Here is a 55000-nt window from a genome sequence, read left to right on the forward strand (position 1 = left end):
CGATGTCGACCGCGCTGGTAGCGGCCGTGGTAGCCGTGTCGACCTTAGCGGCGCCGAGGCCGAGAGCGTCGGAAACAGCACCGATAGCGCCGTTGTCGGACTTCATGCTGGTGGCGATCGACCAGTAAGCGGCGTTGTCCGAAGCCTTGGCGATGCGCAGGCCGGACGAAACGTGGCTCTGCGTCTGCTGCAGACTGCCGCTGATGCCACGCAGCGTCTGGAGAGCTGCCATTGCAGCGTTGTTGGTAAGAATGCTCGTCATTAAATTTCTGCCCCGTTTTTGGCAATTGTTAGATTAAGGGACATTCCGGACCTAAACCGGTAGCGGCATTCAGCATCATGCCTGTTAACCCAATCCGTTAAGGTTAACTCGCCGTTTCGATGGTCCTAAAAAATAGCAATATGGTTAAGGAAGACTAAACTCGCCCCCCTTTGGAAGGCACATCCGAGAAAAATTCCCAGATCGGGAAGCACCTGACTTGTCGAGTTTCGCAGCGGCTCGACCAGAACTTCCACTCGGCATTGATTCATTCAGTCACCAGGATGTCATTGAGGGACTTGCTATATCGACATCGGAGCAGGTCGCGCGAATAGCAAAGCTGCTTGAAACCGCTCGCCGCATCTAAGGTCCCAAAAAATGCTTGGCTGCATCTCGCCGCAGCGGAGCAGCCGATATCATTGACCTATTTCAAGTCGGCAACTGCAATGTCCAGTTGGCGATCAGCATGATGGCAAGACCTGCCGCCGAAACGGTTTATCACTGACAAACTGCGCTCATACGGAGCGGCAAGGCGGGACGGGACGTCCGCTGTCGAACATCGATCGGACAAGGGCCTGCCTTTTCCTCTACGTCCCAAAGCCCAACCGCAAACGCGAAAAAGAGGGCCGATTAGAGGTTCGCTGAAATGGCAACCTGGAATAGAAAGCCCATCGATGGCCGCGAATTCCTAGGGCCGCTCAGCAATAGAGCGCTTGTAAAGCGCAATCAGCCGCCTTGCGATTTCCGGCCATTCGCGCACCTTCAACTCGGTGGCTCTAATCTCCGGCGCTGGGTCCGGAGGCAACGCGCCGTCGATCAGCCGGGCGACGATAAGTGTTGCGCTTTCAGCGTCTTCTATCGGATAGGAGACCTGCTTCAACCAATCCGGCGTGGTCTCGCTATGAGTTGTCAGTAGCGTTACACCGTGATCGAGACATGCGAGCGCCGAGCCACGCTTGTCAGTGACGCCGCCGGGAAAGGGCAAAAGTGCCATATCGGCTGCTGCGAGCTCTCGCGACACGTCATCTGAGGGCAAGCTTAGTGCCAGGCGCACTCTAAGATCCCTTTCAGCGGCGCGGACCATTTCCACGATTTCGCTGTGACCATCCACGAGCGCCCCTATCATCACCGCTTCGATGTCGCGCCCCGCCGTCTTGAGGCGGCGTACGGTCTCAATGAAGACCTCTATTCCTTTATCCCGCGAAATTTGCCCGAAATAGACGATCCTGCGCGCAGCTCGACGCTCGAGCTGCACAGTATGTCTTGGGATGTTGTTGCCGATCGGCATGACGACCAGCCGGCTTTTCGAAAAAGGAAACCAGCGAGCGAAGAGATCCCTTTCCTCTGAGCTCGAAAAGACGACAGCTTTCGACAATAGCGCGTAGACCAGAAAGATCAGTTTCCGGGCAAGCGAGAAAAGTCGGAACTCATGTAGTGTCACGAATGAATGTGAAAACAAAAGAGGTATCAGCGCCGGCCCAAACGACTTGCCCATTCCAAGCGATGGGTATTGCAGATGAAAAGCAGCGTCGCGGCCATGTCGCCGCCTGATGTCCATAAGCGTCGAGAATGAGAAGTTGGCTGGATATTCAACAACGGCAGTAACGCTCGTTCCGGCGAACGCTGCGGCAAGTCGTGTCGTGTAATCGGCCACACCGCACATGGAATCCCTCGGAGACGCGACAATAAAGACCACCTTCAAAGCATTCTCTCCGAAACTGGCATCCCTGCGATCGATTGCTTGGATCAAGCCCCCATACAAATGCGGGCAATACACCAGCAAACTGATAAGATGTTGTAAATGCGCGGACTCTCTCGTCGAGCCAACAACTTTATCAATGCCATTGAGACAAGCTCTCTGGTGTCAACGGTTCTTGGGGCCATTGCCCAACGCGACGGAGCTGAAATCAAGGATCGAGCGACAGGGACTATCAAAAGGAAAGGGCTGAGCAGCCTTTATTGCGACGACGTCGCAACCCGCTCTCAGCCCGGCCTCGATCCCTGCCGGCGCATCTTCGAAGACCAGACACCGGCCGGGCGATACGCTCAGTCGCTCCGCAGCAAGAAGATACCCTTGGGGGTCAGGCTTCCCTCGAACAACATCCTGCGCAGTGATCAAGATCTCGGGAATGGGCAGGCCTGCCGCGGTCAAGCGCTTGACCGCCAGGCTACGGCCAGCGGAAGTCACAACCGCCCACTGTTCGTTCCCCAACTGGTCGACGAATTGCTGAGCACCGCAAACGGCGACGATGCCCTCATCTTCCTCCGCCTCAATCGCTTCGAGCTGTCGTGCCTCGTCGGCCGGATCCATGCCGGGAAGATCGAACTGACGGACAGTGTCTATCGTCCTGCGACCATGGGAGACCGCCAGAATTTTCTGAAGATCCAGCCCATGTCGTCGAGCCCAGCCCGACCAGACGCGCTCAACGACGGCGCGTGAATCCACCAACGTTCCATCCATGTCAAAAAGGACTGCGTCATAGTCGCGTTCAAAACACTGGATTCCGGGTTGCCGTCTGGGATTCATATGTGTCCTGCTTCCATTGTACCGGTAAACTTTGTCTGCGCTCCCGAACGAGCCACGACGTATCTATGGGATCACCTCAATATGCGTCTTGACGGAATTTGCGATGAAGCATTGCTCATGGGCCGAGTGATGGAGTTCCGCTTCCATTGCCGCGGAGGGCGCTTCGCCAGCATAGGTAATGGTTGGATTGAGCTCAACGCGGCTGACAACCAATTTTCCATCGACCTTCTCCATCACGCCAGTCGCCTTGTCGGTATAGCTCTCAACGACGATCCGCTTTGGCGCCGCAAGTGAGAGAAATGTCAACATGTGGCAGCTGGAGATCGCCGCGATATAGGCCTCTTCCGGATCGACGTTGGCTTCCACGGAATAAGGAATGGGCACGATATGCGGTGATGCGGACGCCGGCACGACGTGACCGCCGTCAAAGCGCCACGTGTGGGCCCGGCTGTAGCGTTTGTCGGTGAAGACGGCCCCTTCGCGCTCCCAATGCACCTCGACGGTCATTTTCATATTGCCTTCCCTCCTTGCGCATGGTGTGGATTCTGATATGTATACGCGTATACATAAAAACTCAGACAGGCAAGATGTCGATTAGCGAACAACTCAGATCGGAAATCCTCACGGGTGCACTGCCGCCGGGAACCTGGCTGTCTCAGACAGATCTGGCAGCGCGGCTTGAGGTGAGCCGCATACCCGTGCGAGACGCGCTCCAGCAACTCGCGTCAGAGAGATTGGTCGTTCTCATCCCCGGCAAAGGGGCTCAGGTCGTTCAACTTGACCAGAACGAACTTTCGCAGGTGTTTGATCTGAGAATACTGCTGGAATGCGATCTGCTGCGGCATGCCATGGCATCCGTCACCGAGGCCCACTACGGCGAAGTGAAGTACGCTCTTCAAAAGTCCGCTCTCGAAGCAGGCAGGCCGGGGTGGATTGAGGGTGACTGGCTCTTCCACTCAACGCTTTACGCGCCGGCAGGCCGTCAGCGCCAGCTTGCCATGATTGAGGAATTGCGCAGGAATTGCGTGATGTATTCGGCGCGCTACGACACGCTGATCGACGAAACGCCATCGTGGCTCGACGACCACGAAAAGATGGCCTGCGCCTATATTGAAAAACGAACCGATGATGCCGTTTCACTGCTCAAGCACCATATCGAAGGCGCAAGAGAGTATTTGGTTCGGCCACAGGTCCCTCGCTTGGACGCCACATCGCAAACGTGATTGGAACGAGACTTGAGATGGATGTCAGGCATGCGCGAGAGCGGCGAAACCGCCCAGAACTTGCTGGCGCCCATCGACGATCACAAACTCCATGGCTCTGTGCGCGGCAAGACAGTCCCGCGCCGCGATGGCATCGACGATCGCCATATGTGTGTCGGCAATATTGGCGAAGTCGTTGGTCGAGGCCGGCGCGCTCATGCGGAACATGCCGACCAACGCTGCCTCGATGAGCCCGCCGAGCGATCGCACGAACGGATTCTGCGAAGCTTCGGTGATGGCCAGATGGAAATGAAGGTCGGCCACGGCAAGACTGTCCGAGGTGTGATGTGGGGCAGACATGGAGACTGCGAGTCGGCGCAGAAGATCGATGTCCTCGCAACTGGCACGCTCCGCCACAAGGCTGGCCGCAAGCGGCTCGAATGCCAGACGTATGTCGTAGAGGTGGAGAAGGAACTCCTTGCTCACTCCACTTTCGAAGTGCCAGGTAAGGATTTCATTATCGAACATGTTCCAATAGATTCTATCGGTAACCCGAGTCCCCACGCGGGCGCGCGGCACGACCAGCCCTTTCGCCGCGAGCGTCTTCATACTCTCGCGAAGAACGGTGCGAGAGACTTTGAAGCGCTCCAGAAGCTCATTATCACCCGGAAGGATGGTGCCGACCGGAAATGCGCCGGAGACGATGGCCTTGCCAAGGGCGTCAACAACGTGACCATGGCTCGTTCGCGACTTTCGCTCGGTTTTTTGGGTGCCAAGAATTCTGCTAGGCAAGCGCTCCGTCCTTCCCTCAGACATATTGTCGATTGAGGCGGGAGAGCAGCAGGAGGCCCTTCTGCATTACGATAAAGGCAAACAACAAGAAGCCGATCACTATTTTCGTCCACCAGCTGGAAAGTGTTCCATCGAAGGTTATGTAGGTTTGAATGAGACCCTGTATCAGAATGCCGATGAGTGTTCCTCCAACGAACCCCGCTCCTCCCGTCAGCAATGTTCCACCTATGACCACAGCGGCGATGGCATCGAGTTCGACGCCGACCGTGGCAAGCGAATATCCCGCCGACGTGTAGATGGAAAAAACTATTCCGGATAGACCGGCAAGAAAGCCGGACAAGGCATAGATCTTTATCGTCGTGCCGCCTACCGGCACACCCATGAGCTCAGCCGTCTGTGCCCCACCTCCCAGCGCATAGACATTCGCACCGAAACGTGTGCGTTGCGCCAGAACAATGCCGCCCGCAAAGACGAGCAGCATAATGCCACCAATCAATGTCAGTCGGCCGCCGCCGGGCATCAGCCAATAGAGATCGTTGAGCTGCGTGTAGAAGTCATGCTCGATCGGAATGCTGTCGATTGACAGCACGAAGGCAATGCCGCGCGCCAGGAACATTCCAGCCAGCGTGACGATGAAGGGCGGCATGCTGAGATAATGGATGATCGCGCCCATCCCAGCACCGAAAATCGTAGTGATGACAAGGACGAGGACGAAGGCGACCAGGGGATGGATCGTCGTGTCGCGAAGGACGACCGCCAGGAAAATACCCGTAAAGGCGATGATCGAGCCGATCGACAGATCGATGCCTCCTGAGATGATCACGAACGTCATGCCGACGGCTGCAATTCCCAAAAAGGCGTTGTCGGTCAATAAGTTGCCGGCGACCCGGGTCGACAGCATGTTCGGATACTGCGTTACGCAGCCGGCATAGGCGAGAATGAAGATGAGGATCGTCGCGAGGAGCGGAAGATATTTCGAATTCACTTTACCTGCTCCTTTTGCACCATCTGCCCCTCATTGCGGCGGCGCAAGAAGAACGCGGTCGCGGACTGCATGGCAGGCGACTGTATGACCAGAATGATAATGACGATGATCGCCTTGATCACCAGGTTGAACTCCGGCGGAAAGCCCGAGAGCAGGATGCCTGTATTGACCGATTGAATGATCATTGCTCCGATCAGCGAACCGACAATGCTGAAGCGCCCGCCCAGCAGTGAATTGCCGCCAACAACCACGGCAAGGATTGCATCCAGCTCAAGCCACAAACCGGCATTATTGGCGTCCGCGCCCTTGATATCAGCGGTTACGATGATACCGGCGATCGAAGCGCAAAGGCCGCTCAACACGTAAACAGCCATCAGCAGTACCGGAGTCCGAATGCCGGACAGCGTGCTTGCCCGCCGATTAATGCCGATGGCTTCGACAAGCATGCCAAGAGCCGTGCGGCGAACGAGCAGGATGACAATAAGCGCTACGATCAGCCAGATCACCACCGGCATGGGCAGTGCCGCGAAGGAACCACTGCCAAGAAAGATGAGCGCGTCATTGTTGAAAGTGAGGATCGTACCTTCGGTGATCAATTGCGCTATGCCGCGGCCGGCAACCATCAGCACCAGCGTCGCGATGATCGGCTGGATATCGAGGGCTGCGACGAGCAGACCGTTCCACAGTCCGCACGCTAGGCCGATACCGATTGTCAACAACAGGGTATAGGCAAGCGAATAGCCGCCAACGCTTGAAGATGCGGCTACTGCACCACAGATCGCAATGACTGCGCCGACGGAGAGGTCGATCCCTTTGGTGGCGATAACCAAGGTCATGCCGATAGATAGAAGCGCCACAGGCGCTCCACGCCGGAGCACGTCGATCAAGCTTCCGTAGAGCCTGCCATTTTGAATTTCCAGATGAAAGAACTGCGGAAACATGATGAAGTTCAGCAGGAGAATCGCCACAAGCGCAATGAGCTGCGGCATCAAGCGAAGCAAGAAAGCTTTGAATTGTGGATTCATGCGTCTTCCCTCGTCTTCTCTGCCGTGGCAATGGCCTCGATGATGTTTCCAGCGGTCACGTCGCTTCCAGTCAACTCGGCAATGTGCTCGCGATCCCGAAGAACGATAACGCGGGAACTATAGGCGACGAGTTCTTCAAGTTCAGACGAAATCACCACGAGAGACATTCCCTGCCGGCAGAGATCTTCGATCAGGCGAATGATTTCCGCATGGGCACCGACGTCAATGCCGCGGGTAGGCTCATCCAGAATAAGAAATCTCGGATTGGTCGCCAGCCAGCGCGCGAGGATCGCTTTCTGCTGGTTGCCGCCGGACAGAAGCCGGATGGGCTTTTCGCGGTCGGTCGTGCGTATATCCAGTGCCTTGATGTAGTGATCGGCAATCGCGTTTTGCTCGCTGCGGGCCAAAGGCCTTGCCCAGCCCCGCCGTGCCTGCAATGCCATGATGATGTTCTCGCGAATGGAAAGATCACCGATGATACCATCAGTCTTACGATCTTCCGGACAGAAGCCGAAGCCATTCCTGATGGCGGCGCGCGGGTTGGAAAACGTCACTGCATTATCATCGATTCTTGCTTCACCGCTATCGGCACGCTCGACGCCGAAGAGCACTTCGGCGGTTTCGGTTCGCCCCGATCCGAGCAGGCCGGCTATGCCGACGACCTCACCAACGCCCACTTCCATATCGAAAGGCTTGATCTTGCCGCGCTTGCCAAAATTGGTGAAGCGATATCTTACCGGGCCATTTTCCGTCTCGGTCTGCCTGGCCGCACTTTCAGTCTCCGCAAGCTCGCGTCCGAGCATCATGGCGATTAGCGTTTGACGTGGAAGATCCTCCGCGTCACGTGTTCCAACCAGGCGGCCATTGCGCAGAACCGTGATACGATCGCAGATTTCGTAAACCTGCTCAAGAAAATGCGTGATGAAAACAATTCCCAGGCCGCGCTGCTTCAATCGCCTGACGATGCCGAACAGCATTTCGACTTCGTGCGTATCAAGGCTTGCGGTGGGCTCGTCAAGGATCAGAACCTTGCCGGAGAGATCGACTGCTCGAGCGATCGCAATCACCTGTTGGATCGCAACTGAGAAGCGATCGAGCTGACGGCTGACATCGATATCGATCCCGTATTGCGCCAGAAGTTCTCTCGCCATGCTATTCATGATGCGGCTGCTGACCATGCCGAACCGCCGAGGCTGGCGCCCAAGGAAGAGGTTTTCCGCCACGCTCAGATTGGGTAGAAGGTTGACCTCCTGATAGACGGTCCCGATCCCGAGTTTTTGCGCCGCCAGTGTATCGTGCGGATCGATCTCGGCTCCGCCGAGAACGAGCGAGCCGGCATCACGCCGGTAGGCACCGGTCATGCATTTTATCAAGGTCGATTTTCCGGCGCCGTTTTCGCCAAGCAGCGCGTGAACTTCGCCGCGCAGCAATGTGAAATCGACATGGTCGAGAGCGGTCGAGCCGGGGAAATATTTACAAATGCCTGTCGCTGTCAGAAGTCGCTCGACGTCGTGAGCCATGAAGCACGGATGTCCTTGCATTGAGCCAGTGGGCGAAAGCGATAGCCGGCGCTTCCATCGAAGCGCCGGCATCTTTCATGAGGATCGTACCGGCGGCATGGCCAACCCGCTGCGATCGCGCTTTCGTCTCAGTAACCGAGGTCCTTCTTTTGCTCGTAAACCTTCTGCGGATCATCCGCCTGGGTGTAGAGCTTGGATTCGGTCTGGATCCACTTCTGTGGCTCCTTCTTGGTCTTCAGATAGGCATCGAGCGCATCGAAGGCGGGACCGGCCATGTTCGGGGTCAGTTCCACGGTTGCATTCGCCTCGCCGGAGGCCATCGCCTTGAAGAGATCCGGCACGGAATCGACCGATACCGTCAGAATGTCCTTGCCCGGCTTCAAGCCGGCTTCCTTGATCGCCTGGATGGCGCCGACGGCCATGTCGTCGTTATGGGCATAGAGCGCGCAGATGCTCTTGCCGCCATTCTCGGCCTTCAAGAAGCTTTCCATGACTTCTTTGCCCTTGGCGCGAGTGAAGTCGCCAGTCTGGCTGCGGACGATCTTCAGGTTGTCGTGGCCCTTGAGTGCCTCTTCAAAACCCTTCTTGCGGGCGATGGCCGGCGAAGAGCCGGTCGTACCCTGCAGCTCGACAATATTGCACTTCTTGTCGCCCACCGCTTTCACCAGCCAGTCGCCGGCAACCTTGCCTTCGTGGATCTGATCAGACGTGACAGCCGTCAGATAGAGATCCTTCGGCGCGTTGATCGTGCGATCAAGCAGGATAACAGGGATTTTGGCTTCTTTGGCCTCTTTCAAGACGGCATCCCAACCGGTTTCCACGACCGGTGCGAGCAGGATGGCGTCAACGCCCTGAGCGATGAACGAACGGATCGCCTTGATCTGATTTTCCTGTTTCTGCTGCGCGTCTGCGAATTTCAGATCGATGCCGCGCTTCTTGGCCTCCTGCTTGGTCAAGGTGGTTTCGGCCGCACGCCAACCGGATTCCGAACCGATTTGCGAGAAACCGACGACCAGATTTTTGGCCGATGCAGATGTGAACATGCAGGCAGCAAGGATCGTAGCGCTGATCAGTGCAGTCTTCAATTTCATGATGTCCTCCAAAGGGCCATCTCCAAGGCCCATGGTCAAAACATCATATAGTAATACTTTTGTAAATCGACATTCGACGATGCAGTGCAGCAAAAATGAAAGCCCTGGGACGATCTGCCGCTATTGAGACAACTGGAGATGGCTGAGAACACCTCCCCGGGGGGGCCGTTGCAGCTTCGTTATGCAACCTCGAACAGGAAGTTGCGGTGGATGCAGGCATGATGCAGATGGTGATCACTCGCGTTTCTTTCCGCAGATGGCCGGTCCCGTGGAGCTCGGGACGGACAAGTAGTATGCCCTCGTGCATCTGCTCTCACCGATCGTCAGAGTAAGCTCACATGCAGCGCCGGGGCGAGAAACCAAGCAGGTCGCTTTATGACGGGCAGTGCTGACAATCTCGGTGCACCTCAAAAACGCAAGATCCGTTCCTGCTTGATATTCCTGCTCTATCTGAAGAGTCGGTAGCCCATATCCTTCGCCAGCAGGCGATTTGTGCGCTCACATGGAACGACGCAAGTTGATGCGCTTGCGCTACGGCTCGTCGCGGAACTCCAGCGGGACGCCCCCCCCTCCGAGATATGGCGGCAAATCCAAATTCGAGAATCGCCGGAAGCGCATGCCCATCAGCTTTGGCATCGATCATAGTCCCTGTTCACCAACGCCGAGAGTGGTTTCATTTTGAGGTTGATTAGTCATAATATAACTAGTATCAATCTTACTATGAAAACTCCTAAACGCTCTCCCGTCGCCCTTGCCATACTGGCCATGCTCTTTGAGGCACCCATGCATCCCTATCGAATGCAGCGCCTCATCAAGGAGCGCGGCAAGGATGAGGTCATTAACGTCTCGCAGCGCGCCAGCCTCTACCAGACGATCCAGCGGCTTGATCGGGATGGCCTGATCCTGGCGCGCCAGACCGCCCGTGCCGACAAGAGACCCGAACGCACCGTCTACGAGATCACCGAAAGAGGTAGGGAGATCGTGATCGCGTGGATGCGCGAGATCCTCTCGAAGCCGGCGATGGAATATCCTGAATTTCCGGCAGCTATTTCTTTCCTGCCGCTCCTCTCTCCCGAAGACGTCCTGCAGCAACTCAAACGTAGGGCAATGGCGATCGAGGTGGAGCTCCAACGGACAGCTGAACTTTTGGAGCAGGCGGCCGCAGTGCCGAGACTGTTCCTGCTGGAATCGGAATATCTACGAGCGGTGCAGGCCGCGGAACTTGCCTGGGTGAAGGCCGTTGCCGAGGATCTCCGCACCGGGCGCCTCACGTGGAGCGAGGCGTGGCTTCGGCAGATTGCCGCTGAATTCTCGTCTGAACAAAAAAAGGACCTCGAGTGATCCCATGCGCGTTCTGATTATCGGCGCCGGAACCGGCGGACTGGCCTTAGCTCATGCGCTGAAACAAGCGCATATCGACGTTTCCGTGTTTGAGCGCGATCTTGTGCCGAACGCTGATACCGGCGGCTACCGCGTCGGCATCAGTCCGGCTGGAAGTCGTGCACTCAAGGCCTGTGTTCCGCCAGATCTATACGATCTGTTCGCGGCCACCTGTGCCCGGGCGCCGACCAATTTCAGCATGCTCACCGAGCGCTTCCAAGAAGTTCTGTGCCTCGAGCTGGATGGTCACGCGACCGACCCAATGGATGGCGAGAAAAACGTCATTCGCAAGACGCTGCGGCGCGTTCTGCTCATGGGGCTCGAAGAGCAGGTTTTCTTCGGCAAGCGCTTTGAGAGCTTTAAACATAATCCGGATGGAACGGTAACCGCTTGCTTCGAGGATGGGAGCCGCGCGACTGGCGATGTCCTCGTTGGCGCCGATGGAACGGGCTCGGCTGTTCGCAAACAGCGCCTGCCACAAGCACGGCTGGAAGACACGGGGATCGTCGCCATTGGCGGTAAGCTTCCGATGACCGCCGAGAGCAAGGCGCTGCTTTCACAGAAGATGTTCCACGGCATGTCGATGATCATGGCGCCAAGGGGCTTCGGCGCCATCATTCATTCGCTCGAATTTTCGCAAAACCGATCCAGTCAGGACTTCGCCGCACGCTGGCCGAATTTTCTCGAATTTCTCGATGTCGACAGCATAGGCTGGGCCCTTTGGGGCGCTCGCCAAAATTTTCTTAGAGATCCCGCACCCTTGAGCGGAGTGGAACTGCAACGGCTCGGCTTGGAGCTGACCCGAAATTGGCATCCGCATATGCGCGCGCTCATACAGATGACCGACCCTTTGGCGCTCACCTCTCTCTCCATGAGAACGTCGATCCCGCTTTCGCCTTGGGACAGCTCGAACGTTACTCTGCTTGGCGATGCAGTCCATACCATGACGCCCGGGCGCGGTGCGGGCGCCAATACGGCGCTTCGTGATGCCGCCCTCCTCGCCAAGTCACTTGTCGCAGCCAGTCTAGAGCAGAGACCACTTCTCCAGGCCATTCACGCTTATGAAGCCGAGATGCTTCGGTACAGCGCCGAGGCGGTCAAGGATTCAAAGAAGCAGATGAACGCATCCGACATGATCCATCGGCCGGCTGCGGGAAGGCTGCAACTTGCCATCATGCGGGGTGCAATGCGCGTCATCAACGCCGTCCCCATGCTGAGGCAGCGCCTGTTACGGAAAATCATGATGGTTCGCGGCGAGAATTGATGGGCGCTACCGTTCCGCATCGTTTGACGTTAAAGTCGCGCCTTCAGCCATCATAGGGGTTCGGAACCGGCTGATCCGCTGCGTTGCGGAACTCATTGATCTCGGCAGCATCATCGATGATGAGCTTAAGGTCAGCCTCGGGATACGTGCAGACAGCCTTTCCCGATCGTGTGCCAATGCCAAGAAGGCGTAGCGGTGCGTGGGAGCGGTTCTCGAAACTATGCGACAGGGCAAGGCCGGCGGGATAGGCGCAGACGGCTCCGGGGCCGAGAAGATGCACCTCGCCGCCCTCCAGAAGCACCGCCTCGCCTTCGAGCACCTGAATCAACTCATCCTCGGATGAATGCCAATGTGGGATTGAGCTCAGGGAGCCAGGCGGAAGCACGACAATCCAGGCACCGAACTGGGTGAGGCTGCCGGCTTCGGAGAGCGGAATGCACTGCGAGGGGCAGCAAGGAGCTCTGCCATTGTCGATTAGTGGCATGTCAGAAAGACGGTATTTCGGCATCTCGAACGGGCCTCCGACGCGGTGCGATCAGAACTTTATAGCCCAGCGCAAACCCGGGGTGAACCACCAGGCAAGTCAATCGCTGTCATCTTTCCGTTGCTTGGAGCAGCTATTGCCGTTGGAATATCCGGCTAAGAATTCTCGGGGCTCTCTTCATGCAGTTCGTGCACACGTTCGAGCTTTATCCGTTTCTCGACACCACGATCAGTCTTGCCGCTGCCTTTCTCCTCGGCACGCTGATAGGAGCTGAGCGTCAATACCGTCAGCGCACGGCGGGCCTGCGAACGAATGTGCTTGTGGCAGTCGGCGCTGCCGCCTTTGTCGATCTGGCGCAACGTATCGCCGGAACCACCGAAGCCGTACGCGTGATTTCCTATGTCGTTTCGGGAATTGGTTTTCTCGGCGCCGGCGTGATCATGAAGGAGGGTATGAATGTCCGGGGCCTCAATACCGCGGCAACCTTATGGTGCTCGGCGGCGGTAGGCGCGTGCGCCGGAACAGATATGATTGCCGAGGCTGCGTTGTTGACGGTCTTCGTGCTTGCCGGAAACACACTGCTGCGACCCCTGGTCAATGTCATCAACCGTATCCCGATCAATGAACAGGCCGCTGAGGCAACCTATGAAGTCAAGGTGATGACCAGTCGCGAGGCAATGCCGGAGATGCGAGACCTTCTGATCGAACGTCTGGAAGAAGCAGATTATCCGGTTGGTGACGTTGAAGTCACCGATCGAGGCGCAGACAGTGTCGAGATCATCGCCACCCTTGTCAGCACCGCGGTCGATCCTGAGGAGATCGACGCCGTCACGTCCTACATGGAAGACCAGCGGGATATTGCCAGCGCAACCTGGGAAGGAAGCACCAAGGATTGAAGGTCACTTTTGCAATGGTAGTGATTAATGCGGCTGTAGCGGCGGCGCAGGGCTAGCGCGAAAGCGCCTTGCTGGAATGATCGCCGTCTCGTCCATCTCATATCCGGCGCCCGATGGCCGGTCAAATGGACTTGCTGGGTCGCCGTTCGCAAGAGGCGCCGGCCGGCAAGAGCGTTCGGCCTTCCAAGATTGGCTTGGGATCGGTAGGTCATGGGCTCAACTGCCCCGTTGGAACGCCAGGCGCAGCCCCCACGTGATGCCAGGCCCAACCGATGTGACGTGATCCTTGTCAGGGATGACGGCAAGGCTCGTCGTCAGGCCCTCATAGTTTCTTGATGTGAGAAGCTGCTCGAAGGTCTTCGCGTCCTCAACCATGTCCTTCGTGAAGCCGTGGCGGCCAGCCTCGTATCGGCTGACTTCCTTGCCGCCGACATAGAGGAAGACGTTTGCCGGAAGGCTGTGATGTCCGGCTGCGAACTGCTTTTCCATCTCCAGGATCACGTGTGAACCATACCAAAGGGACGGGCTGCCGATGATGTAGGTCTGGAACATGCCGGGGTCACGTAGAAGGATGGTCGCCGCGAGGAGCCCGCCATAGGAGTGACCCCAGAATATCCGTTTGGCCGGGTCGGTGTGATAGTGCGCCTCGACCAACGGAATGACGACGTCCTTGACGTATGCCTGATAGGCAGTTGATCCGCCGTAGACATGGCCCGTCGAAGGTTGGGCGGTCGGCGTGTAGTCACGGCGGCGGCTATCCTCAAGCGATTCGCCATCCGCATAGCCCAGCCCGACAACGACAAGGTCCCTTTTATCGGCCTCCGTCAGGTCACGGATTTCGCAGATGTGACGCGGAAACGCCCGGCCCCCGTCTGCCAGGAACAGCACCGGATGCAACGCGGGACTTGCGGGGTCAAACCCTTGGGGGAGACTGACGAACAACTGGTATTTGCGCCCCGAGACCGGATCGGGCAGCGGGACGGAGTAAGTCTTCGCGTCGCATTGCTTCGCCCCCGGCGTTGCCACCGCGCCACGCGGCACTAAGCACGGCGACAGGAGAAATGCGGCGAGGACAATGCCAAGATGCGATGGGATCCGGCCGGAATTTCCCGGATGAGCTTTGTCTCGCTGGTGAAGGGGCATGCGATCCATTCCGTTTGTCTGACGTTCACGGCGGCTATTTTTCCATTGCCTTAAGACTGGCTTAAGGTGGCCCCCGTCTGTCTGGCTTCAAAGCGGAGACAGACTTGAAATGCAAGACGTTGACCTCATCATTCGCCGCCGAACGCTTCTCGTGGCCGCAGTCGCGGGTCTCCTCGCAGGCTGTTCCACCACGACGCCTCCGATACAGACCGTTTCCTTAACCGCGCCAGCCGGCGATGATCCACTCCCAGCCGCACTCGCGATCTATGCGGCGATGCCGCAGGAAGAGTTTCCAATCCCGGCGGTGGATCTGGGACAGGTCGAGCCACGGTTCAGGCGGCAGGTCGTCGAGTATCCGACGAACGAAAAGGTCGGGACGCTGATCGTCGACACGCCCAACAAGTTCCTCTACCACGTCCTGCCCGGTGGCAAGGCGATGCGGTATGGCATCGGCGTCGGTCGTGATGGCTTCTCCTGGTCGGGGCGGGCGACCGTCGCCTACAAGCGGGCCTGGCCAAAATGGACCCCGCCTGACGAGATGGTCGCGCGCGATCCGCGCCTGCGACCGGTCAGCAAGGAGAATGGTGGCATGCCGCCCGACCTTCGAAATCCGCTTGGCGCCCGGGCGCTTTACATCCATCAGGGTGGGAAGGACACGCTCTACCGCCTTCACGGCACCCCCGAAGCATTCTCGATTGGCAAGGCGGTGTCGTCCGGCTGCATCCGGCTCCTGAACCAGGATGTGATCGACCTCTACAACAATGTCCGGGACGGCAGCACGATCGTCGTCCTGCCCGATCCGTCAATGCGGGAGCAGCCCGGTGCGTGAAGTCCATTCCAAAGTCTTGAAAAGGAGAGCAGATGTGAAAAACGAAATCGAAATGCGGGCGCTTGGGCGTCGCGCCTTTCTTCAGATATCCGTCCTTGCGGCGGCGGCACTTCCGGCGATCGCCTTTGCGGACGATGACCTCGGCATGGCGATGATTCTGCGCGATCCGGCCGCACCTGTCACCGGCAATCCGATGGGGAATCTCACCGTGGTCACCTTCCTCGACTACAATTGCCCTTGGTGCAAGAAGACGGCCGTGCCGATGCGTGAGGCGGTCTCGAAGGATGGAGGTGTGCGACTGGTCTACAAGGACTGGCCGATTATCACGAAGGACTCGGTTGACGGCGCACGGCTTGCGCTCGCTGCAAAATATCAGGGCCGTTACGACTCCGTCCACGAGGCCTTGATGGCGATCAAGACACCTAAGGTGAAGGTTGACGAGATGCGGGATGTCGTCAGAAACACCGACGGTGTCGACTTCGCCCGCCTTCAGGATGATCTTGCAAAGCATGAAACGGAGATCTCTGCGTTGTTGAAGCGGAACGACGATCAGGCGAGGTCGCTCGGCCTGCGCGGCACGCCCGCCTTCATCGTCGGCAAATATCTTGTTCCCGGGGCAATCCAGAGCGCCGACGAGTTCACGGACCTCTTTGCCAAGGCCCGTCAGCAGGGCTAGCCACGTGCCTTCGCGATCGCGTCCTTCAGACCCTTGCGGTCGAGGACGCCCGCGAAGGTCGTCGACCCCACCACGAAGGAAGGGGTGCCAACGAATTTGAAGGCGGACGCCTGCAGCCAGTTGCGATCTAGCAGGCTGGAAATCCATGCCTGGTTCTTGACCACGGCCTTGCCGACGTCGTCGAAGGTTAATCCGACCTTGGCAAGCGCCTTTTCCACATCGGTCTGCTGCAGTTTCAAGGGCGTGCGGAACATCGCATCGAGCGCCTTCTCATACTTGCCAAGCTTTGCGGTCGCGAGCACCGCCTGCGCCGCGATGATCGACGCGCCGCCGAAGACTGGCCAGTCCTTCATCACGAGCCTGACCTTGCCATCTTGCTCGACGACCTCCCGGACCGTCTCGTATGACGTCTTGCAGTACGGGCATTGATAATCGAAATACTCGACCACGGTGACGTCACCGTTCGGATTGCCGAGAACGGGTGCTTCGGGATCGCTCAGAACCAGTTCGCGGCTGGTTGGATCCGCCGTTGCTCGCGCAAGTGAGGGAGGAAGTATGGCGGCAAGGGCTGCGCCCACTGTGAAATGTCGGCGAGTAAGGTTCATGAAGGGGCTCCCCTGCTAGAATTGATGGATTGCGCGGTGGCTGCCGCTTTCGCCGCAGCATCGATCACATTCTGCGCAGAGATCTCGCCGACCAGACTGTCCGCCGCAGAAGCGTCCCTGCGGAAGAACAGCATGGTCGGAGGGCCGACAACACCGTTGTCCGTCATCAGCTTCTGCTTGGCCGGCGTCATTTGCGACAGATCGACAATGACAAGATGAGTATCCGCAAGGCCAACAGCAACCCGGGGGTCGCTCAGCACCGAGCGGTCGATGACATGGCACGAAACGCACCAGTCGGCGGTGAAGTAGACGAGGCTCGGCATGCTGCTCTTCGCAAGGGCGCTCCGCAGTTCCTCATCGTCAGAGACGCTCACAAAACTCGCCTTGCTTAGGCCGGGCGACGGCGTCGCAACGCTGCCGCTGAATCCCTTCAACGGCTGGAGCATGCTTGTCGCACCACTTGCTGCTCCGAAGGCAAGGAACGCACCATAGAGAATGGCGAGAAGACTGCCGGATTTTACCAACCTCCGCCCAAGCCCCGTCTCCGGAGACATGGTATCGAATGCACCGAAGCACACGCCGACTGTCACGAGAACGGCCGCAGAAAGTCCAAGCGTCACGGTCGGCTCGACCAGACGGTCAAGATACCAGACCGCGGTGCCGAGGAATATGAAGCCGAACAGCCACCGGACCTGGGTCATCCAGGCGCCCGCGCGCGGCAGCAGCGCTGCTCCCGACGTCCCGATGACGATAAGAGGGATGCCTTTTCCGATCCCGAGTGCGAACAGCGCGGCGGCGCCAAGCGCGATGTCGCCAGTCTTGGCGATGTAAAGGAGCGCACCCGCAAGCGGGGCTGTCACGCACGGGCCAAGCAGCAGCGCGGAAGTGAAACCCAGAACGGCCGTCGACCCGATCGTTCCACGGAGCGTGCGTTGGCGACGAGCGAGTCGGTCCCGTAGGAATGCCGGTAGCTGGATCTCCACCATTCCGAAGCTGGCGATAGCTAGTAGAACGAATAGCCCGACCATCACCCCCACGGCCATTCGTGACTGAAGCGCGATCTGGAAGCTCTGGCCAAGCCATGCGGCAAGCACGCCGAAGAGGCTGAAGGCCGCAGCGAGTGCGACGACATAGACGACGGATAGGAAGAATCCCCGTTCAGGCGACAGCGAAGTGCCCTGCCGCCCAAGGGTCGCCGCAAGGATCGGATACATCGGAAAAACGCAAGGCGTGAAGGCGAGAAGCATGCCGAGACCCACAAAGGATGCCAGCAGTAGGGCCATACCACCGCGGCTCAGGATTCCCTCGACCATCCCTGCATCGGCAGGTGCCGCAGATTGTTCGACCGCCTCCATAGTCGCTGAAGGCGGAATGAGCGTGAAGGGCTTGAAAGCGGTGGCGTCTGGCGGCCGTGGCGCCAAAGGGTCGTCCGACCCCATGCGCAGGCCATCAACCTGGACCGTGCGGACCGGATAGCAGATGCCGCCGTCCTGGCAGCCCCTGAACGACACCTTGAGCTTTACCGGGGCGTTGGCAAGCTTTGCCGCCACCTGATCAAAATAGACCTCGGTGGTGCCGAAACCGGGATCGTCCTTCATCGCTCCCGATGGCGTCTGCAGATCGAGTTTTCTCCCATCGTCCGTATTTGCCTCGAGGGCGTCGCGATAAAGGTAATATCCCTTTGTGATCTCCCACCGGAACGTCGCAATGGGGCCTGACCGATCGACAGAGAGCTTGAAGGCGTCCTCCATCCTCATCGGCGCATCGACGGCAAATGCTGAGCCGCATAACGACAGTAAGACAAGGATCGCGAACGGAAGATTGAGACGCATTCTTTCTCCTTATGGGATAGGCCATTAACAGATACGGCCTGCGGCCGCCAGCTTAAGGCAGCCTTAAGGTATGCAGCGGAGATCTCCGCAGCCGACAGATGGAGTGTTCGATGCGCCTGCTCGTGGTGGAAGATGACGATGTGCTGCTTGATGGTCTGAAGGTCGGATTGGAACTTGCCGGCTTCACGGTCGATACAGTGACGACGGTGGCGGATGCGCGCTCTGCCCTCGAGCACGTCCGCTTTGATGCGGTCGTTCTTGACGTGATGCTCCCCGACGGAACTGGCCTCGACCTGCTGCGGCACGTCCGGGACCGCCGCGACCGAGTGCCTGTCCTGTTGCTGACGGCCAAGGACGCGACCGCCGACAAAATATCCGGCCTTGACGCCGGGGCTGACGACTATCTCGGCAAGCCGTTCGATCTCGACGAGGTCGCTGCACGCCTGCGGGCCATCATCAGACGCGGCGAAGGACGTGCGGAAGGCATTCTGGAGAGCCAGGGGGTGACGCTTGATCCTGCCAGGATGGAGGCTCGAAAAGACGGCAGTATCATCCCGCTCTCACGCCGCGAGTTCGCGATCATCAACGCGCTCATGCAGAACCCTGGCATGATCTTCTCCAAGTCGGTGCTCGAAGAGAAACTTTACGGCTGGCAGGAGGACGTCGAAAGCAACACGATCGAGGTCCACGTCCACAAGCTTCGGGCGAAGCTCGGCACGACGTTTATCGAGACCGTCCGTGGAGTCGGCTACCGGGTAGGAAGGATCGCCTGATGTCCATTAGGGTAAGACTATATACCGTTCTTCTTCTCATGACTGGTGTCGTCTGGCTCTCGGCCTGCGTCTGGATCTATGCGAGCACCAAGGAACGTCTTGAACATGTCCTCGACGCACGACTGGTCGAGTCCGCTAAAATGGTCAGTTCGCTCGTCGGAGATCGGCCTGTCATGGCGGGCTTCAACGGCGAGGCAGCAAGTTCCGGGCCAGGCCTTGAAGCCGAGCCTATGGAAGCTCCGTCCTATGAGCGTCAGCTCGCTTGCCAGATCTGGTCGGTCAGCGGGAAGCTGCTCAGCAAGTCCGACAGCGCGCCCGTCGCGTCGCTCTCTGATCACGCTACTGGGTTCCAGAACACGACGATCAACGGCGCGGCCTGGCGCGTCTATGCCGTAATCAAGCCCGACCTTGGCGTGAGAGTGCTTGTCGGGGATAGCCTGCAGGTCCGGGACCGCCTGGTCGACGATGTCATCAAGGGCCTGCTATATCCGGCAATTCTCATCATGCCATTGATGGTCGGGCTGATCTGGTTGTCGGTATCCAAAGGACTGGCTCCCTTAGAGCGACTGGCAGCAAGCCTGACCGCCCGCGACGCCTCGCAGCTTCATCCATTTGTCGACCGGAGCACAGCCTCGGAGCTACGCCCCATGATCCACGCCCTCAACAGTCTGCTCTCTCGCGTCCAGTCTGCCCGGGAAAGGGAGCAGGAGTTCATCACCTACGCTGCGCATGAGCTGAAGACACCGCTTGCGGGACTGAAGACGCAGGCGCAGGTCGCAATGCGTTCGACCGACCCGGAAGTGCAGCGTCAGGCGCTGAAACGGATCGAGCAGAGCGTCGACCGAACGAGCAGGATGGCGCGACAGCTTATCGACCTGGCGGCGGTCGAGGCTGTTGAAAGTGTCGCCCGACCCGAACAGATGGTCGACGTATCGACCCTCATTCTCGATGTCGCGCACGATCTCGAATTTCTGCAGAAATCGCGGGGCGTCCAGGTGATCTACGCACCGCCGCATCGGGCAAGACCTATCTCCATTGCTGCCGACGCATCACTTCTGCGACTGGCGATCCGAAACATCATGGAGAACGCAGTACAGCATGCACCGTGCGGATCTGTCGTCGAATGTATAACACAAGTGACCGATGGGAAGCTCAGCGTCATCGTCTCCGACGAAGGGCCTGGCATCTCAGTCGACGAGCAGGAGAAGGTTCTTCAGCGCTTCTATCGATCACCGCGTTCCGTGCCCGGCGGAAGCGGACTCGGGCTTGCCATTGTCAAGATGTCGATCGAACGTCTTGGAGGAACGCTCAGGTTTGGAGGACCAGCCCCCCGATTCCACGTCCGGCTCGAAGTCTAGCGCCAGCGGACGGTCAGTAGAATGCGCGCGACTGGAGGGGTGTCGACTTACCTTTGCAATGGGCGATACCCCTCCAGATAGCGCGCATCCGATCGATCCTCAACGAGCGTTGAGGCGACCCTTCTTAGGAACGAGCGCGTCTCGTTTCACTTTTGCTCACGTTCAATCTCCCACCGATACTTGCCGCGATGGCGAGTTCGGCCAGCGCCGCGACGAGCATGATCGCGAGAAAGACATTCCGTCCGAAATGGACGAGCACCCAACCGCCCACGGCCGGGAAGCCGAAGATACCCACAAAATAGGACATGGCGAACCAGGTCAGCGCTGCATGGCGGTAGCGGGGTACGGTGTTGTTGACGGCCCAGGTCTGGATGACCGAATAGACGAGACCGTAACCGATGCCGGTGAGGATCGCCGAGAGGATCTGGAAAGCCGGGTGAATGCCGATGCCGAACATAGCGGCGACACCCAGGCACATCGAGGTCAAGAGAGCGGCGGCAAGCTGCGTCTGCGGTAGCGTTGCCAGGAAGCGAGCAAGCAACAGCCGGGCGGCAACGACGGTGATGGCATACACGCCGAAGAAGGTTGAGGCCGTGGCCGCCGTTCCTTCGACCAGCGAGGACTGGAAGGTCAGCAAGCCGGAGAAGACGCAGGCGCCGAGCGCGACCATCAGGATCGGCCGGATCGAAGCGCTGCGGGCAATCGCGCCGATATCGCGCACCCAAGGGCGGAGTGCAACCGTTCGCGGTGCGCCCGGCGCCATCGAACCGAAGCTCCAGAGCAGGACGGAAGCAGCAAGGCATGCAGCACCGACCAAAATGAAGGTGGTCTCGACCGAGAGCCCCGCCTGCGTCAGTACAAGGTTGAGAATGACAGGGCCGCCACCGATTCCCGCCATCTGGAAGGCTCCGAAGCGGGTAAACCAGAAACCGCGATCGGCATCGGTGACACGCTCGGAAAGCGCCATCGGAACGCCGATATAAAACATCCCCCAGCCGAGCCCGATCAGGAAGCCCGATACGAGCGGTAGGCCGAGGCCGCTGCCTCCAGCGAAGGCAAGCAGCAGGAACCCGAGCGCCACGGCGGCGCTGGCAATTGCGCTCATGCGCGCCGCGTCGATGCGCCCGGAAAGCCAGCCGACCAGCGGCACGCCGGTGAAGGTTCCCACCATGGCGGCGCCGAGCGTCAGACCAGTATCCACATCGCTGCCGCCATGGGCACGGTAATAGGTCGAAAACAGGAAGGTAGCGCCATAGCCCGCCGCAGCAAGCATGGTGCCGGTGAAAAGGAGGGGTGCAGCAGACTGGCGCATGGGCATTTCCAGGCAACGGTTGAAAGTGGCCCAGTAAAAGTGGAGAATGGAAAGAATTTCCAGAGCCACTTCGAGTCGATGATGCAAGCCACTTCACCCCGCCAGACCGACGCCCGGACCCTCCGCCGCGAAAGTGCGGCAGCCGGTTTCCTGCCCGAGCTCGATGCGTCGTCGTCCGTTCCCGCCGTGCGTCAGCTCTATCTGCAACTGCGCGGCGGCATCGTCGCGGGAACGCTGCAGCCCGACCACCGGCTGCCCTCGACCCGAACGGCGTCAGTCGAATGGTCGCTGTCGCGCGGGCTGATCGCCGAGGCCTATGAGATGCTGATCGCCGAGGGCTACGCAAAGGGGCGGCATGGCTCCGGCACCTATGTCGCCTCCGGCCTGCCACCAATGCCAATCGGAAGCGGCGGCGCGCGCGAGCCGGCTGACAACAGCGCGCGGCGCGCGATTTCCACAGCAGCGCGGCTGACAATGCGCACGGACCTTTCACCACCCGCCCAGATCGCCTTTGCCACCGGCCGGGTAATCCACGACAAGCGCACCGCCGGGCTCCTGAAGCGGCTTGCCAACCGCCATAGCGATTATGCCAACGACGGCTACCGCGATCCGCAGGGTGAACTATCGCTACGCCAGGCCGTGTCAGCCCATCTTGCCGCCTCGCGCGGCGTGCGCTGCGATCCCGGACAGATCTTCATCACCTCAGGCACCCAGCAGGCGCTGGATTTTGCCATTCGTGTGCTCGTCTCGCCCGGCGAGAGCGTGATGATCGAGGATCCCTGCTACCCGCCGGCCCGGCTCGCTTTCCTCTTGAACGGCGCCGAGATCACTGGCCTGCCTGTCGATAGAGAGGGACTGATCACCGAGCGGCTGTCTCTCCATGACGGCCCCGCGCCGGCGGCGATCTACGTCACCCCATCGCATCAATATCCCTCGGGTTCGGCCCTGCCGCTGGCGCGCCGGCTGGAGTTGCTCGCCTTCGCGCAGGCCCGCGGCAGTTGGCTCATCGAGGACGACTACGACAGCGAATTCCGCTATGACGGCCATCCGATCGCCTCACTGCAGGGCCTCGATGCGACGCGACGGGTCATCTACGCCGGCACCTTCAGCAAGGCACTGCTGCCGGGCTTCCGCGTCGGTTATTTGATCGTTCCCGACGATCTCGTCGCTGCCTTCCGCGCGGTGCGCCCGATCATCGACCGCTTCCCGGCGCCACTCAACCAGCTTGTCGTCGCTGATTTTCTCAACGAGGGCTATTTCCCGGCCCATCTGCGCCGCCTGCGCGAAAGCTACCGTGCCGCCCGTGATAATCTCGCCATGCTCCTGAAAGAGCGGCTCTCTGCCCATCTGATCGCTCAGGTGCCTGAACAGGGCATTCATTTCACCGTCAGAAGCACCGGCACATGGACCGATGACCAGGCACTGGCCGAAGCTGCGCTGAAGGGCGGTGTCGTCGTCATTCCGGTCTCGCCGATGCATATCTCGGCCTCCCCGGAACCGCGGCTGCTATTGGGTTTCTCAGGGCTGACGATTGCGGAGGCCGATCTCGCAACACGGCGGCTGGCAAACGTTTTGGAGCACACCCCGTTCACCCGGCGTTTTCCACCGACGTAGCGCGCGTACTTTATCGGCTCCGGCAACCCGATGAACTCACCGAAACCTTTTTCGCACGCGGTTTTTGATTTAGCTTCCGCTTGGCAATTCCCAAGGTTGCGGATCTGTGAGTGCACCACCGAACAACATCATCTTTTTTTGGTTTTCTCAATGAATGAACATGTCAAACCCGTCGAGCTCAGGAAAGCGTTTCGCCTGGTCAATCACGGCCCGACTGTCTTGTTGTCCGCACGCAACGGCAGCGTCGACAATGTCATGGCAGTAGCCTGGTGCTGCGGGCTCGACATTGACCCTCCGAAGCTCACTGTCGTCGTCGACACGATCGCTCACACACGCTCGTTGATTGAGTCTAGCGGAGCTTTCGTGGTGCAAGTGCCAACCGTCGCACAACTCAAGCTGACACGCGAGGTTGGTAGCAGGACATTGTACAAGGAGCCCGAAAAGCTCCGAAATTCAGGGGTGTCGATCTGCGAGATGGCGGGTCATGACTTGCCATTTGTCGAAGGTTGTTCTGCATGGCTTGCCTGCCGGCTGATCAGCGAGCCGCACATTCAAGATGTCTATGATCTCTTCATCGCAGAGGTTATCGCCGCATGGGCGGATGATCGCGTGTTTCGCGACGGACACTGGCATTTTGAGACCGCCGGGCCGGAATGGCGTAGCCTTCACCATGTAGCGGGAGGGCATTTTTACGCAATCGGAGAGGCATTTCCTACCGATTCTAACGGAGATTAGATCGTCGGGGACCAGGCCTGTCCTCGCAGGAAGCCGCCGACCGTGGCACAATCCACGCACTTGGCTCGGGCGGCGATTCGTCGCCACCACCTCATATTGCAACCGACACCACTCGAGTGCACTCGAAGCCGGATAAAACCTGGGCGGCAACCTCAATCAGGTCGGGGATCAGCGCCTGCGCGACGCAGGGCGCCAGGCCGAATGGCGAAATGGCGAAAGAGAGCCCGGCTCAGCGCCGATTCTGACTGGTAGCCGACATCGGCAGCAATCTCGCTCAGTGAGTCTGTCGTGTGAGCGATGCGGTTGCGAGCGATCCCGAGCCTTATCTCGGTGAGAAACGCAAGAGGCGACATTCCGCATATGCGGCGAAAGGCACGGACAAGTGTCGCGCGCGAAACCGCGCCGATGGAGGCAAGTTCGTCCAGGCTCCAGTGACGCGCCGGGGCGCCGAGCATGGCAAGAGCCGCTTTTGCCGTTTCACGATGACCAAGAAGCGCCAGCAGCCCATCTGCCGGAGGCTCGGCTTCCAGATGCGCCCTTAAAAGCATGACAAAGAGCGCGCTTGCCAGATCGCGCGCGATTGCCGCCGCGCCGGCTCGATCGGCGTCCAGTTCGTCGCGGATGGTCTCCGCCAGCTTCCGGCAAGCGACTTGTCCGCTGAAACGAAGTATGACTGCCTGGGGCAACAGCATCAGCAGAAGATCGTTGGTTGCGCTCTCCAAATTCAGCCGGCCACAGATCAGTTCGGTCTCGGAGATATTTCCTTCCGTTTCCTTGATGCGGATGGCATTTGTTTCGGTGATCCGGATCGCCTGATGAAAATGATCTCCGTCGCCGCCATAAGCGACATGGGCATCACCGTTTGGAAGCAGCAGCACATCGCCCGCCTCCAGCCGGATAGTCGGCTGCCCTTTACGCTCAACCGAGCAGGCCCCCTTCGTTACAATATGAAAAGCTGCCCAGCCCTTAGCTTCCGACCTGTGGGCCGAGCGCCAACTGCCGCCGAAACGGCAGAAATCCTGCAACTCCGGCCGCACTCTCAGCAGGGGGGCAAGCAAGCGCAATACGTCTTGGTGTCCAGTCATTAGCACGCCCAGGCAATTTGATCCGCTCGGCCATATCGTTGCGCCCGACGGATATCAACAGGCAGATCGAGGAGGTGCAGTATCCCTTCGTCAACAAAGGAGACCAAAGATGCATATGATGGATTGGAACGGCTATCGAAGCCAGGTTGTTGCCGGAGTTGGCGATGTGGCCAAACTGTCGCCGGACACGGTAAAAGGATATGCCCAACTCAGCGCCGCCAACGCCAAGAATGGCCATTTTGACGCGAAGACGCGCGAGCTGATCGCGCTGGCGGTTGCCGTTACCTTGCGCTGTGATGGCTGTATCACCGTCCACACGGCGGCGGCCCAAAAAGCCGGCGCAACCGCAAGCGAGATCGCAGAAGCGCTCGGTGTCGCGATAAGTGTGAATGCAGGGGCGGCGCTGGTCTATACGACCCGCACACTCGATGCCTTCGCCGCGGCGGCGGAAGCGAACGACCCGGCATGAATTTCGGTCCCTCCGGTGAGGCTGCGGACGCCCGGCAATGGGAGTGGATCCGCCGGAGGGACCGAGCATAGACCGACCTTCGCCCGGATTATGACGATTATCACAGGCGCTATAGACTTCGTGCCTTTCGTGATGACCAACGGCACCCACAGCCATCCTCGCCTAGGCAATCACCGTTTGGTTCTCGACCGCATCATCCGTCGCGGAGGGACCGGCGCTCAGTGGAGCAAATTATATTGCCGGATGTTCAATCTTGCCATGCTGACGCCGGATTGTTCTGATGTCTGACTGCGCCGACATTGGAAGGGCGCATCATGGAATTCCTCAATCGCTACATTGACCTTCCGCTGCTTCGCGGCGGATCGGCGGCCATGCGGATGTGGCATAAGCAAACCGGCCATTCTCCGCAGAAGCTCTCCCCCTCGTGGAGCCTCGTCGTCATCCTTGTCCTTATGTCGGCAAGCGGCCTGCTGCTGAACGGGCCGGTTTACGTTTTCGCAATCGGCGCGCTCATCATGCTTTCCGTACCGTCATTGCGCTCTTTGCTCCCTTCCCGAACAGAGCGGAATTACGACATGCGATCTTATCAGGCACTGGCGGCTGCAGCGACTCGCAAACGTGAGGCCGAATGGGCGATCCGTCTGACCGTCTTGTTCACAGCCATCATCTTCCCCTTCTGTGTCTCCGCCGGTGACGAGACAGCGGGTCTCTTCCTGCTTGGCGCCAGCCTTTGGTTTGTGCTCACGGCTCCCGTGAAAATGTACCTTGACGCCGCCGAACCACCACCACCGGGCAGCGGAAGCAGGCAGGCGTGGCTGAAACAAGCAGCACGATCAGCTTGATCGCCACCCGGCATGCAGGGAACAAAGTGCCCCATGCTCCGTTCTTCATTCAGCAACGAATGGAGAGCGAAATGCTTTATTATGCGCTGGTATTTCTCGTCGTAGCCTTGATCGCAGGTGCCCTTGGCTTCGGCGGCATAGCGGGCGCGTCTGCGTCTATCGCACAGGTCCTGTTCTTTATCTTTCTTATCTTCTTCGTCGTTTCTCTCGTCATGAATGTGATGAGGCGCTGAGACACGATCGGGCGTGCCAGCCAGCAGCTCTTACCGGCTGGTTGGCGCGCGCCTTTAAGTAATCGACGGAGATCGATGATGTGCCCTGCAAGCCCTAGCCCCCTCCCAGCGTCGCAGTGACCAACGTCCGGAGCGCGCATGGGGATCCTCGCTTGAAGCAGGCCTACGCCGTCAATGGCGATCAATCCAATCTTGAAGAGTTGCTATTTTTCAGATCGCTGTAAAAGAATACGCATTTCTTCAAAATGTCTCTTGCGCTCTACATCGCCGTCATTGGGCACATAGCATGTGCTTGAGATACAGAACTTGACAAGGTTGTGAGGCTTGTCCGCCTTCTCGAATTCGCACTCGAACGTGTCGCTCATATCTGCCGCGGCAGCGCCTGGCCGTGTGGAGTAAGTCATGCGCACGCCAGGCGGCTTGAGTTCAGGAAAAGACTGCACCGTCCCGATAGCAAGGCCATCCGATAGAAAGAAGTTCTTGGCCACAGTCTTGCAGGTTGCCTCCAGATCAGAAGACTGGGCAAGAACAGCCGTTGGAAACACCATAATGCTGAATAAAACAGGATACTTCAACATGGCGACCTCCTGTGAACGTCTCCCAGACGAATGAGAGCACGATCAGCAAACGTAGCTGGAAACGCAGAGTTCCATAAAACTGCACAAAGCCATTTTCCCAACGGCACTGAGGCTACAAAGATCAACAAGGCTTTCCCAGTGTCAGAACGGACGCTCGCGGGCGCGCTATTGCTCGACGCTACATATCCACGAACCTGATTTTCTGGCCATCAAGGTAGCCGTGCTCGTAAGCTTTCGCCTGTTCACTATCGTCGGGATAGGGGTTCTTTCTGTCTTCCGCTTCGCACTTTCCAGCCTTCACGCCCTGTTCATAGGCTTCCTTTTCGCTCTCTGAAGCGGGAAGACGAGGCGATGGCTCGGGGAAGTATTGTATGGGGTTCGGTAGTCCTAGCGCGGGTGCGAAGACTGAGGCTCTCGGCGGGGTTTGCGGGCACATGGTAAATTCCTCCTGTCATGGAAACGCTGGTTGCGCCCGGCGGTTCCCTAAAGTCGTCGAGCCATCGCAATGTCTTTTCGGCAGTGTCGCGCTCCAATCCGGCGCGCACGATCTTTCGGTCCGGAGTGCCATCCAATTGAGCCGATGCGCCCCGTGATCGAAGGGTGAAACCTTTTGAGTGATGGGCCGTTGTCTTGCTTATGACCGACACTAAATCCAGCCCGAAATCGGTCGACGGCAACGAGTCGGCTGATGTCGAAAGGTCGCAGCAAGAGAAGAGTTCGACTGTCGAGGCCGAGCAGCCACCCGATTTAGTCGAACCTGACCCGGATTTGACTTTTGAGGAAACCGAGCGCGCACGCAAGAGGTATTTGCTCACGCGTTTCTGGATAAGCGCGAGGGGCTATTGGAGCCGGCGTGGAGATCGTTTTGCCTGGCCATGTTCGATCGGACTACTTGCATTGATCGGCATCAATGTCTGCTTTCAGTATGGGATCAATATCTGGAACCGAGCAATTTTTGACGCGATCGAGCAACGTAACGCTCACGCCGTCTATTTCCTGAGTGCGGTGTTTCCGCCGCTCGTACTCGGTAGCGTCGCCCTCGTCACAGTACAAGTCTACGTTCGTATGATGATCCAAAGACGATGGCGCTTCTGGCTGACGACCGCCCTGATCGCCCGATGGCTCGCCAATGGTCGCTATTATCAACTCAACCTGATCGGCGGTGACGACCACAAGAATCCCGAGGCCCGTCTCTCGGAGGATTTACGGATTGCCACGGAATCGCCAGTCGACTTCATCGCCGGTGTTATTTCCGCATTCGTGTCGGCCTCGACCTTCATCGTGGTGCTTTGGACGATCGGCGGTGCCCTGACTTTTCAGATCGCAGGTTCAGTCTTCACAGTTCCCGGCTTCCTCGTTGTTACCGCGGTCCTTTATGCCGTGATCACATCCACCTCTATGGCGGTTATCGGTCGGCATTTCGTCGAGGTCTCCGAGGTTAAGAACCAGGTGGAAGCGGAATTTCGCTACACGCTGACGCATGTTCGCGAAAACGGCGAGAGCATCGCGTTGCTCGGCGGGGAGGAAGAAGAGCGCAGTGACCTCGAGCGGACTTTCGGGAATGTATTGAAACAGTGGGCGTTGCTCGCTCACCAATACATGCGCACGACCCTTGTTTCGCAGGTGTCCATGTTGATTGCGCCTGTCGTGCCGGTCCTGCTTTGTGCGCCCAAATTTCTCGAAGGAAGCATGACGCTCGGCCAAGTGATGCAGGCTGCCTCCGCCTTCGCCATCGTTCAGACCGCGTTTGGATGGCTGGTCGACAACTATCCGCGCCTTGCCGATTGGAACGCTTCCGCGCATCGTGTCGCCTCGCTTATGACATCGCTTGACGGGCTCGAACGAGCCGAAGCGAACGATACTCTTGGACGAATCAAGCATGGCGAAACGGGCGACGACGCGATGTTGTGCCTCAACGATCTTTGCGTAACACTCGACGACGGCACCTCCGTGGTCAAGGAAACGGAAGTTGAAATCGATCCGGGCGAACGCGCGTTGGTCGCCGGAGAATCCGGCACGGGCAAAAGCACGTTGATACGGGCAATTTCCGGTCTGTGGCCCTGGGGCCATGGCAGCGTCAACGTCCATCCGGATAGCCGTTTGTTCATGTTGCCCCAGCGACCTTACATACCTTCAGGCACACTTCGCCGTGCGATCGCCTATCCGCGAGCGGCCGACGACTGGACGACGGACGAAATCAAGGCCGCCATAAGGAAGGTCGGCCTCGACTATCTCGACGATAAAATCGAGGAAGAAGCGCCATGGGATCAGACGCTGTCGGGCGGTGAGAAGCAGAGGCTCGCATTTGCGCGCCTTCTGCTGCACGATCCCGACATCATCGTGTTGGATGAAGCAACGTCAGCCCTCGATGAGAAGAGCCAGGATAGGATGATGGAGATGGTGATAACCGAATTGCCGAAGGTCACCATTATCAGCGTGGCGCACCGCACCGAGTTGGAAGCCTTCCACAGCCGCAAGATTACCCTGGAGCGCCGCGAGGGTGGTGCAAAGCTGGTCAGTGATATCGATCTTGTTCACCGCCACAGAAAGGGGAATCTGCTTTTGCGGCTGTTGGAAAACAGAAGGCCCGTACAACAAGGCAGTTTGGTCCCCGGCAAGGAAGGATGCCCTCCAAGTTAGCCGACGTTGGCGCGATTGCTGAGCACTTCCAAACCGATCCGGTCGCATTCGAGGGGAAAGGAAGATTGACCTACGACGTGTATTCCGGGAGGAAATACCATCTATTCGTCGAGCAGCGCGACAGCCAACTTTCAGAAAGCTGCACCGCCTCCCTCGACGCTCTTTGCCGCCTATGATTGGGGCAACGCCAGAACGCGGCATCTCAAAATATCGCCAACCGACGCTTTACCTCTAATCAGCCTACTTTGCTGGCCGGACCTCAATGAGGCTGGTCGGAACGCATCCCAGGAATGCGATAGCACAGCTTGCAGTGCCGCATCAAAGCGACTGTTAATGGGACGCCGCAACGCCTTCATTAACACAAGCTCACAGCCGCCACTTGCCGCTATTTTTCTCTGCGCTAAACTACACAAGACTTGGTTGCATTTTTGCCGGCCGCCAAATCGGCGGTCCGATCACCGCTAACCCGATGGTCTTGTAAGCTGATATGATTTGGAATCATCGCATCACCCGTGTCACCGTAGGTCTGCTGCTTCTTGCGCTTGCAATTGCGGTCTCTTTGCCAGCAATAACCGGCTATACAAGCCGGGATGGTACCGTCAACGCCCGCCTGGCGCTTATCAATGCACCCATCGACGGCGTGATTTCGGGCGAGCCCGCCAAAGTCGGCGTCGCGGTCAAGTCCGGCGACACTCTCGTTGAGATCAGCAATCAGCGCGTCAACCGCGCAGTTCTGGCGTCTCTCGAAGCGGAGCGCAATACCGCACGCGATCGCGTCACGTCGCTTAAGAAGGAACGCGAGGATCTGACGCAGCTTCGCGAGCAACTCGCCACCCGCATGGAAGTCTTCAAACAAGCGACGATTTCCAACCTTGAGCGCGAGGTTGAGATCCTGCGGAAAAGAGTCGAGGTTTCACAGGCACAAGATCTCGCCGCTCAGGTCGATCTCGATCGCCGGAAAGAACTGGAGTCCAAAGGCATTCTCACCCAAAGAATGGTCGATGCGGCCCGCGCAGCCGGTGCCGCAACTGGTGGCGAGGTCCAAGTGAGCAATCTGACCGTCGATCAACTGCAACAGCGGCTGGACGCCGTTCGGAAGGGTATCTTCGTCTTCGGAGACGGTCAAAACGACGTGCCTTACTCCCGCCAGCGCCAGGATGAAGTCATCGTTCACATCAGCGACCTGAATTCTCGGATCGCGGAGAATGAAACCCGAGCCACGGAGATCGAAAAGCAACTGACGGAAGAGGGCATTCGAGTGAGTAGCCTCGAGTCGGCAGCAGCAACGGCGCCATTCGATGGCGTCGTATGGAGCCGAAACGTCGTGAATGGCTCCAATGTCGTGCTCAATAATGAGCTTATGCGGATTCTTGACTGCCGGGAACTGTTCGTCGACATCCTTCTGCCGGAAGTTGACTACGACGAAATCTATCCGGGGTTGGTTGCTCAAGTTCGGTTGCTCGGGCGCAGCGACGTGTTCAAGGGAACCGTCGTTTCCGTAAAGGGAAGTTCGGCGGCAACGGACACGGATTCCTTTGCCGCCAGCCTGCCGGTCTCGTCGCAGCGCAATGCCCGTATCCGGGTTCTTCTAGAGCCTTCCTTTATGAACGGCGACTTCCAAAACTTCTGCCAAGTCGGACGAACCGTGCAAGTTCGGTTTCCAAGGCACGGGTTCGGCATTACGAATTGGGTCAAAAACCTGTGGTTCAGTATCTTCTAGCGCTTGTTCCGACATTCCTTGTGATGGCATTTTTTCTGCTGGGGCCATTCAATTGGTCGCGCCATCATAGCTGGACCAGACTGGTCACCTGCGGCTTCGTCGGCGCCGTCGCATTGCGCTATGTGGTATGGCGGCTCACGCAAACCGTCCTTCCCTACCCCTTTGATGGGGCCAACTTCTTCTGGGTCTGGCTGGTATTTTTCGTGGAGCTTCTGGCATTTGTGGACGTCGTGCTTTTCCTCGTACTCATGAGCCGTTACGTCAATCGAAGCACCGAGACAGACGAGCTTGGGGCGATCTTTTTTTCACGTCAGGATCGCGACCTTCCGACAGTGGACGTCTTTATTCCCACCTACAATGAGCCACTCGATGTCCTGGAAAGAACGATTGTCGGCGCACTTTCGCTCGACTATCCGCAAGACAAGCTCAAAGTCTACGTCCTGGATGACCAGCGCCGTGATTGGCTCAAGACGTTCTGCGAAGAGAAGAATGCCATTCACGTGACACGCAATAACAATGCACACGCCAAAGCCGGCAACATGAACAATGGGCTGCAGGTAAGCTCTGGTGAGTTCGTCGCCGTCTTCGATGCCGATTTCGTACCCTACCGGCACTTCCTTCGTCGAACCCTGCCCTTTTTCTCCGATGAAAGCATTGGCATCGTCCAGACGCCCCAGCATTTTTTCAATGCCGATCCCGTGCAGACGAATTTGGGGCTTGAGAATATTTGGCCGGATGAACAGCGCCTGTTCTTTGATGAGATCGCTCCCAGCCGGGATGGATGGGATGTCAGCTTCTGCTGCGGGTCATGTTCGATCGCCCGCCGCAAAGCAGTCGACGCGATTGGTGGCTTTCCGACGGAGTCGATCACTGAGGATTTGCTTACGACGCTTTCCATGCTCAACAAGGGCTATAAGACGCGCTATCTGAACGAGCGCCTGTCGATGGGCCTCGCGGCAGAAAATCTGACCGGCTACTTTGTTCAGCGAGAGCGCTGGTGTCAGGGCGGTATTCAAACGCTTTACTTGCATAACGGGCCGCTGCGCGGCCCAGGACTATCGCTTTTTCAGCGCATCATGTTCTTGCCGGCCTCATGGATCGTCCAGTATCTGGTCCGCTTGATGATCCTGGTCATCCCGATTGTCTATCTCTGGTTCGGATTCCTGCCACTTTATTTCACGGATATTGCCGACTACGTCTCATACCAAGTTCCGCTGCTGACGGCCTATTTCCTTCTAATGCTCTGGATAACGCCAACGCGATATTTGCCCATAATCTCAAGTGCCGTCGGAACCTTCGCAACGTTTCGCATGCTACCGACCGTCATCTCGAGCCTGATAAGGCCATTCGGCAAGCCCTTCAGGGTCACGCCGAAAGGCAGTAGTAACCAGGCCAATCAATTCGACAAATATACGTTCACTTGGATTGCAACCTTGATTACGATTACGGCAATCGGGCTCATGATCGACATTGTTCCCGAGACCACACAGATTGAGGCGCAATTCTCTCCGATCGCCGCCTTCTGGGCAGGCGTCAACATTGTCGTTCTGGTGATTGCATCGCTGATTTGCTTCGAAAAACCCCAACGATTGTTTCATGCGTTTAAATTGGATGAACCAGCCGGGGTCGACGACGTTCCCGGCCGGTTGGTCAGCCTGGCCCTGGACAAGGCCGTTGTCGCGGTGCCGGTCGATTCGCGCTTCGAGTCAAAATTGGTCTCGCTGCATCTCCAGGGCTTTGCACCCTTCGAAACCGAACTGAGGCAGGTCACCCAACGGCGCAGGAGCGTAAGCCGGGGTGGTGATCGACAAGCCTATTATCTCCACCTCCATTTTGACCTCGACGGTGCTATTCGAGACGAAATGATCGTGAAGCTCTATACTGGAGAATATTCGCAAGACATTCCCGACATCGACAAGGTCGCTGTTTCGGTCAATCTGCTGCTGCGCTCCTTCGGTAGAACGCGTAAATTCTAGTCGGTAAAACGAAGGTCAGTCGACCACGACGGTTTCAAACTACAGAATGTCCTGACAAAGCCGCAAGGTTATCTCTCACCGTGCGCCGACGATATCCTGCGCCGTGCGTTCGTAGTGAGCCTGTAGGAGCCGAACTGCATCCTCTACCTTTCGACCAAGAGCAGCCTCCATGATGTCGCTATGCTCGGCCGACAGATCACGGCTCGAGGAAATCGGACCCTCGCCAAGAAAACTAGGCAAGCGATAGCGTTGCGTTTCAGCGTACAACTGCTCGAACAAGCTTAGCAGCCGCGGCGAGCCGCAGGCGGCTAAGAGGGAACGATGAAACTCATGGTGGCGCGTCTCGAATTGCGTCAGCGCACTGTTGTCGCCTACGCTCTCTGCCTCCTTCATACGACTCGATTGGAGGTCGAGCTTATGAAATGCGGCGACGAGTCCTGTTTCCCAATCGTCGTCGCCATTTTCTATCGACAGGCGCAACGCCTGGCTTTCAACCAGTATGCGCACGCTCATCACGTCGCGAATTTCTGCATGAGAGACTGGCGCAACCGTAAATCCTCGCGGAGGATCATTGACGACAAATCTCTCCGCATGCAGCCGGTTCAGCGCTTCTCGCAACGGCGAAAAGCTAAGGCCATACTGCGCTTTCAGAAACTCCAGCCGCAGGGCTTGCCCAGGCGCTAGCCGACCATGCAATATATCATTGCGCAAACTAATGTATGCGGTTTCTGCGAGTGTCATTGCGCTACTCGGCCTGCTCCCTGTTCCTTCAGCGGCTCGGACAGATGGTTGCTTTCACGAGCTTTTGCGATTCTTGCCATCATAATCTTTCCACACGGGCCTATCGATCTGAAAATAATCGCCGGAACGAAGGTAACCCCCACTTCCGTGCATGCGCGCGATAAGGCCGAGACGAGTCGTGTCAATGTAACAACGCCCGGCGTCCAGCACGAAGTCGTCACGAATGTGCACCATAGTCACTTCTCCAACGATGATCGTCTGAAGTGGACCAGTCGCAATCGATGTCAGCATGCGGCATTCCATGCTGACCGGTGCGGTCGATATCCGTGGTGGTGCGACGGTATCGGAAGGCGCAACGGAAAGTCCCGCCAGATCGATTTCATCGACATCTGAAGGGGCGTCGATGCAGGTGAGGTTCATGGCTTGCGCATTCTGCTCGTCAACCAGGTTGATGACGAACTCGCCTGTTGCGAGAATGTTTGCGGCGGTGTCTTTCAATTGGCCCGCTTGGGGCATCAAGCCGATAGCGACGGTCGGTGGCGAATTGCCCATCATATTAAAAAAGCTGAAAGGTGCTGCGTTTCGAATGCCATCGGCCGAAAGGCTCGTAATCCATGCAATCGGCCTCGGGACGATGGAGGAGGCAAGAATTTTGTAACGCTCCTGACCTGAAAGCAGGCTCATGTCAAATCGCATGGCATCATCCTTTCCCAATTGTGGAAAGCGGATTGACGGTGTTCTTGGGCCTGTCATCGACCGTCAGCTGAAAGATGTCGGGGCGACCATAGTGCCCGACAACATCGAAATCGAATTTGCCACGTTGGACGTCATCAGGATCGATCTCGGCATAAAGGATTGCCTCGCCGCCAAAATGGGGGCCGGCAAGCACGTTACCGAGCGGATCGATGATCGCACTGCCGCCACGCATCATGACTGTATCTGGCTGGTTGCCCAAAGAAGATTCATGGTCGGCCGGATAGGCGTCGCGCGTCAGATACTGGCATGCGGTGAGTACGTGGCACCGCCCTTCGAGCGCAATATGTCGCATCGAAGGAAGCCAGCTGTCGCGATCGTCGGCAGTCGGAGCGCAATAGATGCTGATCCCCAGGGAGTACATATGCATGCGCAGCATCGGCATATAATTTTCCCAACAGATGACAGCGCCCACCCGGCCCATCGGCGTATCGAAAACCGACATGGTCGAACCGTCGCCAAAGCCCCAAATGAGCCGTTCGCCTGCCGTGGGCATTAATTTGCGATGTTTGCCGACAAGCCCATTCTTTCCATCGAAGAACAAGGCGGTGCAATATAAGGTTCCGCCATCACGCTCGATACATCCAATGACGACGAAAATTTCGGCTGCAGCTATCGCCTCAGTGACAATCTCGACTTCCGTCCCGGTCAGATCGATGGCCGCGTTGTAATATTGCAGATATGCCTGACGCCCCTCCGGCTTGCGCACTCCTACAGGGCAACCGAAAGACGCTCCTTTTGGATAGCCACCAAGAAAAGCCTCCGGGAAGACGACCAATTTTGCGCCCTCACTGGCCGCTTGACGGATAATGCCAGCAGCCTTTCGCGCGGATGCGATCGGATTGTCTGGAATAGACCCAAACTGAGCGACCGCCACTTTCCAACGCGCAACCATCAAAAGCTCCTCCTCTCAAACTTGGCGCAGGCGTCAAGAACCGCGCGCACGAGCTTTCCATCCGGAGCTTGCAACGTCAGAGGCAAATCAAAGTGATTGTGCTCCGGCATATCGATGATCACGGCCTGGTGGCCCACTTGTCGCCAGGCGGCAGCATAGGCGGACGTCTGTCGGCGAAATTCTCGAGTCTCCAGACCGCCGACCGAGACGATCAGGCACGCGGAGGAGGTCTTCGGGATCATGAACTGCGGACTGTTGCGGACAACCATGGCCTCATCGAAATTCATCCAGCCATTGATATGAGTATGCGGCAAGGGCGTCAGGTCGTGCAGGCCGGAAAGATCGAGTGCGACACCGACAATATCGTCGGGCACGTCGTAAGCGCGTTGCCAGTCATCGGACAGAAGCATGGCTGTCAGATGGCCGCCCGCTGAGGTTCCTCCGACAACGAACGGAGCAGCGCCGATGCCAAGAGAGCTCCGATTGCGATATAAATAGGAAATTGCCGTACGCACCTGTCGAACGATCTCGTCAAGCGTGACGGCAGGCGCCAGCGTATAGTCAATCACCGCAACGGAGAAGCCGTGAGTATGCAGGCCCGGAACGGCAAAAGCATTGTCGGCCGCATTGCCGCCACGCCAGTAGCCGCCATGGATCCAGACGAACAAGGGCGCGTTCTTGCCGGCGGGATAGAAGTCGAACGTCTCACCGCTCCTCTCGTCGTAGACGATCCTCGCTTGATGCTCGAAATTCTGCATCACTGCCTTGCTGACATCCACGAGCCTTGCATATTCATCCTCGAAGGAGGCCACGCTGGCGCGCGCATTGTATTGAACATCCAGAGCCGCGATGTCATAGCCTTCATAAGTGAATTCAGTCATCGTCAAATTCCCAGATAGCGATGTGAGAGTTCCTGGTTTTTAGCAAGTTCGTCAGGGCTGCCTGTCCACACCACCCGCCCCTTGTCGATGATGTTGTGGCGATCCACCAAGGCGGCCATTTCGGACAGGTTCTTGTCGATAACCAGAATGGTTTGGCCGACGTTTTTCAATTCGTGTAGGCAACGCCAGATTTCAGTGCGGATGATCGGCGCCAGTCCTTCTGTCGCTTCATCGAGGATGAGGAGTTTGGGATTCGTCAGCAGAGCGCGGCCAATCGCCAGCATCTGTTGCTCCCCTCCAGACAGAGTTCGGGCCAATTGGCGCTTGCGCTCCTCCAGCCGCGGAAAGAGCTGTACGACGCGCTGTAGCGTCCACGCTCCGGGGCGTGAGGTCGCAACCAGGTTTTCCTCGACGCTCAATGAAGGGAAGACGCGCCGGCCCTCTGGCACCAGCCCGATGCCCAGCCGTGCGATGGCATTTGGTGGCAAATGATTGACGATCGTATCCGCGAACCTAATTGTTCCGCCCGTTGGCTTGAGCATGCCCATGATCGATTTGACGGTCGTCGATTTGCCCATACCGTTGCGGCCTATCAGTGAGATGATCTCGCCTGCCTTCGCTTCCAACGACATGCCGAACAAGACGCGCGCCTGACCATATCCGGCCTCCAATTTATCGAGCGTCAGCATCAAGCCTCCTCCCCCAGATATGCGGCACGGACCTCAGGGTGAGCGCGGATCTCGCTCGCCGTCCCTGTAAAAATGACCTTGCCGTAGACAAGAACACTGATCCTGTCGGCAAGGGCAAAAACAGCATCCATGTCGTGTTCGATGAGTAGAATGGGGTATTCCCGCTTGAGATCCTGCAACAGCGCAGTCAGCGACGCGGACTCCTCCGATCCCATTCCGGCCATTGGCTCGTCAAGCAGGATCAGCCGCGGGTGACGCGCTAAAGCGACTGCGATCTCGAGCTGCCGCCTCTGGCCATGTGCCATGTTGGACACGACACGGTCTGCCTGGTCGCCAAGCCCCGCCCGCTCAAGCCAAGTTTGGGCCATCTCTCGATGGACGGCATTACGTCGGGGATTTCTGAAAATATCGATCGAGCCGCCGCCTTTCGCTTCAAGTGACAGCAAGACATTTTCCATTGCCGTGAAATCTGCGCATAGCTGTGTGAGCTGAAAGGAACGTCCCATGCCCATGCGTGCACGCTGATAGGCCGGCAAGCTGGTAATATCCTGCCCGCCAAACAGGATGCGGCCGGAGTCAGGGCGGATTTCCCCGCAGATCTGCGCGATCAGAGTGGACTTTCCCGCACCGTTCGGACCGATCAGCGCGTGAAGTTCGCCTTGCCGTATATCGAGATTGACGCCATTGGTGGCGACCAACGCACCGAATTTTTTGTGGAGGTCCTCAAGGACAAGAACGGAAGCGAGCGGATCAGCCATGGTTTTTCCCCAGCAGACGCCCGAGCATGCCATGCTGTCCGAACAGAGCAATCAGGGTCAAAGTCGGCCCCATGATGATCATCCAATGCTCGGTCCAGCCGGAGAGGATCTGTTCCAGGATGATGAATACGGCAGCACCGGCGATCGGTCCGATAAATGTGCCGAGGCCACCGAGAACGACGATCGCCATGAACTCGCCGGATTTCGACCAGGAGGCCATATCCGGTGTCACGAACAAAGCATAATTGGCCCAGAGGATACCCGCCAACCCGGTGCCGAATGCAGATATGATGAAGGCATTCAGCCGGAAACTTAAAGGACGAACGCCGAGATTGATGGCCCGCCGTTCGCTCTGCCGCAGTGCCTGAAAGACGAGGCCGAAACGGGAGTTGACGATCATCATGCAGAACACCGTCCATAGGACCAATGTAAACAGGCAGAGATAATAGAAGGTCGTTCCGTTGGCGATGTCGATCAAAGGGAAGGTGTTGCGGGCATTGATCAGCAGGCCGTCGTCGCCACCATATGTCGCCAGCGAAACCAGGACGAAGAATACCATCTGCGCAAAGGCGAGCGTGATCATGATAAACTGGACGCCGCTGGTCTTGAGTGCAAACCAACCAACGACCACCGCAAGAACAACGCATGCCAGTAAGCCGATCGGCCAGACGATGAGGGCTGCATTCGTGCCTTGCCAGCCCCAGAGAAGCTCCCCGTTGCTGGTGTGATAGGCGATAATGCCTACGGTATATCCTCCAAGCGCAAAGAACATGGCATGACCGAAGCTGACGAGCGCTCCGTAACCAATGATAAGATCGAGGCTAACGGATGCGATCGCATAGATGACGACTCGCGTCGCCAACCCCTCGATAGAGGCGTTTCCGGCCAGCCCCGCCAGCATCGGAACCAATATAAATGCCGCAAGGCCGATCAGGATAATCGTCAATCTCGTTGATCGCATCAATCAACTCCTCGCCGGTAGCAGGCCCAATGGGCGGAAAAGAAGTACCACGGCCATCAAAAGATAGATGCTGGCCGACACGAGCCCGGCGCTCAGTGTGTCAGCGGTAGAAGGAGGCAGCAATAGTTGCATCAATTGCGGAAGATAAGCACGCCCCATACTGTCGACCATGCCAACAAGCAACGCACCGACAAGAGCGCCCCGGATTGATCCGACACCGCCGATGACGATGACGACGAAAGTGGTGATGAGAACCCGTTCACCCATTCCGATCTCAATGGCCAGGAGTGGCGCGGCCATTATCCCTGCCAGTCCGCATAGCGCACCGCCAAGACCAAAAAGCATTGTGTAAAGGCGTCGAACGTTGATCCCGAGCGCATCCACCATTTCCCGGTCGTCCGCGCCCGCCCGGATCAGCATGCCAATGCGAGTTTTGTTGACGAGCAACCATAACCCCACTGCAACGATGGCTCCGACGAAGATAAATGCGAGGCGCATCACGGGGTAATCCAACCCCGGCAAGACCGGAACAGCACCCTGCAGAGCAGGAGGAATGTCCACGAATGGCGGTTGACGCCCAAAGATCATGCTGACGGCCTCATTGGTGAATAGAATGAGCCCGAGTGTCGCCAAAACCTGATAGAGATGATCGCGTCGGTAGAGCCACTGAATAACCGAAAGCTCGATCGCCATGGCATACAAGCCGGCCCCTACAACCGCAGCGACCATCCCCAATAAGAAGCTTCCTGTTCCGAGAATGGTGAAGGCGGCACAATAGGCTCCGACCATGTAAAATGCACCATGGGTCAGATTGATCACTCCCATGATACCGAAAATCAACGTCAACCCGGACGCCAGCATGAAAAGCATCGCGCCGTATTGCAGGCCGTTGAGCGCTTGTTCGATGAATAGCAACATTCACCTTCCTCACCATAAAATACGCAAGCCGAAGGCCCCATCCAGGGATTGCTTGTGCTCCTCCCTGAAAGGGACCGTCATCAAGCGCGGTTACTTCATCGAGCACTTGGACGCATAGGCGTCGTGGTAGTCGGATGCGACCTTTCTGACGATTTTCTGGACAATCTTGCCGTCCCCGTTCTTTTCAAACTTCGTCAGATAGTAGTCCTGGATCGGATGCTGATTAGACCCCATCTTGAAGTTGCCGCGGATCGCCGTGAAATCGGCTTTGCGCAGGGCACTGCGGAAATCGCCATCCTTGCTGAGATCGCCGTCTACGGCCTTCAAACCCGCCCCGATCAGGTGAGCAGTGTCGTAAGCCTGTGCGGCGTAGATCGTCGGATCGCGGCCATAGTCCTTACGAAAGGCCTCGACGAAAGCCTTGGAGGCGGAATTGTCGGTTTCCGTGGTCCAGAGCGCGGAGGCATACACGCCGTCCGCAGCATTGCCTGTCGCCGCGATCATGCGCGCATCCATGGAGAAGCTCGGAATGACCATCGGGATCGATGTGCTCATACCCGAATTGGCATATTGCTTGGCAAAATTGATACCCGCACCGCCGGGGTGGAACTGATAGATGGCCTCTGGCGCAAGCGACTTGATGCGCGCAAGCTCGACGGAAAAGTCGGTCTGGTCGAGCTTGGTATAGATCTCGCCAGCAATCTCTCCCTTATACGTCCGCTTGAAGCCCTCAAGCGCATCGCGCCCGGCCTGATAGTTCGGCGCGAGAATGACCATCTTCTTGAAGCCGAGCTCGTTGGCCGCAAGGCCGGCAGCCTCGTGAAAGGCGTCATTCTGATAGGAAGCGACGAAATAGTTCGGATTGCATTTTTCACCGGCAAATGGCGAAGGACCGGGATTGTTGCTCACGTAGAAAGCATTTGCACCCAAGACGCTCGGCAGGGCCGCCATCAGTACGTTGGAAAAGTTGATGCCAGTATAGAGCTTGATGTTGTCACCCAGCATCTTGTCGACGATCTGCTTGCCGTTGGCGGGCTTCAGTGCATCATCTTCGACTTTCAGCGTGACCGGCACGCCGCCAAGCTTGCCCCCCTCCTCCTTGAGGGCAAGATTGAAGGCATCGCGAATATCCTCGCCGATATAGCCGGCCGGCGTCGACAGCGTGGTGATCAACCCGATCGTGACAGGCGGCTTATCCTGCGCCATCGCCGGAAGCGAGGCGACGATGGCGCCCATCGCAACCACGTTCATAAGGCTACGTCTTATGCATTTCAGTGACATATCAAATTCCCCTTTTTGTTGAATGGAGCCAGAGGCTTCGATTTTGATTTTGTTTGCCGTCAGACGGCGACGACAGGATGCCGGATCGTGCCTATTCCCTGCACCGTGGCTTCGATGACATCGCCCGGCCACATCCATTCCTGCGGTGTGCGGCCAGCGCCTACCCCCTCCGGCGTACCCGTGGCGATGATGTCACCCGGCTCCAGCGTGATACCGGAGCTGATATCGGCAATCAGCGTCGGCACGTCGAAGAGCATGAAACGCGTATTGGAACGCTGCTTTTCCACGCCGTTGACGGTCAGCCAGAGATCCAAATCGTGCGGATCAGGGATTTCATCTGCCGTGACGATGCAGGGGCCGAAGGGTGCATAGGTGTCCTGGCCCTTGGAGAAGATCCATTGTCCAGCGCGACGATTATCACGGGCGCTGACGTCGATCATGACGCTATATCCGAAGACATAAGCGAGCGCCTGCTCCTTGGAAACGCGCTTGGCGGTGACGCCGATGATTGCTGCCAGTTCCACCTCCCAATCAAGCTGTTGAGTGATGCGCGCATTGTGCTCGATCGCGTCACCGGGTCCGATGACCGTCGTCGGCGGCTTTGAAAAAATAACCGGCTGCTTCGGGAGGTCCTTAGACGTATCGAGCGATTTTGCCGATTCCGCGACATGCTCGACATAGTTGAGGCCGATACCGAAAATGTTCTTGCGCGGACGGGGAATGGGAGCCAGCAGCTTCACATTGGCCAGCGGCTGAGCGGTCCCCGCAGCGTAGCGACCCTGACAATCGCTGAGGATTTCGCCCAGCCGCTCGACGCCAATGCGTCCGAAATCAATCAAGCCGAGCATCGTGTCGGGTAGATCCACACCGACCGTTTGCCCAAGCAATGCCACGTCCACGACGATATCGCCCTGGATGACGCCAAGCCTTGCCGCAGCCTCAGCTCCGCTTCGGTAGGTTACAAGACGCATGATATATCTTCCTTATTCCTTGATCGGCTGATTGCCGCCATTGTCCGCGAACGCCTGTTCGCGATAGAGTCCGAGTGAATTCATGACCGGCATGTCGTTGAACGAGAACAGGCAGGCATCATCGCGGTCCGACGCGTTTGCATGTTCGTGCCAGGCCCAGGAGGGTACGCAGAAAATGTCGCGCTCCTTCCAGTCAAACCGCTTGCCGTTGATGACGGAGTAGCCGCTGCCCTTGGCGCATTGATAGAGGACGCTGCCAGTGTGTCGATGGGCCTTGGTCGCCTCTCCCGGATGCAGCATCTGCATGGATGCGCCGATCGTCTGCATGACCGGCCCACCCGTCATCGGGTTGACATAGTTCATGAACACGCCGTCGAACGCCGAACCCGGAGTGGCCTTGGCATAGCGGGTGAGCGCTTCGTAGGTCGGCGCCCATTCATATTTGAACAGCGGCGAATAGGCGTGACCCCATTTGCCTTCGGCCGGCCGCAAGCCAGGGTTCCCCCAGGTCGCCGTCATGTCATCTATCGGGTGACCCACCGCCTGGCGCAAATCTTCATGCACCGCGTAGAAATTGGCTTCGAGCGCATTGACCAGTGGGATGTCCAAACCATCCTGCCAAATGCAGGGCGTACCGTCCTCGGAAATGCCGTGCTCATGCCAGGTGCCGTTTGGCGTGAGAACGAAATCATTCGCGCCGAGGGTCATCTTATGACCGTCGACGATGGTATAGGCGCCCGATCCTTCCATGATGAAGCGCAAGGCGGAGGCGGAATGCGCGTGGGCAGAGGCCGCCTCGCCCGGATGCATCACCTGAAGGCCGGAATAGAGCCAACCAACCGCGGCCGCTACATCTTGCCGACCGGGATTGTTGAGGTAGATCACACGGCGACCAGCCTTTTCGGGCGTAACCAACTCGACTGAGCGCAGCACGTGATCACGCAGGTCGGAATAACGCCATAGAACAGGCACCGACGCCGATTTGGGCTCCCAGGGCTCGATCTTGTTGGCGACCGTCCACAGGGCGCCGGCCTTATGCTTTTCCAGATCATCATAGTAGGCCAGCAGCTCCGGGGTGTCTTCGACATTTGCACGGCCCGCCGTGTTCTCGCGATGGTTTTCGCGTGCGTTGCTCATAACAGATCCTCCTAACCCTCTTAATTTCCACAATACACATGATTTTATAAAATCAAAGAGATTTTAGATATAAATGCAAACCAGCGCGAAAGCTTGTGCCCGTGAAACAACCAACCGAAATTCTAGTAGCCATGTTCATCGCGACTGTATCGCGGCGAATGTACTTCTGAGGCGGATGGTGCCTGATCCAATCCTTCGCAGGCGAATGGGTTAGGAGAGATACATTCAGCGCTCGCGCTGAGGCTCTCTGAGGCAATCTGCCCCGCGAGATCGAGGAGGGCCGCGCCGGCAACTGACGGTCCAGAGAGGACACCTCGGGTTTGATTACTAAGCAAAGTTCGGTGGACTAAAATCGCAGCGTTTCGAAGATGATTGCATAGGCTGTTGAATTTCGCCTTGAACTGCCCCTTGTTTCCGACTGGCTGTGATGACCCCACTGGTTGAGGCAGGTATATGAAGCGCCTCTTTTTTTGAGCCAGCTGCAGGATATTGCGAGATGATATTCGAGGTGAATTTTTCAGGCAGTGCTCTTAAACGCACTTAAAGGTAAGCTCTTCACCCAAAGCGTCGTCATACAAGCGACACCAACGTATTGGCAGAGCTGCAATTCCCAAGCGAGATGCCTCAGTGTCCCCCGGGATTGATTGCGTCATTGAGGTATAAGCAAGTCAGTAAGGCAAAGACATAAGCCTGTAGAAAGGCCATGAGGAACTCAAGACCGGTGAGGGCAACGGTCATGATCAGGGGAAAAATGGCGCCGCCAACGCCCAGCGCGCCCAATGCGCTAAGAGAAGCGACGAACCCGGCAAACACCTTGATTGTAATATGGCCAGCGAGCATGTTGGCGAAAAGACGAACCGAGAGCGAAATCGGTCGCGACAAGAAAGAGATGATTTCTATCATCACGACCAGCGGCAGAAGAAGTGCCGGTACGCCGTGCGGTACGAAAAGGTTCAGAAAGCCCAAACCGTGCTTCCTGAAGCCATAGATGATCACGGTCAGGATGACGAACAATGCCAGCGCAAAAGTGACGATGATCTGGCTCGTAACCGTATAGAAATAGGGAAACATGCCGAGAAGGTTCGCAGTCAGCACGAACATGAACAAACAGAAGACCATTGGAAAGAACTTCATTCCTTGGGTCCCTGCTCCTTCCTCGAGCATTGACGCGACAAATTCATAAGACATTTCTGCGGCGGACTGCAAGCGGGTGGGAATGACGCTCCGACGGGAGGTGGCGACACAGAGAAAACCCGCCGAGATGACAGCCGCAGCCACCATGAAGAGAGAAGCATTGGTGAACGAAAAATCGAACCCGTCGATTTGGATCGGCACGATCTTGTAGATCAGGAACTGATGGGTTGGCCCATTTGTCACGTCTTGCTCTCTCCCATTTGTCGACCATCGTTACCAAACTCGATATGGCGGAACCAGCCTCTTGGGTATCACCTCCGGGTGAGGTTTACGCGTACCAATCTCGTTTCGACAAATGTCAACCGCAGGCGGCCCTATCTTGCAAAACAAAATGCGGCCGGTTTATCGCCGAACGCGCTGTTTATCGAATTGGCTCCGCATATCCGCATCGTATTACGTTGCAGACATCAAGGTAAGGGCAGAAGTTCCGCCACCGGCGAGAAATGCTCTGCCCTTCTTTTGTCTCCACCGCACAGTCTTGAAAACTTAAACCAATACGCTCTTGAGTAGACTCGAACCGGAGGCGCGCCTTGTCACAATAGGTTCGAGTGTCAACTTGCGGAGTTGAACAGTAAGCTCCAGTGAAAGGCGCTATTGTGACGAATAGCGTATCGGTCCCCGAGCCGATCGTGACATTACTATCAGCTTGAACCCATGACCGACTGAAGGCGCGACGGCGGTCGACCTGCAACCTTTACTCGCAAGCTGTCGAATGCCAGATAAATCACCGGCGTAGTAAATAACGTCAGTACTTGCGAGACAACCAGGCCTCCGACGATCGCAATACCAAGCGGAACTCGCAGTTCGGATCCCGGCCCCGTTCCCAGCGCCAGTGGCACCGCACCGAACAATGCGGCAAGCGTCGTCATCATGATGGGCCTGAATCGCAGCATGCAGGCCTGACGTATGGCGTCGTACGGTGCAAGCTTCTGCGTTCGTTCAGCAACGAGCGCAAAGTCGATCATCATGATCGCGTTCTTCTTGACGATACCGATCAGCAGAATGATGCCGATCATCCCCATGATGGATAAGTCGAGGTTGGCCAGCTTGAGCGCCAACAAGGCTCCAAGCCCGGCGGATGGCAGCGTCGAAATGATCGTCAGAGGATGAATAGCACTCTCATAGAGGACGCCAAGCACGATATAGACTGCAACGATGGCCGCAAGGATGAGCCATGGCTGACTTCTCAGCGAGTCCTGGAACGCCTGTGCCGTCCCCTGAAAGGTCCCGATAACGGTGGCCGGCATGCCTGCACTCGTCTCGGCTGCCTTGATCGCCGTCACCGCATCGCTGAGGGCGCTGCCAGGCTTTAGATTAAACGAGATCGTCGTCGCCGGAATGGATCCTTGATGATTGATGGAAACCGGCAGAACACCGGTCTTTAGCGATCCGAGCACGCTGAGCGGAACCAGCTTGCCAGTTGTGGAAGACTTGACATAGAGGTGCGACAACGCCTCCGACGACAGTGCAAACTGCGGCGCTAGCTCCATGACGACATGATACTGGCTGACTTGCGTATACATTGTCGCGATCTGTCGCTGTCCAAAGGCATCGTAAAGTGTCTGGTCGATTTGCGAAACACTCACACCCAGCCGAGATGCCGTCGAGCGATCTATTTGGAGCGTGAGGCTGGTTGCGGCCTTTTGCTTGTCGGAAATCACATCCTGCAGCTCCGGGAGACCCTTTAGAACTTTGGTCATGTTCGCAGCCCATTTGTCGAGCTCAGTTGGATCTGGATCCTGGAGCGTATATTGATACTGTGAAGCGGAAGATCGTCCGCCAATCTGGACGTCCTGGCGAATCTGCAGGCCGACGGTCAACCCTTCCATGCCAGCTGTCGCCGTTCTCAGACGCGCCAGCACTGCCGATGCTGAGCTCCGCGTCCCGATAGGTTTCAGATTGATCTGAAGCTGACCGACGCTGGCCGACGGACTTGGGTTGATCCAATAGGCGACGTTGTCGACGGCTGGATCGACCATGACAATATGCGCAAGCGCTTGCATCTTGGTCGACATGTCAGCGAAGGAAATGTCAGTCGCAGCCTGCGCCTGCCCTTGAACCCATCCCGTATCCTGTTGCGGGATAAAGCCTTTTTGTATGGAAATGTAGAGCCAGCTCGTTACCGCCATGGTTGCAACCGCAACGATAAGAATGGCAAGACGGTTGCGAAGGACGACATCCAACATCTTTCCGTATCCCGCCGTGCACGTCTCGAAAAACGCCTCCGACCAACGGAAAATCGTACCATGCGGCCTGTCGTGGTCATGCTTGATCAACCAGGCGCACATCATCGGAGTGACCGTCAGTGAGACCAGCCCAGATATCATGATTGCCACGCTGATCGTCACCGCAAATTCTCGGAAGAGCCGGCCAACGATCCCGCTCATCAACAAGATCGGAATGAAAACGGCAACCAGCGAGACGGTCATGGAGACTATGGTAAAGCCCACCTCGCGCGAACCTTCAATGGCGGCTTCGAGGGTTGACCTGCCCTCTTCCACATGACGCATCACATTCTCGATGACGACGATAGCATCGTCCACGACAAACCCGACGGCGATGGTCAGCCCCATGAGCGAGAGATTGTCGAGACTGTAGCCGGCGAGATACATGATGGCAAATGTGCCGATCAGAGATAGTGGAATTGTCGCTGCCGGAATGATCGTCGCCCAAAGGTTCCGCAAAAAGCTGAAGATCACCAAGACGACCAGGCCGATGGTAATGAGGATGGTGACCTTCACGTCGTTGACCGAGGATCGGATCATTCCCGACCTGTCGGCGACGACCGACAGCTTGATCGCTGTTGGCAGCCCCGCCTCCATTTGCGGCAGCCTCGCCTTAATACCGTCGATCGTGTCAAGCACGTTCGAGCCGGCCATCTTGTGGACGTCCAGCATCACCGACCGGTTGTCCTCGAGCCATGCAGCCTGATTGACGTCCTCCGGCGCCGATAAGACGGTGCCAAGATCTTCCGCGCGGATGGGTGAGCCGTTCTTGTAGGCGATCACCATCGAGCGGAAAGCGGGAACGTCCATGATCTGGTCGGTCGCATCGAGAACCGTGGTACGTCCGTTGCCGGCGAGCTGTCCTTTGGGCTGATTGACGGTTTGGGCACCGACAGTGCTGCGAATGTCTTCCATTGTTAGGCCGCGTGCGGCAATCTTGTCCGGGTCCAGCTGAATTCGGATCGCCGGTCGTTGAGGTCCGTGATAATCCACGAGCCCTACGCCGTTCATCTGGGACACCTGCTGCGCGATGATATCTTCGGCATAATGATCGAGCTCGGTCGTCGGAATCCGATCGGACGTGAGCGCCAATGTCAGGATCGTCGCTTCCGCCGGATTGCTTTTGTGGAAATCGGGAGCGGCCGGGAGATCCTTGGGCAATTGGCCGCTGGCAGCGCTGATGGCAGCCTGAACATCCTGTGCTGCCGCATTGATATCCCTTGTGAGATCGAACTGCAGTGTAATCGACGTCCGCCCCGACGAACTCGTCGACGTCATCTGCGATACGCCCGAGACGGTGGAGAGCTGATTTTCGAGCGGCGTCGCAACCGATGTCGCCATAGTCTCCGCGCTGGCGCCGGGAAGAGAGCTTGAGATCTGGATTGTGGGAAAGTCCACCTGAGGCAGTGATGCGATCGGCAGCAAATTATATGCAATTGAGCCGACAATAAGAAGTCCTGCGGCCAGCAACGAGGTTCCGACTCTACGCTGGATGAAAATCTGGGAGAGGTTCATTGAACTGCCTCCTCGCCGGTTGCGGCCAATTTCTTGCCGTCACCACCCGGCGTGGAAACTATAGTTCCGTCGGCAAGTCGCGATTGACCGGAGGTGACGATGATTTCACCGCTGGAGACACCTTGCGTGACTGCGGTGAGGCCTGCATATGCGTTTCCGGTGGTCACGGAAGCTGTGGCAACCTTGTTGCCCGGCTTGACCACGAAGACGTAGGGGCCGGCCTGTCCATTCTGTATCGCCGAAGACGGGATAACCGTCGAGTTCGCATCCGTACGTAATGTTATGTTTGCAGTGACCAATTCTCCGGGCCAAAGCGTCAGGTCATCATTTGCAAAGACGGCCTTCAATTTCACCATGCCGGTCGATGAATCGACCTGACTGTCTATCGCACTCAGTTTTCCGTCGGCAAGGTGCTTGGCACCGTCACGGCTATAGGCCGAGACGCTCAGTTGAGCTTTCGCCTGCCCTTCCATCAGATCGGGAAGATCATCCTGCGTCAGCGCGAATTCAAGCGCGATGGGCCGCATCTGCGTGACGGTCACCACTCCCGTCGCGTCAGTTGTTCGCAGGATACCGCCCTCCTGCTGCTGGCGCAAACCGACCCTGCCACTGATCGGGGCCGTGATGGTCGCGAATTCTAAATTGAGTTTGGCGGTATCGAGCGCCGCTTTTCCCGAGGCGGCCGTCGCATCCATGACCTGGACCTGAGCCGCCGCCGTCTGAGCCGCCTGAGTGGTGCCGCTGCCCGTGGTCGTCAGCTTCTGCGCCCGCGCCTCATCGATCTTGGCCTGGGCAAGCTGTGCCAGTTCCTTGTCGTAGTCCGCCTGCGCCTGGGCAACGGCTGCCGCATAAGGGCGGGGATCGATCGTTGCGAGGATGTCGCCGGCGTTGACGTCCTGCCCCTCGGTGAAAGCTATGTGCTGAAGCTGGCCATCGACGCGGACCTTTACGTCCACCGCGGTCAAGGGAGAGACGATGCCGAGACCGCTGCGGACAACCGGCAGGTCCTTTATTGATGCTGTTGCCGTTTGTACTGGGACCGGAGCGCGTTCGACCGCCGAGGCTCTGGTTTTGCTCAAACCAGGCTCAGGCCAGTAAAAATATGCAGCAGCGGATCCCGCTGCCACCAGAGCACATATCCCCAGAAGATAAATTGATTTGGCTGAACTGCTTGACCCTGAAGGGGCTCTATCCACGACAATGCTCCATAACGCGCTTGGAATTGCGCACAGGCCGGGAACCCGCAACGCACTCCCTGGAATGTGAAGGATCGCAAGTGGCTGCCAATTCGCGCCAGGATGAAAAATTATTTATGTTTCGCAAAGCCGCGGCCTAAGGCTTGATGAGATATCCGGCGCCGGGAACCGTGATGATCATGCTCGTCGTTGAGCCCATGTCGATCTTCTTGCGCAGCCGATGGATATGCATGTCGACAATGTTGCCCCGAGGATCGAAGTCATAATCCCAGGCTGCCTCAAGCATCATCGAACGGGTTACGACGGAACCAGCGTTGCGCATAAGGGCCTGCAGCAGCAAGAACTCCCTGAACTGCAGATCGATGATGCGCTCTTTCCTACGCGCAATCCGTCGCCGGATGTCAAGAGAGAGATCGCCAACAATCAGGATGGTCTCATGACCCTCGTTGATGAAGTGCTTGGTGATTGCTTCAATGCGGGCAAGAAGTTCGGAAAAGAAGAAGGGCTTGGCCAAATAATCATCGCAGCCAGCGCGCAGTCCCTCCACACGATCCGCCGTGCTGGCCAATGCGCTTATCATGATCACGGGAACGTTGACCTTCATCTCGCGAAGGCGCCTGACGAGTTCCAGGCCATCGAGCTTGGGAAGCAGCCGGTCCACGATCAAGCCATCGTAGATCAGCTCCATTGCAAGTGCGAGACCGAGTTCACCGTCGCCTGCGAGATCGACGACATGCCCGCATTCGGAGAGCCCTCGCTTCAAATAGGCCGCACTTCGGTCATCATCTTCAACTACCAGTAGGCGCATTCAATCCTCGTTGAAGATTACACTTCGCTCCACGCCTTCCCAAAGATGAAATTGATTTCATGTTCAGGCGAACGAACATTCAATATTGATTATCTAGACAATAGGCAGAAACTACTCAGCGTTCTTGGAGGAAATGTGTCGAAGATACTCGTGGTCGAGGACGACGTGGGGACCGCATCGGAAATCGAGGCGGCGCTTGTGGACCATGGTTGCTCCGTTACTCAGTCGCTCGACGGCCGGGACGGACTGGTCAAGGCGATTTCCGGCACATTTGACGCGATCGTTCTCGATCGCATGTTGCCTGGCACCCTCGATGGCCTCGGGATGCTGGCTGCGCTGCGTGCAGCCTCTGTCCAGACGCCTGTTCTCATCCTAAGCGCCCTTTCTGCGGTTGACGAAAGAGTAAGGGGCCTCAAGGCGGGCGGGGACGACTACTTAACGAAGCCGTTCGAAGCCCTGGAACTGACGGCACGACTGGATGTTCTCATGCGTCGCCGCACCAGTGCCACTCAAGAAACGATCCTGAGGGTCGCCGATCTTGAAATCAATCTGCTGACCCATACCGCCACCCGGGCCGGCAACGCTATCGATCTTCTGCCACGTGAGTATCAGTTGCTTGAGTATCTCGTCCGACACTCGGGTCAAATCGTGACCCGCACGATGATGTTTGAGGAGGTATGGCATTATCGCTATGGGGAGGCGACGAATGTCATCGATGTCCATATCAGTAAACTTCGCAGGAAGTTGGATCTGCCTGGCCTTGTGCCTTTGATCCGAACGCTTCGTGGTTCAGGCTATGTTCTCGATGCGACCAATTGAACTTTTCAGGACGAGCGGGTTCCGATTGGCCCTTGCTTTTCTACTCGTCTTTGGTGCTGCGGCAAGCGCCTTGTTTCTGTTTGTCGATTGGCAAATGCAGGGGTTTCTCGATCAGAGAAGCGACGAATGGTTGACGCGCGAAATGCAGTCGATTCAAGGCCTGCCGCAAGATGCCGTCATTTCACGCCTTGCGGCGCGGAGTAAGGATCAGACGAATAACGAGCGCCCATTTTCGCTCTTCGACCAGAACGGCAAGCTCATCGCCGGCATCCCGCTTGCCTTTCCGGAAAAACCTGTCTTCGACGCTCCCTTCGACTTTGCCGATCACAGCGCCTTAAAGAAGGACCACTATAGGGGAATGCTGCATCGCCGCGCCGATGGTGATTCAATCCTCGTTGCGCAAAGTTTACATGAGCAACGCGAGTTCCGGGAGCGTCTTGAAAACGCGACGCTTTTCGCGTCGCTGACGACAGCGATACTCGGTCTCGCCGGTGCTGTCGCAGTTGGCCTGGGAGCGGTTCGGCGCCTCGACGCCATGTCCAACGCAGCAGCGCAAATCATGAAAGGCGACCTCAAGCAGCGACTGCCGACGGGTCGCGCCGGCGGCGACATTGATCGTCTCGCTAAAGTCGTCAACGAAATGCTCGATGAAATCGAGCGCCTGATGCAGGAGGTAAAGGGCGTTTGCGACAACATCGCCCACGACATGCGTACGCCGCTTACCCGCCTTCTCGCAAGCCTTGAGCGCGCGCGCCGGCGCGCGACAAGTATTGAGGAATATCACGGCTATGTTGATGAAGCGCTAGACGAAATTCGCGGCATCTTGAAGACGTTCAGTGCGCTTCTACGCATCTCGGAAGTGGAAGACGGGCTGCGACGATCCGGTTTCGTCGAGATCGACCTGAAGGCAATAGCGCGCGATGCAGTTGAGTTCTTCGAACCTGCGGCCGAAGAATGCGGTGTCGCCCTCGCCTATGCATCAAGCAGCAATGATCCCGCGATCATCTCGGGTGATCCCAGTCTGATCTTCGAAGCAATCGCCAATCTGATTGACAATGCAATCAAGTTCACACCGAGGAATGGAAGCGCGATCGTACGCGTTGAAAGTAACGGACACGGCGCGACCGTGGCCGTCGAGGATACCGGCGTAGGGATCCGTAAAGAAGATGCCGACGCCGTGCTTCGCCGCTTCTATCGAGCTGAGAAAAGCCGGCATGCTCCGGGAAATGGGCTCGGGCTAAGCCTCGTATCAGCGATTGCCAGGCTTCATGGGATGCGTCTTGAAATCACGGCGCCGCATATCGGCACTTGTGTGCGTCTTGCGACCGTATAGCACCGCTTTGGCATGCGCTCCACGTTGATCGCCCAGGGCTGACGTCCTCACATTCATCGGAAGGGCGACTGAAGCCGAGAGCTGATTTGCAAAGGAAACATGGGCGACAACGCGAAGCGCGATGTCTGTGCTCCAACAAAGGGTACGCAATTGAGATACCCTGATAATAGCGCTGGCGCGGATACTCCTCTTACCTCAGACTTCTTCTTCGGCGGTAGCCAACCCTCCCCGTTCAGTGGCTGTTGCCGATTTGCCATCTATGTCGACGTCGGTCAGTTCATCGCCTTCCTGCCGGAGGCTCATGAAGCCGACGATCGCAGCGAGAAATATTGCGCTGGTTGTGATCGTGCTGAAGCCGAGGCCGCCATATTGCATAGGCTGAGACATCAAGTCGCCAAAGGATGCACCGAGAGGTCTGGTCGGGATGTAGACCAGCCTGTAGAGTTTCACTGCATTCTGACCCATTTTTCATTTATCAATGATCCATCCAGTTCCGGTCAAACCATTGAAGGATTGGTTGTATCAGTATTGATGCAGGGGCACGACGATACGCAAATCTAGGTGAAATCGCAACGCAAATGAACAGTGAAGACAACAAGCCTCGACGCAGCCTATGACTCGACGAAGTTCTACGAGGCTTGGCGGACGGTGATCCAACGATACGGAATTTATAATTCCTACTCCAGTCGCGGCGCCATCAAGGGCCTGCTGCCACATAACCTGCGGGATATCCTTGCGACACATATCCTGAAATAGACAGGCTCCTACGAGCAGGCGAGCTATGCCATTCAGGATACTCCAGATGCCCTGCAGCAGCACTACGGTCGTTTTCTGCCACATGACAGGCGGCACTTGCGGCCAAGATTCTGAACCAAGTTTGGGAAGCGGCGTGATCATATCCATGCCGATCGCCTAAGATGGTGGTAGGCCGCGATCACGCGATACCGGCGGGCACCGTCAGCTCGCCGGCGAAACGCCTGGAGGCTAACGGCGCGAAATCCATATGCCTTATCACGCGGACTTATCTTTATCTCTTGAGAATGCCAACCATCCGATTCACAGCGCCCCAATATTCTTTGTGCACGGTTTCAGCCGACTCTGAGATAGCAAGCTTCCATGCAGGTCCGCGATCCCATGCTTCTTCCAATGCTTCAGCCAATGTGGGCCCATGACCTGTCATCGGCAGGGCATCGAATAGCATGCCTGCCTGTCTTAGGTCTTTATCCCGCTTAGCCTGCCCACCAGCGTCATTTTTGCGGCGGCCGGCAATGATAAGCTTGTGCACTGCATACCTGCAAGGATCAGGGATGACCACCGAGATCCCGGGACCATGTAGCAAGATCGAACGAACGGGATCTCGGATCAAGAAATCCATGAATCTTAGTGGCTCAGCCGACGCGCCACCGAGAGCAGGCATGTTGGCAGGTTTGTCGGAATATTCTTCCGCTCCACTGTTCGTCGTCATGAACTCGACCCGGTAGCCGGTTTGGTTCCGGAAGGCATGAGATAGAGGGCTCCCGCTGATGTGCGGAACAGCCCGAAACGTTGGATCAAGTGCTCTCAGGAGATCGAGGATCGGCGGCAGGGAATCGGCTACCTCGGCGGAGATTGCAAAATCCTGAGCCAGGTCTGCATCACCTGTCGGGACCGCTGCTGACGGCAGGCGGATGCCGAGATATGCCGAGTAACATTGAAAAGCGACAGTGCCGATAAGAACACCGCGCAGTCGGAATAGACCTGCCTTAGCAAGTGCTTGTACGACATCGCCGGTGAAGCGATCAGCAACTATTAAACCAGCTTCCCGCGTCAGCGTGGAAACGAACTTGCGGCGGGCCTTGTAGTCCGACTTCTCGCCCTTGAACGTTTCGACACGTTCCGAAATTAAGGGATCGTCGGCGGGCCCGACATACCGGCGCTTCTGCCCTCCCTCACCATCGGGCTGGTCGAAATACCAATAACGTCGCCCATCGACTGCGACAGGCACGAATCTACCTGACGGGGGGAAGTCCTCCGCCCAATCGTCATCGAATGCCCGTTGCTGAAGTTCAGCGACCATGGTCCGGAACATGAGATCAATCTG

General features: G+C 57.5%; 51 protein-coding genes and 3 pseudogenes (1 of these 54 cut by a window edge). 20 read left to right on the forward strand and 34 right to left on the reverse strand.

The window, feature by feature from the left end; genetic code table 11:
* Window positions 1-262 (reverse strand): annotated as a pseudogene (locus QD461_RS31400) (flagellin); the annotation flags it as partial.
* 470 nt (window positions 263-732) lie between these two features.
* Between QD461_RS31400 and QD461_RS31405 the strand changes: the two are divergent.
* Window positions 733-837 (forward strand): annotated as a pseudogene (locus QD461_RS31405) (IS6 family transposase); the annotation flags it as partial.
* Between the two features lie 110 nt (window positions 838-947).
* On the opposite strand, the gene QD461_RS31410 reads toward QD461_RS31405, so the two are convergent.
* From QD461_RS31410 to QD461_RS31420, 3 genes are all read right to left on the reverse strand, one after another.
* The gene (locus tag QD461_RS31410) at window positions 948-1955 is read right to left on the reverse strand and encodes a glycosyltransferase (RefSeq protein ID WP_414091081.1); all 1008 of its coding nucleotides are present in this window, start codon (window positions 1953-1955) and stop codon (window positions 948-950) included.
* Window positions 1956-2123: 168 nt separating this feature from the next.
* Complete coding sequence (locus QD461_RS31415) at window positions 2124-2786, reverse strand: HAD family hydrolase (RefSeq protein ID WP_414091036.1); 663 nt, start codon at window positions 2784-2786, stop codon at window positions 2124-2126.
* Window positions 2787-2849: 63 nt separating this feature from the next.
* On the reverse strand, window positions 2850-3299 hold the full coding sequence (locus tag QD461_RS31420; RefSeq protein ID WP_414091037.1) for an OsmC family protein: 450 nt from the start codon (window positions 3297-3299) through the stop codon (window positions 2850-2852).
* 74 nt (window positions 3300-3373) lie between these two features.
* Here QD461_RS31420 and QD461_RS31425 point away from each other — a divergent pair, with 74 nt between their 5' ends.
* Complete coding sequence (locus QD461_RS31425) at window positions 3374-4009, forward strand: GntR family transcriptional regulator (RefSeq protein ID WP_414091082.1); 636 nt, start codon at window positions 3374-3376, stop codon at window positions 4007-4009.
* A 24-nt stretch (window positions 4010-4033) separates the two neighbouring features.
* On the opposite strand, the gene QD461_RS31430 is transcribed toward QD461_RS31425, so the two are convergent.
* The 5 genes from QD461_RS31430 to ytfQ all read right to left on the reverse strand — a co-directional run bounded on the left by QD461_RS31430 (window position 4034) and on the right by ytfQ (window position 9401).
* Entirely contained in the window at window positions 4034-4804 is a 771-nt protein-coding gene (locus tag QD461_RS31430) for a FadR/GntR family transcriptional regulator (RefSeq protein WP_414091038.1), read from the reverse strand.
* Complete coding sequence (gene yjfF / locus QD461_RS31435; protein WP_414091039.1) at window positions 4797-5765, reverse strand: galactofuranose ABC transporter, permease protein YjfF; 969 nt, start codon at window positions 5763-5765, stop codon at window positions 4797-4799. Before yjfF ends, QD461_RS31430 begins: the two co-directional genes overlap by 8 nt.
* A complete protein-coding gene (locus tag QD461_RS31440) occupies window positions 5762-6790 on the reverse strand; it encodes an ABC transporter permease (RefSeq protein ID WP_414091040.1) in 1029 nt (342 codons plus the stop codon). The genes yjfF and QD461_RS31440 overlap by 4 nt, the downstream gene beginning before the upstream one ends.
* Window positions 6787-8310 carry a galactofuranose ABC transporter, ATP-binding protein YtfR gene (gene ytfR / locus QD461_RS31445; RefSeq protein ID WP_414091041.1) on the reverse strand — a complete coding sequence of 508 codons (1524 nt, stop codon included), beginning with the start codon at window positions 8308-8310 and terminating at the stop codon, window positions 6787-6789. The genes QD461_RS31440 and ytfR overlap by 4 nt, the downstream gene beginning before the upstream one ends.
* A 128-nt stretch (window positions 8311-8438) precedes the next feature.
* A complete protein-coding gene (ytfQ, locus tag QD461_RS31450) occupies window positions 8439-9401 on the reverse strand; it encodes a galactofuranose ABC transporter, galactofuranose-binding protein YtfQ (protein WP_414091042.1) in 963 nt (320 codons plus the stop codon).
* Window positions 9402-10121: 720 nt separating this feature from the next.
* On the opposite strand from ytfQ, the gene QD461_RS31455 reads away from it, so the two are divergent.
* Together QD461_RS31455 and QD461_RS31460 are read left to right on the forward strand one after the other, a co-directional pair.
* On the forward strand, window positions 10122-10742 hold the full coding sequence (locus tag QD461_RS31455) for a PadR family transcriptional regulator (protein WP_414091083.1): 621 nt from the start codon (window positions 10122-10124) through the stop codon (window positions 10740-10742).
* A 4-nt stretch (window positions 10743-10746) separates the two neighbouring features.
* Window positions 10747-12045 carry an FAD-dependent oxidoreductase gene (locus tag QD461_RS31460; RefSeq protein WP_414091043.1) on the forward strand — a complete coding sequence of 433 codons (1299 nt, stop codon included), beginning with the start codon at window positions 10747-10749 and terminating at the stop codon, window positions 12043-12045.
* A 43-nt stretch (window positions 12046-12088) separates the two neighbouring features.
* Here QD461_RS31460 and QD461_RS31465 read toward each other — a convergent pair whose 3' ends face one another.
* Window positions 12089-12553: a cupin domain-containing protein gene (locus QD461_RS31465; RefSeq protein ID WP_414091044.1), complete on the reverse strand. Its 465-nt coding sequence runs from the start codon at window positions 12551-12553 to the stop codon at window positions 12089-12091.
* Window positions 12554-12708: 155 nt separating this feature from the next.
* Here QD461_RS31465 and QD461_RS31470 point away from each other — a divergent pair, with 155 nt between their 5' ends.
* Window positions 12709-13425, forward strand: coding sequence for an MgtC/SapB family protein (locus QD461_RS31470; protein WP_414091045.1), 717 nt, complete (start codon window positions 12709-12711; stop codon window positions 13423-13425).
* Between the two features lie 216 nt (window positions 13426-13641).
* On the opposite strand, the gene QD461_RS31475 is transcribed toward QD461_RS31470, so the two are convergent.
* A complete protein-coding gene (locus QD461_RS31475) occupies window positions 13642-14568 on the reverse strand; it encodes an alpha/beta hydrolase (RefSeq protein WP_414091046.1) in 927 nt (308 codons plus the stop codon).
* A gap of 109 nt (window positions 14569-14677) precedes the next feature.
* Here QD461_RS31475 and QD461_RS31480 point away from each other — a divergent pair, with 109 nt between their 5' ends.
* Complete coding sequence (locus QD461_RS31480; RefSeq protein WP_414091047.1) at window positions 14678-15397, forward strand: L,D-transpeptidase; 720 nt, start codon at window positions 14678-14680, stop codon at window positions 15395-15397.
* 34 nt (window positions 15398-15431) lie between these two features.
* Window positions 15432-16073, forward strand: a complete 642-nt coding sequence (locus QD461_RS31485) for a DsbA family protein (RefSeq protein WP_414091048.1) — start codon at window positions 15432-15434, stop codon at window positions 16071-16073.
* Here QD461_RS31485 and QD461_RS31490 read toward each other — a convergent pair.
* Together QD461_RS31490 and dsbD are read right to left on the reverse strand one after the other, a co-directional pair.
* Window positions 16070-16678, reverse strand: coding sequence for a DsbA family protein (locus tag QD461_RS31490; protein WP_414091049.1), 609 nt, complete (start codon window positions 16676-16678; stop codon window positions 16070-16072). The genes QD461_RS31485 and QD461_RS31490 overlap by 4 nt on opposite strands.
* Window positions 16675-18510 carry a protein-disulfide reductase DsbD gene (gene dsbD / locus QD461_RS31495; RefSeq protein ID WP_414091050.1) on the reverse strand — a complete coding sequence of 612 codons (1836 nt, stop codon included), beginning with the start codon at window positions 18508-18510 and terminating at the stop codon, window positions 16675-16677. The genes QD461_RS31490 and dsbD overlap by 4 nt, the downstream gene beginning before the upstream one ends.
* 110 nt (window positions 18511-18620) lie before the next feature.
* On the opposite strand from dsbD, the gene QD461_RS31500 reads away from it, so the two are divergent.
* Both QD461_RS31500 and QD461_RS31505 read left to right on the forward strand, forming a co-directional pair.
* Entirely contained in the window at window positions 18621-19283 is a 663-nt protein-coding gene (locus QD461_RS31500; protein WP_414091051.1) for a response regulator, read from the forward strand.
* Window positions 19283-20641: an ATP-binding protein gene (locus QD461_RS31505; protein WP_414091052.1), complete on the forward strand. Its 1359-nt coding sequence runs from the start codon at window positions 19283-19285 to the stop codon at window positions 20639-20641. Before QD461_RS31500 ends, QD461_RS31505 begins: the two co-directional genes overlap by 1 nt.
* A 124-nt stretch (window positions 20642-20765) precedes the next feature.
* Here QD461_RS31505 and QD461_RS31510 read toward each other — a convergent pair whose 3' ends face one another.
* Complete coding sequence (locus QD461_RS31510; protein WP_414091053.1) at window positions 20766-21953, reverse strand: MFS transporter; 1188 nt, start codon at window positions 21951-21953, stop codon at window positions 20766-20768.
* A 78-nt stretch (window positions 21954-22031) separates the two neighbouring features.
* On the opposite strand from QD461_RS31510, the gene QD461_RS31515 reads away from it, so the two are divergent.
* Both QD461_RS31515 and QD461_RS31520 read left to right on the forward strand, forming a co-directional pair.
* Window positions 22032-23567 carry a PLP-dependent aminotransferase family protein gene (locus QD461_RS31515; protein WP_414091054.1) on the forward strand — a complete coding sequence of 512 codons (1536 nt, stop codon included), beginning with the start codon at window positions 22032-22034 and terminating at the stop codon, window positions 23565-23567.
* 30 nt (window positions 23568-23597) lie between these two features.
* Window positions 23598-24302, forward strand: a complete 705-nt coding sequence (locus tag QD461_RS31520) for a flavin reductase family protein (RefSeq protein WP_414091055.1) — start codon at window positions 23598-23600, stop codon at window positions 24300-24302.
* 152 nt (window positions 24303-24454) lie between these two features.
* Here the strand turns inward: QD461_RS31520 and QD461_RS31525 are convergent, their stop codons facing one another.
* Window positions 24455-25387 (reverse strand): cupin domain-containing protein, encoded by a 933-nt coding sequence (locus tag QD461_RS31525; protein ID WP_414091056.1) that lies wholly within the window; start codon window positions 25385-25387, stop codon window positions 24455-24457.
* A gap of 115 nt (window positions 25388-25502) precedes the next feature.
* Between QD461_RS31525 and QD461_RS31530 the strand changes: the two genes are divergently transcribed.
* From QD461_RS31530 to QD461_RS31540, 3 genes are all read left to right on the forward strand, one after another.
* Window positions 25503-25856 (forward strand): carboxymuconolactone decarboxylase family protein, encoded by a 354-nt coding sequence (locus tag QD461_RS31530; RefSeq protein ID WP_414091084.1) that lies wholly within the window; start codon window positions 25503-25505, stop codon window positions 25854-25856.
* A 314-nt stretch (window positions 25857-26170) separates the two neighbouring features.
* Window positions 26171-26698 carry a hypothetical protein gene (locus tag QD461_RS31535; RefSeq protein ID WP_414091057.1) on the forward strand — a complete coding sequence of 176 codons (528 nt, stop codon included), beginning with the start codon at window positions 26171-26173 and terminating at the stop codon, window positions 26696-26698.
* A gap of 71 nt (window positions 26699-26769) precedes the next feature.
* Window positions 26770-26931 carry a DUF1328 domain-containing protein gene (locus QD461_RS31540; protein WP_015343210.1) on the forward strand — a complete coding sequence of 54 codons (162 nt, stop codon included), beginning with the start codon at window positions 26770-26772 and terminating at the stop codon, window positions 26929-26931.
* Between the two features lie 203 nt (window positions 26932-27134).
* Here the strand turns inward: QD461_RS31540 and QD461_RS31545 are convergent, their stop codons facing one another.
* Both QD461_RS31545 and QD461_RS31550 read right to left on the reverse strand, forming a co-directional pair.
* Entirely contained in the window at window positions 27135-27509 is a 375-nt protein-coding gene (locus QD461_RS31545; RefSeq protein WP_414091058.1) for a hypothetical protein, read from the reverse strand.
* Between the two features lie 178 nt (window positions 27510-27687).
* Complete coding sequence (locus QD461_RS31550; RefSeq protein WP_414091059.1) at window positions 27688-27945, reverse strand: hypothetical protein; 258 nt, start codon at window positions 27943-27945, stop codon at window positions 27688-27690.
* 200 nt (window positions 27946-28145) lie between these two features.
* Here QD461_RS31550 and QD461_RS31555 point away from each other — a divergent pair, with 200 nt between their 5' ends.
* The 3 genes from QD461_RS31555 (at window position 28146) to QD461_RS31565 (ending at window position 33845) form a co-directional block, all read left to right on the forward strand.
* Window positions 28146-30149 carry an ABC transporter ATP-binding protein/permease gene (locus tag QD461_RS31555; protein WP_414091060.1) on the forward strand — a complete coding sequence of 668 codons (2004 nt, stop codon included), beginning with the start codon at window positions 28146-28148 and terminating at the stop codon, window positions 30147-30149.
* A gap of 487 nt (window positions 30150-30636) precedes the next feature.
* Window positions 30637-31869: an HlyD family secretion protein gene (locus tag QD461_RS31560; protein WP_414091061.1), complete on the forward strand. Its 1233-nt coding sequence runs from the start codon at window positions 30637-30639 to the stop codon at window positions 31867-31869.
* Entirely contained in the window at window positions 31851-33845 is a 1995-nt protein-coding gene (locus QD461_RS31565; RefSeq protein WP_414091062.1) for a glycosyltransferase, read from the forward strand. Before QD461_RS31560 ends, QD461_RS31565 begins: the two co-directional genes overlap by 19 nt.
* Window positions 33846-33920: 75 nt before the next feature.
* Here the strand turns inward: QD461_RS31565 and QD461_RS31570 are convergent, their stop codons facing one another.
* From QD461_RS31570 to QD461_RS31640, 15 genes are all read right to left on the reverse strand, one after another.
* Window positions 33921-34586 (reverse strand): GntR family transcriptional regulator, encoded by a 666-nt coding sequence (locus QD461_RS31570; RefSeq protein WP_414091063.1) that lies wholly within the window; start codon window positions 34584-34586, stop codon window positions 33921-33923.
* A 54-nt stretch (window positions 34587-34640) separates the two neighbouring features.
* On the reverse strand, window positions 34641-35282 hold the full coding sequence (locus QD461_RS31575) for a flavin reductase family protein (protein WP_414091064.1): 642 nt from the start codon (window positions 35280-35282) through the stop codon (window positions 34641-34643).
* Between the two features lie 4 nt (window positions 35283-35286).
* The gene (locus tag QD461_RS31580; protein WP_414091065.1) at window positions 35287-36234 is read right to left on the reverse strand and encodes a carbon-nitrogen hydrolase family protein; all 948 of its coding nucleotides are present in this window, start codon (window positions 36232-36234) and stop codon (window positions 35287-35289) included.
* The gene (locus tag QD461_RS31585) at window positions 36234-37115 is read right to left on the reverse strand and encodes an alpha/beta hydrolase (protein WP_414091066.1); all 882 of its coding nucleotides are present in this window, start codon (window positions 37113-37115) and stop codon (window positions 36234-36236) included. Before QD461_RS31585 ends, QD461_RS31580 begins: the two co-directional genes overlap by 1 nt.
* A 2-nt stretch (window positions 37116-37117) precedes the next feature.
* Complete coding sequence (locus QD461_RS31590) at window positions 37118-37804, reverse strand: ABC transporter ATP-binding protein (protein ID WP_414091067.1); 687 nt, start codon at window positions 37802-37804, stop codon at window positions 37118-37120.
* Window positions 37804-38562, reverse strand: coding sequence for an ABC transporter ATP-binding protein (locus tag QD461_RS31595; protein ID WP_414091068.1), 759 nt, complete (start codon window positions 38560-38562; stop codon window positions 37804-37806). Before QD461_RS31595 ends, QD461_RS31590 begins: the two co-directional genes overlap by 1 nt.
* Window positions 38555-39523, reverse strand: coding sequence for a branched-chain amino acid ABC transporter permease (locus QD461_RS31600; protein ID WP_414091069.1), 969 nt, complete (start codon window positions 39521-39523; stop codon window positions 38555-38557). The genes QD461_RS31595 and QD461_RS31600 overlap by 8 nt, the downstream gene beginning before the upstream one ends.
* A 3-nt stretch (window positions 39524-39526) precedes the next feature.
* Complete coding sequence (locus QD461_RS31605; protein ID WP_414091070.1) at window positions 39527-40441, reverse strand: branched-chain amino acid ABC transporter permease; 915 nt, start codon at window positions 40439-40441, stop codon at window positions 39527-39529.
* 90 nt (window positions 40442-40531) lie between these two features.
* Window positions 40532-41692, reverse strand: coding sequence for an ABC transporter substrate-binding protein (locus QD461_RS31610; RefSeq protein ID WP_414091071.1), 1161 nt, complete (start codon window positions 41690-41692; stop codon window positions 40532-40534).
* Window positions 41693-41781: 89 nt separating this feature from the next.
* Window positions 41782-42693, reverse strand: coding sequence for a fumarylacetoacetate hydrolase family protein (locus QD461_RS31615; RefSeq protein WP_414091072.1), 912 nt, complete (start codon window positions 42691-42693; stop codon window positions 41782-41784).
* Between the two features lie 12 nt (window positions 42694-42705).
* On the reverse strand, window positions 42706-43830 hold the full coding sequence (locus QD461_RS31620; protein WP_414091073.1) for a cupin domain-containing protein: 1125 nt from the start codon (window positions 43828-43830) through the stop codon (window positions 42706-42708).
* Window positions 43831-44454: 624 nt separating this feature from the next.
* Window positions 44455-45207, reverse strand: coding sequence for a F0F1 ATP synthase subunit A (locus tag QD461_RS31625; RefSeq protein WP_414091074.1), 753 nt, complete (start codon window positions 45205-45207; stop codon window positions 44455-44457).
* Between the two features lie 458 nt (window positions 45208-45665).
* Window positions 45666-48764: an efflux RND transporter permease subunit gene (locus QD461_RS31630; RefSeq protein ID WP_414091075.1), complete on the reverse strand. Its 3099-nt coding sequence runs from the start codon at window positions 48762-48764 to the stop codon at window positions 45666-45668.
* Entirely contained in the window at window positions 48761-49843 is a 1083-nt protein-coding gene (locus QD461_RS31635; protein ID WP_414091076.1) for an efflux RND transporter periplasmic adaptor subunit, read from the reverse strand. The genes QD461_RS31630 and QD461_RS31635 overlap by 4 nt, the downstream gene beginning before the upstream one ends.
* Before the next feature lie 253 nt (window positions 49844-50096).
* Window positions 50097-50768, reverse strand: coding sequence for a response regulator transcription factor (locus QD461_RS31640; protein ID WP_414091077.1), 672 nt, complete (start codon window positions 50766-50768; stop codon window positions 50097-50099).
* Window positions 50769-50903: 135 nt separating this feature from the next.
* On the opposite strand from QD461_RS31640, the gene QD461_RS31645 reads away from it, so the two are divergent.
* Together QD461_RS31645 and QD461_RS31650 are read left to right on the forward strand one after the other, a co-directional pair.
* A complete protein-coding gene (locus QD461_RS31645) occupies window positions 50904-51587 on the forward strand; it encodes a response regulator transcription factor (RefSeq protein WP_414091078.1) in 684 nt (227 codons plus the stop codon).
* A 25-nt stretch (window positions 51588-51612) separates the two neighbouring features.
* On the forward strand, window positions 51613-52920 hold the full coding sequence (locus QD461_RS31650) for an ATP-binding protein (protein ID WP_414091079.1): 1308 nt from the start codon (window positions 51613-51615) through the stop codon (window positions 52918-52920).
* Window positions 52921-53115: 195 nt separating this feature from the next.
* On the opposite strand, the gene QD461_RS31655 is transcribed toward QD461_RS31650, so the two are convergent.
* Window positions 53116-53385, reverse strand: coding sequence for a hypothetical protein (locus QD461_RS31655; protein WP_414091080.1), 270 nt, complete (start codon window positions 53383-53385; stop codon window positions 53116-53118).
* 117 nt (window positions 53386-53502) lie between these two features.
* Between QD461_RS31655 and QD461_RS31660 the strand changes: the two are divergent.
* Window positions 53503-53813, forward strand: a pseudogene (locus QD461_RS31660) (hypothetical protein); the annotation flags it as partial.
* A gap of 134 nt (window positions 53814-53947) precedes the next feature.
* On the opposite strand, the gene QD461_RS31665 reads toward QD461_RS31660, so the two are convergent.
* Window positions 53948-55000: the 3' portion of a GSU2403 family nucleotidyltransferase fold protein gene (locus QD461_RS31665; protein ID WP_414091085.1), read on the reverse strand. Its footprint extends 6 nt past the window's final position; only the last 1053 of its 1059 coding nucleotides appear in the window; its start codon lies off the right edge, out of view — the gene reads right to left on this strand; the stop codon is at window positions 53948-53950.

The organism is Rhizobium sp. BR 314 (assembly GCF_047445805.1).
In the GTDB taxonomy this organism is placed as follows: domain Bacteria; phylum Pseudomonadota; class Alphaproteobacteria; order Rhizobiales; family Rhizobiaceae; genus Rhizobium; species Rhizobium lusitanum_B.

What these genes read in the sequence shown, in the direction of transcription:
- QD461_RS31590 (WP_414091067.1), bottom strand. Translation starts at nt 37,804, where the DNA reads ATGCTGACGCTCGATAAATTGGAGGCCGGATATGGTCAGGCGCGCGTC.
- QD461_RS31585 (WP_414091066.1), bottom strand. Translation starts at nt 37,115, where the DNA reads ATGACTGAATTCACTTATGAAGGCTATGACATCGCGGCTCTGGATGTT.
- QD461_RS31525 (WP_414091056.1), bottom strand. Translation starts at nt 25,387, where the DNA reads ATGACTGGACACCAAGACGTATTGCGCTTGCTTGCCCCCCTGCTGAGA.
- QD461_RS31425 (WP_414091082.1), top strand. Translation starts at nt 3,374, where the DNA reads ATGTCGATTAGCGAACAACTCAGATCGGAAATCCTCACGGGTGCACTG.
- QD461_RS31595 (WP_414091068.1), bottom strand. Translation starts at nt 38,562, where the DNA reads ATGGCTGATCCGCTCGCTTCCGTTCTTGTCCTTGAGGACCTCCACAAA.
- QD461_RS31505 (WP_414091052.1), top strand. Translation starts at nt 19,283, where the DNA reads ATGTCCATTAGGGTAAGACTATATACCGTTCTTCTTCTCATGACTGGT.
- QD461_RS31510 (WP_414091053.1), bottom strand. Translation starts at nt 21,953, where the DNA reads ATGCGCCAGTCTGCTGCACCCCTCCTTTTCACCGGCACCATGCTTGCT.
- QD461_RS31555 (WP_414091060.1), top strand. Translation starts at nt 28,146, where the DNA reads ATGACCGACACTAAATCCAGCCCGAAATCGGTCGACGGCAACGAGTCG.
- QD461_RS31575 (WP_414091064.1), bottom strand. Translation starts at nt 35,282, where the DNA reads ATGCGATTTGACATGAGCCTGCTTTCAGGTCAGGAGCGTTACAAAATT.
- QD461_RS31535 (WP_414091057.1), top strand. Translation starts at nt 26,171, where the DNA reads ATGGAATTCCTCAATCGCTACATTGACCTTCCGCTGCTTCGCGGCGGA.
- ytfR (WP_414091041.1), bottom strand. Translation starts at nt 8,310, where the DNA reads ATGGCTCACGACGTCGAGCGACTTCTGACAGCGACAGGCATTTGTAAA.
- QD461_RS31580 (WP_414091065.1), bottom strand. Translation starts at nt 36,234, where the DNA reads ATGGTTGCGCGTTGGAAAGTGGCGGTCGCTCAGTTTGGGTCTATTCCA.
- QD461_RS31420 (WP_414091037.1), bottom strand. Translation starts at nt 3,299, where the DNA reads ATGAAAATGACCGTCGAGGTGCATTGGGAGCGCGAAGGGGCCGTCTTC.
- QD461_RS31540 (WP_015343210.1), top strand. Translation starts at nt 26,770, where the DNA reads ATGCTTTATTATGCGCTGGTATTTCTCGTCGTAGCCTTGATCGCAGGT.
- QD461_RS31545 (WP_414091058.1), bottom strand. Translation starts at nt 27,509, where the DNA reads ATGTTGAAGTATCCTGTTTTATTCAGCATTATGGTGTTTCCAACGGCT.
- QD461_RS31655 (WP_414091080.1), bottom strand. Translation starts at nt 53,385, where the DNA reads ATGGGTCAGAATGCAGTGAAACTCTACAGGCTGGTCTACATCCCGACC.
- QD461_RS31605 (WP_414091070.1), bottom strand. Translation starts at nt 40,441, where the DNA reads ATGTTGCTATTCATCGAACAAGCGCTCAACGGCCTGCAATACGGCGCG.
- QD461_RS31500 (WP_414091051.1), top strand. Translation starts at nt 18,621, where the DNA reads ATGCGCCTGCTCGTGGTGGAAGATGACGATGTGCTGCTTGATGGTCTG.
- QD461_RS31600 (WP_414091069.1), bottom strand. Translation starts at nt 39,523, where the DNA reads ATGCGATCAACGAGATTGACGATTATCCTGATCGGCCTTGCGGCATTT.
- QD461_RS31515 (WP_414091054.1), top strand. Translation starts at nt 22,032, where the DNA reads ATGATGCAAGCCACTTCACCCCGCCAGACCGACGCCCGGACCCTCCGC.
- QD461_RS31615 (WP_414091072.1), bottom strand. Translation starts at nt 42,693, where the DNA reads ATGCGTCTTGTAACCTACCGAAGCGGAGCTGAGGCTGCGGCAAGGCTT.
- QD461_RS31610 (WP_414091071.1), bottom strand. Translation starts at nt 41,692, where the DNA reads ATGAACGTGGTTGCGATGGGCGCCATCGTCGCCTCGCTTCCGGCGATG.
- QD461_RS31620 (WP_414091073.1), bottom strand. Translation starts at nt 43,830, where the DNA reads ATGAGCAACGCACGCGAAAACCATCGCGAGAACACGGCGGGCCGTGCA.
- QD461_RS31475 (WP_414091046.1), bottom strand. Translation starts at nt 14,568, where the DNA reads ATGCCCCTTCACCAGCGAGACAAAGCTCATCCGGGAAATTCCGGCCGG.
- QD461_RS31550 (WP_414091059.1), bottom strand. Translation starts at nt 27,945, where the DNA reads ATGTGCCCGCAAACCCCGCCGAGAGCCTCAGTCTTCGCACCCGCGCTA.
- QD461_RS31490 (WP_414091049.1), bottom strand. Translation starts at nt 16,678, where the DNA reads ATGAACCTTACTCGCCGACATTTCACAGTGGGCGCAGCCCTTGCCGCC.
- QD461_RS31440 (WP_414091040.1), bottom strand. Translation starts at nt 6,790, where the DNA reads ATGAATCCACAATTCAAAGCTTTCTTGCTTCGCTTGATGCCGCAGCTC.
- QD461_RS31480 (WP_414091047.1), top strand. Translation starts at nt 14,678, where the DNA reads ATGCAAGACGTTGACCTCATCATTCGCCGCCGAACGCTTCTCGTGGCC.
- dsbD (WP_414091050.1), bottom strand. Translation starts at nt 18,510, where the DNA reads ATGCGTCTCAATCTTCCGTTCGCGATCCTTGTCTTACTGTCGTTATGC.
- QD461_RS31465 (WP_414091044.1), bottom strand. Translation starts at nt 12,553, where the DNA reads ATGCCGAAATACCGTCTTTCTGACATGCCACTAATCGACAATGGCAGA.
- QD461_RS31530 (WP_414091084.1), top strand. Translation starts at nt 25,503, where the DNA reads ATGATGGATTGGAACGGCTATCGAAGCCAGGTTGTTGCCGGAGTTGGC.
- QD461_RS31640 (WP_414091077.1), bottom strand. Translation starts at nt 50,768, where the DNA reads ATGCGCCTACTGGTAGTTGAAGATGATGACCGAAGTGCGGCCTATTTG.
- QD461_RS31560 (WP_414091061.1), top strand. Translation starts at nt 30,637, where the DNA reads ATGATTTGGAATCATCGCATCACCCGTGTCACCGTAGGTCTGCTGCTT.
- ytfQ (WP_414091042.1), bottom strand. Translation starts at nt 9,401, where the DNA reads ATGAAATTGAAGACTGCACTGATCAGCGCTACGATCCTTGCTGCCTGC.
- QD461_RS31430 (WP_414091038.1), bottom strand. Translation starts at nt 4,804, where the DNA reads ATGTCTGAGGGAAGGACGGAGCGCTTGCCTAGCAGAATTCTTGGCACC.
- QD461_RS31520 (WP_414091055.1), top strand. Translation starts at nt 23,598, where the DNA reads ATGAACTCACCGAAACCTTTTTCGCACGCGGTTTTTGATTTAGCTTCC.
- QD461_RS31470 (WP_414091045.1), top strand. Translation starts at nt 12,709, where the DNA reads ATGCAGTTCGTGCACACGTTCGAGCTTTATCCGTTTCTCGACACCACG.
- QD461_RS31630 (WP_414091075.1), bottom strand. Translation starts at nt 48,764, where the DNA reads ATGAACCTCTCCCAGATTTTCATCCAGCGTAGAGTCGGAACCTCGTTG.
- QD461_RS31415 (WP_414091036.1), bottom strand. Translation starts at nt 2,786, where the DNA reads ATGAATCCCAGACGGCAACCCGGAATCCAGTGTTTTGAACGCGACTAT.
- QD461_RS31455 (WP_414091083.1), top strand. Translation starts at nt 10,122, where the DNA reads ATGAAAACTCCTAAACGCTCTCCCGTCGCCCTTGCCATACTGGCCATG.
- QD461_RS31570 (WP_414091063.1), bottom strand. Translation starts at nt 34,586, where the DNA reads ATGACACTCGCAGAAACCGCATACATTAGTTTGCGCAATGATATATTG.
- QD461_RS31460 (WP_414091043.1), top strand. Translation starts at nt 10,747, where the DNA reads ATGCGCGTTCTGATTATCGGCGCCGGAACCGGCGGACTGGCCTTAGCT.